Here is a 55,452-nt window from a genome sequence, read left to right on the forward strand (position 1 = left end):
AGCTGACCGGCGATCCGGATGCGACCTGGTTGCGCTTGCTGTCCCGTGGCCTGAACCTCGACACCACCTTGCGGGTGGCGGTGTCCGGGCCGAAAGCCGAGGCCTGGCGTCAGGCGCTGATTGGGCAGGGCGTGCGCGCCGCGCGAATGGAAACCGGCAGTGTCGACGGCGAGAGTCTGCGCATCGATCTGTTGCGATAAGGTGTCTTTGGCGGACACGCTCGACGTGTTCGCCTACTCTTGGCCTGACTGATTTTTTTTGAGATTTCACATGCCCAATAATGATCGTCTGCTGGTGCAGATCCTGTTGCTGGTGCTGTTTGGTGCCAGTTTCTGGGTAATGGCGCCGTTCTGGTCGGCGCTGTTCTGGGGCGCGGTGCTGGCGTTCGCCAGTTGGCCGCTGATGCGTTTGCTGACCCGCTGGCTCAATGGGCGGGAATCCCTGGCGGCGCTGGTGCTGACCATGGGCTGGATGTTGCTGGTGGCGGGGCCGCTGGTGTGGCTCGGCTTTAACCTGGCCGATCACGTGCGTGATGCCACGGCCTTCATCAAGGATGTGCAGGTCGACGGGCTGCCCGAGGCACCGAGCTGGCTGGGTGGCGTGCCATTGGTGGGCGAACGGCTGGTAGCGATCTGGAACAGCATCGATCAGCAGGGCGCGGCGCTGATGGTGACGGTCAAGCCTTATCTGGGGCAGGTCGGCAACTGGTTATTGGCGCGCAGTGCGCAGATCGGCAGCGGGATTCTCGAGCTGACCCTGAGCATTGTCTTCGTGTTCTTTTTCTACCGCGACGGGCCGCGGCTGGCGGCATTCGTGCACAGTTTGCTGGTGCGCCTGATCGGTGACCGGGCCGGGTACTACATCGATCTGGTGGCCGGTACCGTGCAACGGGTGGTCAACGGGGTGATCGGTACGGCGGCGGCGCAAGCGGTGCTGGCGCTGATCGGGTTCCTGATTGCCGGGGTGCCGGGGGCGCTGGTGCTGGGGATCGTGACGTTCCTGCTCAGCCTGATTCCGATGGGGCCGCCGCTGGTGTGGATTCCGGCCACGGCGTGGCTGGCCTGGAAGGGCGAGTACGGGATGGCGGTGTTTCTCGGGATCTGGGGGACGTTCATCATCAGTGGCGTGGATAACGTGCTCAAGCCGTATCTGATCAGCCGGGGCGGGAATCTGCCGTTGGTGATTGTGTTGCTCGGGGTGTTTGGCGGGTTGATTGCGTTTGGGTTTATCGGGTTGTTTATCGGGCCTACGCTTTTGGCGGTGGCTTATAGTTTGTTGACGGATTGGAGTAAGAGTCAGGCTCGGGTTTGAGGCTTTGGACTTGGCGGCCTTTGGGCCGACCAGGCTCTTTGGGATTGGGTGAATATCCGTTTCTTCGGGTGTTGCCGCTGGCGGTTTCGCTTTTACAGCGAGTCCCTTTTGGCAAACGCCCCAAAAGGAACCAAAAGGGCTTGCCCCAATGTTCGGCCCCTCGCTGAGGCTCGGCGTTCCTTCGTTCCGGGATTCATCCGGGGGCATCGCCTACGGTTTGCTTCGCTGCACCTCCTCTCGATGCATGCGGCTGCGCCGCACGGTCGCTGCGCTCCCACCCCCGGATAAATCCCTCCACTCAGCCTCCCAGCGGGGCCGGTACGTCAAAAGCGATACTCGAGCTAACGCTCATTGTGTTGAGTGGTGGGAAGCCAAAGCCAAAGCCAAAGCCAAAGCGAAAGCAGATGCTGGTGCTGGTGCCAATGTCGATGCAGGGGCAGTAGTGAACTTATGTGTTTCAGAACCCGAGTTCACTTCGGTATCTCACGTCGGGGTATCTCTCCCAAACACCTCGGTCAGTCCCTCTCTCTCTGGGCGGTCCGACGTTTCGGGAGGGCTAGGGTGAGGGCCGCTTTGATGACAGACCGCAGATCCAAAGCAAACCACTCACCCAGCGAGAGTAATCGACCCTCAAGTCTTGACTCGAGAGTGATCCTCTTCACCTCATCTCAAGTCGCGACATTCAAATACTTGCCCACCGATGCCGTGCTTTCGAGCGAGTATTGCTTGCTCAGATTGGCAATCATCCGGTTCAACGCTTCAGTGGTGGTCTGGGTGCTGGCGGTTTCTTCGTCGCTTGGACGTTCGCGACCTGCTTGTAATGCAGCTTTCAGTTCGTCGCTGCTGACGCCTCCGCTGCTGTCGCTGTCCAGAACCTTGAGCAGGGCGGCGGCGGTGTCGGTGTTGTTCGATGAGGTGCTGTCGCTGACCTGCAACGCGCTGTTCAGTTCGGTGGCGGTAACAGTGCCGTCTCCGTCTGCATCGAGTTGGCTGAAGCGTTCGTCACTGGAGGCTTGTGGGGGTGGCGGTGGGGTGAGGCTGGCGGCGAGTTCGTCCTGGCTGACGACGCCGTCTTCGTTTTTGTCCAGGGCCGAGAAGATTTTGCTGCTGTCGGCACTACTGCCGGCGCTGGTCAGGCCGTTGCCGAGTTCGTCCTGGTCCACCGCGCCGTCGCCGTTGCTGTCGAGCCTGGCGAACAGTTCCTTCTGCAGTTGCTGGCTGCGGGCGTTTTGGGTGGAGGTGCTGCTGGTGCTGGTATAGCTCGTGTAGTTGCTGACGCTACCGATCATCGGGCTCACTCCTTGGACTGGAAAACCGGTGGGTGTACCGGCTTATGCAGCCTCAAGGTGCAAGGTGTCGTGGGTATGTGAGGTTTGTACCGGCCGGTACACAGTCGGGCTCAGTGGCGAGGCAGTTGGATCACGGCGGTCAGGCCGCCGCCGGGTGTTTCTGCCAGGGTCAGTTGTCCGTCCTGGCGCTGTGCCGCTTCCCGGGCGATGGTCATGCCCAGGCCGACACCGCCAGAGTTGCGGTTACGTGAGCCTTCGAGGCGGAAGAACGGCTCGAATACCGCTTCACGCTTGTCCGCCGCGATGCCCGGGCCGTGGTCGATGACGCGGATCAACAGTTGTTCGCGCTGGTCTTGCAGTTCGATGTGCGCTTGCCCGGCGTAGCGCAGGGCGTTGTCCATCAGGTTGTTGATGCACGAGCGCAGGGCCATTGGCTGTACCTGCAACGGGGCGCAGTGGCCGCTGACCTGAACGTCGGCGCCTTGATCCTGGGCGTTTTCGCACAGTGATTCGACCAGCGCCTGCACGTCCATCAACTGCAAGGCCTCGCTGGTGCGCTGTTCGTGCAGGTAGGTCAGGGTGGCGTCGAGCATGCCGATCATGTCGTCCAGGTCCTGGCGCATCTGGCCCTGCAATTTGTCGTCGTTGATATTTTCCAGGCGCAGTTTCAGCCGCGACAGCGGAGTGCGCAGGTCGTGGGAGACGGCGCCGAGCATCCGCGCCCGTTGCTGCACCTGTTCGCGGATGCGCTGCTGCATCAGGTTGAAGGTGTGCGCAGCCTGCCGTGCTTCCCGCGGGCCGCTTTCGTCCAGCGGTGGGCTGTCGAGGTCTTCGCTCAGGCGCGCGGCTGCGTCGCTCAGACGCTGGATCGGCCGGGTCAGCAGCTTGGCGCCGTACCAGGCAGCGATGATCAGCGAGATGAACTGGAAGGTCAGCGGCACGATCGGCCCGCCGAACCAGGGGCGCGGCGGACGCGGAGGGTAGCGCGGATCCTGCGGCGGCTGTTTACCGTCGAGGTTTTGCGAGAACTCCGGTGGCGGTGGCGGTGGCGGCGGGCCGTAGAGGCGGAACCAGGCAAAGGCCAGCAGATGCGCCAGGACGATCGCCACCAACAGCACGCCGAACAGGCGGCCGAACAGCGTGTCGAAGCGCGCCCGCATCAGCCGATGTCTCGCGCATCGAACAGGTAGCCTTCACCACGTACGGTCTTGATCAGTTGCGGGGCCTTCGGGTCGTCGCCGAGTTTTTGCCGCAGGCGCGAGACCAGCAGGTCGATGCTGCGGTCGAAGGCTTCGATCGAGCGACCTCGGGCGGCGTCCAGCAACTGTTCGCGGCTGAGTACCCGGCGGGGGCGTTCGATGAACACCCAGAGCAGGCGGAATTCGGCGTTGGACAGCGGCACCACCAGGCCATCGTCGGCGATCAACTGGCGCAGGACGCTGTTCAGGCGCCAGTTGTCGAAGCGAATATTCGCACGCTGTTCGCTGCGGTCGTCGCGCACCCGACGCAGAATCGTCTGGATCCGCGCCACCAGTTCCCGAGGTTCGAACGGTTTGGCCATGTAGTCATCGGCGCCCAGTTCCAGGCCGATGATCCGGTCGGTGGGTTCGCAGCGGGCGGTGAGCATCAGGATCGGGATGTCCGATTCAGCGCGCAGCCAGCGGCACAGCGACAGACCGTCTTCGCCGGGCAGCATCAGGTCGAGCACCACCACGTCGAAATGTTCGGCCTGCATCGCCTGGCGCATCGCCGCGCCGTCGGTCACACCGCTGGCGTGAATGTTGAAACGGGCCAGGTAGTCGATCATCAGTTCGCGGATCGGCACGTCATCGTCGACGATCAGGGCGCGGATGCTCCAGCGCTTGTCGTCTTTCTGCTCGTCGTTCACGGAGGCTTGGGAGTTGTGCATGAGGCTGTTCATCTGCCAGTAGGCCGCCAACCACAAAGATAGGCTGCGAGGTTGTGGTTTCAGCATAGGCGTCCGGCCGTGAGGCGGGAAGGGCTGCTGTAAGGACTTGTTGCGGCTGGCGAGGCTAGCGCGGGCGCATGTTGCCGGCGTGTCGGTTGTGTATCGGGTTCGACACAATACCCTGCAAGGCTATGCTGATCACGGTTGGCGCGACGATTTACCGATCATCGGGTGCCGCGCCGCCGCCGGTTCCGCTACAATGCGCGCCGATTTCGACTTGCCTGAGAGCCCATCCATGTCCGCCTGCCAGACTCCTATCATCGTCGCCCTGGATTTCCCCACCCGTGACGCCGCACTGAAGCTGGCCGACCAGTTGGACCCGAAGCTGTGCCGGGTCAAAGTGGGCAAGGAACTGTTCACCAGTTGCGCCGCGGAAATCGTCGGCACCCTGCGTGACAAGGGTTTTGAAGTATTCCTGGACCTTAAATTCCACGACATTCCCAACACCACGGCGATGGCGGTCAAGGCCGCGGCCGAGATGGGCGTGTGGATGGTCAACGTTCATTGCTCCGGCGGCCTGCGCATGATGGCGGCCTGCCGTGAAGAGCTGGACAAGCGCAGCGGCCCGCAGCCGTTGCTGATCGGTGTGACCGTGCTGACCAGCATGGAGCGTGAGGATCTGGCGGGTATCGGCCTGGACATCGAGCCGCAGGAGCAGGTGCTGCGTCTGGCGGCGCTGGCCGAAAAGGCCGGGATGGACGGTCTGGTGTGCTCGGCGCTGGAAGCCACTGCGCTGAAAACCGCGCACCCGTCGTTGCAACTGGTGACCCCGGGGATTCGTCCGGCAGGCAGCGCCCAGGACGACCAGCGTCGCATCCTGACCCCGCGTCAGGCGCTGGATGCCGGTTCCGACTATCTGGTGATCGGCCGTCCGATCAGTCAGGCGGCGGATCCGGCCCAGGCACTGGCCTCGGTGGTTGCCGAACTGGCCTGAGCGATCAGCTGAAGATGCAATGAAGGGAGCCCGATGGCTCCCTTCGTTGTTTTCAGACCTTCAACACCAGCTTGCCGAAGTTCTCGCCGCTGAACAGTTTGCCCAGGGTTTCCGGGAACGTTTCCAGGCCTTCGACGATGTCTTCCTTGCTCTTGAGCTGACCCTTGGCCATCCAGCCAGCCATTTCCTGGGCGGCGCTGGCGTACTGCGCGGCGTAATCCATCACCACGAAACCTTCCATCCGTGCGCGGTTGACCAGCAGGGACAGGTAGTTGGCCGGGCCTTTGACTGCTTCCTTGTTGTTGTACTGGCTGATCGCGCCGCAGATCACGACGCGTGCTTTCAGGTTGATACGGCTGAGTACGGCGTCGAGGATGTCACCGCCGACGTTGTCGAAATATACGTCCACGCCTTTCGGGCATTCGCGCTTGAGACCGGCCAGCACGTCCTCGCTCTTGTAGTCGATGGCGCCGTCAAAGCCCAGTTCATCGATCAGGAACTTGCATTTGTCAGCGCCGCCGGCGATGCCGACCACCCGACAGCCTTTGATCTTGGCAATCTGCCCGGCGATGCTGCCTACCGCACCTGCTGCGCCGGACAGCACCACGGTGTCACCGGCCTTCGGCGCGCCGACATCGAGCAGCGCGAAGTAGGCGGTCATGCCGGTCATGCCCAGTGCGGACAGGTAAACCGGCAGCGGTGCCAGTTTCGGATCGACCTTGTAGAAACCTCTTGGCTCTCCGAGGAAATAATCCTGCACGCCCAGGGCACCGTTGACGTAGTCCCCGACCGCAAACTCCGGGTTGTTCGACGCGATGACTTTGCCGACGCCCAATGCGCGCATGACTTCGCCCAGACCCACCGGCGGGATGTAGGATTTGCCTTCGTTCATCCAGCCGCGCATGGCCGGGTCGAGGGACAGGTATTCGTTCTTGACCAGAATCTGCCCCGCCGCCGGTTCGCCGACCGGGACTTCCTGATAGGTGAAGGTCTCGCGGGTGGCGGCGCCCACCGGGCGTTTGGCGAGCAGGAACTGGCGATTGGTCTGGTTGGTCATGACAGGCACTCGAATTGAATGAAGCCTTGTTGATAGACCTTCAGGAGCGATGTCGCAAGGTTGGCTCACCGGGCGAATGCAGGCTGATCCAGTACGGTGATAGTGCCGGCCTGGGTTTCATCACTGCGATTCATGAAAGCCTAACCGGCCTTTTGATAGTGCTGACGTCACTCAGGCCCCTGTGGCTATGCTGCCTCCATCCATTCCCCCGCATTCGAGGACATAACAATGAGCATGACGTTTTCCGGTCAGGTAGCCGTCGTCACCGGCGCTGCCAACGGCATTGGCCGTGCGACGGCCCAGGCATTCGCTGCCGAAGGTCTGAAAGTGGTGGTGGCCGATCTGGATGCGGCCGGGGGCGAGGGCACCGTGGCGCTGATTCGTACAGCCGGTGGCGAAGCGACCTTCGTGCGCTGCAACGTGACCGTCGAAAGCGAAGTGAAAAATCTGATGGACGAGGTGATCAATACCTACGGTCGTCTTGACTATGCCTTCAACAACGCCGGGATCGAGATCGAGAAGGGCAAACTGGCCGAAGGCTCGATGGACGAGTTCGATGCGATCATGGGCGTCAACGTCAAGGGCGTCTGGCTGTGCATGAAATACCAGTTGCCGTTGCTGCTGGCTCAGGGCGGCGGGGCGATCGTCAACACCGCATCGGTGGCTGGATTGGGCGCTGCGCCGAAGATGAGTATCTACGCAGCTTCCAAGCATGCGGTGATCGGCCTGACCAAGTCGGCTGCGATCGAATACGCCAAGAAGAAAATCCGCGTCAACGCCGTATGCCCGGCGGTGATTGACACCGACATGTTCCGTCGCGCCTACGAGGCAGACCCGAAAAAAGGCGAATTCGCCAACGCCATGCACCCGGTCGGCCGCATCGGCAAGGTCGAGGAAATTGCCAGCGCCGTGCTGTATCTGTGCAGTGATGGTGCGGCGTTTACCACCGGCCATTCGCTGGCCGTGGATGGTGGCGTGACCGCCTTCTGAAACGGAATTGCTCGACGCATGAAGGAGCCCGCCCGCTGGCGGGTTTTTTTTCGCCTTGGGGGCGGTTCCGTGAATCCGCTAAACAATGTGTTTCAAATGGTGAGAACGGAGGTTTTTGGCGGTTTTGTCGCACAGCTTCGAGGGCATGGCTGTGATTTACTGCCGCCAGCAAAACGGACAGGAGTTTGCGTGCTCATGGAATTGAGAATTGACCGACAGGCAATGGTGCCGGTCGTACAGCAGATTGTTGACGGGTTGACCGAGTGGATCATGCAAGGCCAGGTGCCGCCAACGACGCGCCTGCCCTCCGTACGCCATATCGCACGGTGCAATCTGCTCAGCCAGTCCTGCGTCATGGAAGCCTGCGAACGGCTGGTGGCGCAAGGGGTTCTGGCTTCGCGCCAGGGCTCGGGTTTCATCGTGGCGGCTTCGTTGCCGGCGTGCTGCAAGCCGATCGATGGCTCCGTGTGCGATGGGGAGCGCAGCGGGGGCGACCCTGTCTCCCGATGGCGCGGAGGTTTGACGTTGGGAAGCGGCGTCCTGCCGGAGAGTTGGCGCGAACCCGATGATCTCGCCTATGCGATCCGCGAGGTGACACGCGCCGACATGGCCAGCCTGTTCAACTACAGCCCCCCTCTGGGCCTGCAGGCGTTGCGCGAACAGATCGTCAGGCGCCTGGGGGTGCTGAATATCAAGGCCGCTGAAGAACAGGTGATGACCACCGCCGGCGCCAGCCACGCACTGGACCTGATCGTGCGGACCTTGTTCAAGGCCGGTGATTGGGTTGTGGTAGAAACCCCGGGTTATGCGCCGCTGTTCGATCTGCTGCGCTTGCATGGCGTGCGTATGCTGGAGGTTCGCCGCACGGCGGTCGGGCCGGATGTCGAGGCGCTTGAGTCGTTGCTGCAGCAGTTTCGGCCCAGCGCGTTATTCATCAACAGTCACCACCACAATCCCACGGGAAGTTGCCTGCTGCCGGCAGTTGCCCGACGCATTCTGCAGTTGAGCAGGCTCTATGATCTGCGGCTGATCGAAGACGATGTCTACGCGGATCTGCACAACGGCAGCGGCACTCGACTGGCAGCACTGGATGATGAGGGGCGGGTGATTTACGTCGGCAGTTTTTCCAAGACCCTGAGCAGCTCGCTGCGGGTGGGTTTCGTGATGGCCGATGGAGCGCTGATCGAGCGGATGGCGCGGGTCAAGATGGTCAGTTGCATGGGTACCTCAAGGTTTTCTGAGGCGGTGCTGGCCGGTCTGCTGGCCAGTGGTGCCTATCGCAAACTGGTGCAGCGTCAGCGTCAGCGCCTCAGCACCGATCGTGCGGCAGTCTTGCAGGTCCTGGAGGATGCAGACTGGGAAGTGTTCGGCAAGCCCACGGGAGGGCTGTTCATCTGGACGCGCGCGCCTTGGGCCGATGAGGCACATTTGCGCAGGCATGCCTTGCGCTGCGGAGTGCAGTTGTCTTGCGCCACGTCGTTCAGCCCCAGTGGTGAGGCCTGCGACTGGCAACGCATCAACGTGGCTTACGCCTGTGACCCTCGGGCAAGACAGTTTTTTCGCAGCACGGCCGTGGATCGACCTCCAGCGTTCTGAAAACGACGCGTGCGTAGCTTTTTGCCATTATTCCGACGCCAGAGACTTGTGCTGCTTCAAGGCCGTTGCGAATCTTCAGCAACAGACTATGGCAGGGGACTACGCGCAATGATTTCGGCCGTGCAAGGACGTTTTGCCAACCTCGGTATGGCAAAAAAACTGGGTATCGGGTTTGTGCTGGTGTTGTTGCTGACCGCACTGGTGGCGGCCATCGGCGTCTGGTCCCTGCAAACCATCAGTCAGCGCTTCGACGGCCTCAAGCAGATGTCATCGCTCAACAGCGGTTTGCTCAAGGTGCGTCTGCTGGAGCAGGACTACGCCTTGCACGGCAACCCGAAAACCGTCGATGCCTTGCATGAAGGTGTCGACGGCCTGATCGTCATGGCCAATGGGCTCAAGGCGCAATCGTCGGCGAATGTATCGGTGATGAGCGACGTCGAGCAGTCACTGATTGCCTATCGCAAGGCGTTCGATGAATTTGTCTCGTTGTCCCAGGCCAAGGACCTGGCGCTGGAAATGGCCAGTTGGTCGGTGTCCAGTGTTGCCAACAATCTCGATGTATTGCAGGCCGGTCTGGCTGACGACGGCGCTTACACCCTGAAAGACAGCGAGGGCAAGGACGGGGCGCAATTCATCGAGCAGGCCGGTCAGGTCAACCAGGTCTCACGCTTGATGTTGCAGGCGATGAATGAAGCGCGGGTACGCCTGGATCAAAGCCGCAAGGGTGATGACAGCGCAGGCCAGGGCAATATCGAGCAGGCCGCTCAGGCTCAGGTTCAGGCCGAACAGCTCAAATCCACAGTCAAGGACGAGGGTTACCTGACGGTGCTCAATGAAGTGTCCGGGCACATTGCCGGGTTCAGCGACAAGCTGGCCGAGTACACCGGATTGTTGGCCCAGGAAAAGACTGTCTATCAACAGTTGCACCAGCGGGCCGACGAAGTCGTGGCGCGGGTCGATCAGGCGTATGTCGCGCAAGACGGCGCCATGCAGGGCGAACTGAAAAAGAATTCGGTTTTGATCATTGGCTCATCGGCGCTGGCGTTGCTGGTCGGGCTGATTGCGGCGTGGGTGATTACCCGGCTGATCGTTGCACCGTTGCGCAGCGTGATTCATGTGGCGCAACAGATTGCGGCCGGTGATCTGAGTGCAACGATCGAGGTCTCCCGCCGTGACGAAATCGGCCAATTGATGCTGGCCATGCGGCAGATGGGCGCGGGGCTGAGCTCGATTGTCAGCGGGTTGCAGGCGGGTATCGAACAGTTGGCCAGTTCGGCGCAATCGCTGTCGGCGGTGACCGAGCAGACCAACCTTGAGGTCAGCAGCCAGAAAGAGGAAACCGAACAGGTCGCCACGGCGATGAACCAGATGACCGCCACCGTTCACGATGTGGCGCGTAACGCCGAGGAAGCGGCGCTCGCAGCGCAGACCGCTGATGGCAAGGTCGAAAGCGGTCAGCAGGTGGTGCGTCAGAGCATGGCGCGGATCGAGCAACTGGCCGATTCGGCGACCTCGGCCAGTTCGAGCATCGAAAGCCTCAGTGCGCAAATCCAGAACATCGGCACGGTGCTGGAGGTGATCAAGAGTGTCGCCGAGCAGACCAACCTGCTGGCGCTCAACGCGGCGATTGAAGCGGCGCGGGCGGGCGAGCAGGGCAGGGGCTTTGCGGTGGTCGCCGATGAAGTGCGGGCGCTGGCCCGGCGCACGCAGCAGTCAACCGAAGAAATCGAGCGGCTGGTCAGCGCCTTGCGCTCGGCGGCGCATTCGTCGGTGCAGCAGATTCAGAGCAGTGGCGAACTGGTGAAGCTGGCGGTGAGTGATGCGTTGCAGACGGAAAGTGCGCTGGGGAGTATTGCGGCGGCGGTTTCGTTGATTCAGCAGATGAACCAGCAGATTGCGGCGGCGGCCGAGGAGCAGAGTTCGGTGGCCGAGGAGATTAATCGCAGTGTGACGAGTATTCGGGCGAGTGCGGATCAGTCTTCTATTGCCATGCGTGGGAATGCGGCTTCGAGTGTTGAGCTGGCGCAGTTGGGGAGTGAGTTGCGGGGGATGGTGGGGCACTTTCGGCTTTGACCTTGGCGGCCTTTGGGCCGACCAGGTTCGCGTTTTATTGCGTTCATATCCGTTTCTACGGGTGCTCCGGCTGGCGGTTTCGCCCTTACGGCGAGTCCCTTTGGCAAACGCCCCAAAGGAACCAAAGGTCTGGGCCCCGGCGTTCGGCCCCTCGCTGGGGCTCGGGGTTCCTTCGTTCCGGGATTCATCCGGGGGCATCGCCTACGGTTTGCTTCGCTGCACCTCCTCTCGATGCATGCGGCTTCGCCGCACGGTCGCTGCGCTCCCACCCCCGGATAAATCCCTCCACTCAGCCTTCCGATGGGGCCGGTACGTCAAAAGCGGTACTCAAGCTAACGCTCATTGTGTTGAGTGGTGGGAAGCCGAAGCCAAAGCAGAAGCAAGAGTAGAAAACGCAGAGGATTCAGACGGTGCAAGGTGCAGCAGAGTGAGTTGGGTTGCATGCGTTTCAAAACCCGAGTGCGACTCGGTCTTTCACGTCGGCGTACCTCTCCCTCACCCTAGCCCTCTCCCTCCGGGAGAGGGCTAGGGTGAGGGAGAGCTTTTGATCTTCTTCTTTCAGGCATAAAAAAGCCACCTCCCGGTGGCTTCTCTCTTTGACTGCACTCAGTCGTAAATCACTTTCTTCTTCCAGTCCGCATCAGCCTCGACATCTTTGAGGCCGGCAGTCAGTTGGTTTTCTTCGCCTTCGACCGGGGCGATCTTGTCCATGACCTGGGCGTTGGCGCGGGCCAGGAGCTTTTCCAGGTATTGGAGTTGTTCGGCGTAGATTTGCGGGTCCTGCTGTTTGCGCAGGTATTGCACGCCGCGTTCGAAGGCGAGGCGGGCCTGGCCTGGCTGGTTTTGCTGGAGGGCGTGCTGGCCGAGGTTGTTGAAGAACTCGATGTGCAGCAGTACGAGGATGTGGCGTACTTCACGGATCCAGTGTTTGGCTTCGTTCGGTGGCAGGAAGCCGTCCTGGGCGGCGCGGGTGATCTGGCCGTGGAGGGCTTCGAGGAGGAAGCGGACGTCTTTTGCTTTGGCTTCGGTCTGGATCGAGGCCGGCGGGTTGTTGACCGGGATCGATTCGCCCTGGGCGACGAGAGCGCTCAGTTCGGTGATGCGGGCCTTGGTGGTGGCGCTGGTTTTTTCCAGGTTCAGCAGGCGCTGACAGACGTTCAGCTCCAGACGCGTCAGGAGCAGCTTGAGGGCCGGGGTCATGAACTGGCCGGGGAAGGTTTCGGTCAGTTCGCCGCAACGGCGCAGGCGGTCGTTGAGTTCGACCTTGGTGCGGGCCTTCTCCAGTTTGGTGTTTTCCACCACATGGTTCATGTAGCCAATGGCGATCAAGATTGCGATCCCGGCTATGACTAGCAGGGTGATCATGAGTGGTGTCACCGGTAAGACCTCTTTATAGGGTTCGCGTGCGAGTGTAGTGGCTTGGCATACAGGAGCCTAGCGCCGCTCGACGGGTTTGGATCGGCGAAGCTGTATCTGTATCGGCCAGGGAGCCGCTTATATAAATGCTGGCCCTTGGGGTGCAGATTGCCATCACCTGTGCCGTGGACTATAACGCCTTGGCGAGTGTCGGAATATAGGCGTCAATCGCCGGGCGACGCAAAAGCCGGAAACAGCGCGTAAAGGGGGGCGAAGTCATTGATTTAAATAAATTTATATCTGGGGGTTGACGACCTTTCAATCCATCCATAGAATGCGCGCCACTTGCAGCGTAAAGCACACAGCGAAACGCGGCAGGGAGTGAATGTTGTAGTGTGTCCCCTTCGTCTAGTGGCCTAGGACACCGCCCTTTCACGGCGGTAACAGGGGTTCGAGTCCCCTAGGGGACGCCAATGCGGGAATAGCTCAGTTGGTAGAGCACGACCTTGCCAAGGTCGGGGTCGCGAGTTCGAGTCTCGTTTCCCGCTCCAATTTTAAACAGCAACGCTTCAGGGCGGTGCTGAGTGAAACCAGAACCTAATCTTCGGAGGCGGATCTGGACACCGAAACACACACCATGTGTTCCGGGTAGCGTGTCCCCTTCGTCTAGTGGCCTAGGACACCGCCCTTTCACGGCGGTAACAGGGGTTCGAGTCCCCTAGGGGACGCCATTTGCGGGAATAGCTCAGTTGGTAGAGCACGACCTTGCCAAGGTCGGGGTCGCGAGTTCGAGTCTCGTTTCCCGCTCCAAATTCAAAAAGCGCCGCTTTGCAAAGAGCGGCGTTTTTATTAGTGAAAGTTGTAGCCTGTCCCCTTCGTCTAGTGGCCTAGGACACCGCCCTTTCACGGCGGTAACAGGGGTTCGAGTCCCCTAGGGGACGCCATTGCGGGAATAGCTCAGTTGGTAGAGCACGACCTTGCCAAGGTCGGGGTCGCGAGTTCGAGTCTCGTTTCCCGCTCCAGATTCACAAAAACGCCGCTCAGTGATGAGCGGCGTTTTTGTTTGTGCGTTTTTTGTCAGGCAATAGAAAAGGACCTCGCGGTCCTTTTTTTGTGGGCCCGCCAATGTGGCGAGCCCGTTGCGCGATCAGAGTTTCGGCAATTGCCCGATGCGTCCCATCATTTCGGTGACGATCTGCAGGTCCAACAGGAACTGGTCAACGGTCTTGAATTCGCCATCGGTATGACCGGTGTACTTGACCTCCGGTCGCGCCAGGCCGAATTGCACGCCGTTTGGCAGTTCGTGCACCGAGGTGGCGCCGGCCGAAGTGCCGAATTCATGCTTCATGCCCAGGTTTTCGGTGGCCACGGCCAACAGTGCCTTGACCCACTCGCCTTCAGGGTTGCGATACATCGGTTCGGCGATCGAATAGTCGAAGTTGACCGCGACATGGGTTTTCTTGCTCCAGGTCGCCAGTTTGTCGGCGATTTCGCGCTTGAGCACTTCCGGCGACTTGCCCTTCGGCACGCGCAGGTTGACCGCGAGTTTGAAGGTTTTGTCGTCCATGCCGACGTAGGTCAGGGAGGTGGTCAGCGGGCCCATGAAAGCATCGGCGAAACCAACGCCCAGTTTGCTGCCCTTGTAATCCAGGCCCCAGTTGTCGGCGGCGTAACGGGCAGCGTCGGTGATGTGGTTGTGCTTGAAGGCGATCTTGCCGTCCACGCTGTGGATGAAGTCCAGCATACGGGCAACCGGGTTGACGCCGGATTCCGGCTCGGACGAGTGCGCGGAAACACCGGTAACGGTGAGTTTGACGTCGTTGCCATCGACCGTGGCGTTCACTTCGAAATCGCCACCATTGCGCTTGGCGTATTCAGTGCCGGCCTTTTGCAGGCTGGCCGCCAGCTCGGCAGGTTTGTCAGTCACCAGAGTGGCTACGGAAACCGATGGAATCTGGTTGGTCGCCAGGCCACCGGTCATTGAGGTGATTTCCGCGCCTTTGCCCTCTGCGTTGCGCTTGGCGAACTTGGCCATGACGGTGCCGTAACCTTTTTCCGCGATCACTACGGGATAGCCGCCGTCCAGTGCCAGGTTGTACTCGGGCGTCGGGTTGCGTTCGAAGTAGTAGGGAATCGCGTCACCGGTGGTTTCTTCGGTGGTGTCCACCAGCAGTTTGAAATTGCGCGCCAGTGGCAGCTTCTCTTCCTTGATCACCTTCATGGCATACAGCGTCACGACGATGCCGTTTTTGTCGTCCTCGGTGCCTCGGCCGTACATGCGGTCGCCGATCAGCGTGACCTTGAACGGGTCGAGTTTGGTGCCGTCCTTGAGCACCCAGTTTTCCGGCGTTACCGGCACCACGTCGGCGTGAGCATGAATGCCGACGACGTCCTTGCCGCTGCCGTCGAGGGAGATTTCGTAGACGCGGTTGTCGACGTTGCGATACTTCAGGCCGAAAGACTCAGCCAGATCCTTGATCTTGCCAGCGATCTTGATGAATTCGGGGTTGTCGTGCTGATCGACACCGTCCTTGCGGAAGGTCGGGATTTCCACCAGTTCGCGCAGGGTTTCCAGGGCGGCTTTGCCGTACTTCACGCGGGTGTAGAGACCGAGCAGTCGATGAATTTCGTTCTGTTGTTCGACAGTCAGTGTCTTGTTGTCGAGGAAGGCGCTGATGGTCGGGCGCAGATTGTCGATCTTGCTCAGGTCGTTCTTGGCCAGATCACCGAGAAATGCTCTGAAGTCACTGACCTTTGCCTCATTGAATGTCTTGAGGAGGGTTGCGCTCTGTTGTTCGCTAAGGTTGGCGTGGGCGGGCAATGTGACGGACGAGAGGCTGGCCAGAATCAGCGTCGACGCGGCCAGTTGCTTGAGTGAAAAATCCATTGCTAAGGGCATTCCTTTGCAGGCGGTGAGAAGGAGTTGTCTGACCGAAGCGTCAGACGGTCTCGCAAACTACCACCACACGAGCGTGCGAGGGGAGTCCCCGAAGTGGGACGCGTCGCACAAAAATGCAAAAGCGGCGCAGAATCGAAAAAGCCCGTCCAGTCTGTCTGGATCGGGCTTCTCCGATCAGCGTATTTACATCGACAACACCAGACGCCCGGCAAACAGGATCAGAATCACCCCCATGCTGCGCTCGAACCAGTGGCCCATGCGCATGAACAGCACGCGCACTTTACTGCTGGAAAAGAACAGCGCAACGATCACGAACCACAACGCATTCACCCCGCACATCCACAACCCGTACAGCGCCTGGATTTGCAGCGGTGTGCTGGCGCTGATGATCGTGGTGAAGATCGCCAGGAAAAACAGTGTGGCCTTGGGGTTGGTGGCGTTGGTCAGGAAACCGGTGGAAAACGCTTTGAACAGCGATTGTTCAACCAGTGGTTCATCGCTGGTCTTTTCGCCTTCCATTGTCGTCTTGGGTTTGCTGCGGATCAGGCTGACGCCCAGATAAAGAATGTAAGCACCGCCGACCACTTTGGCGACAGTCAGCAACCACGGCGTGGTGTGCATCAGGGCGCCGACGCCCAGCAGGGTGTACAGCACGTGCACGGAAATTCCCGCGCCGATGCCCAGTGCCGTGCAGATGCCGACCAGTCGGCCGAAGCGCACACTCTGGCGGATGGTCACGGCGAAGTCCGGGCCGGGAGCGACCACGGCCAGAAAGTGAATGGTGGCCAGCGCCAGAAACTCGCCCAGGTAATTCGATGTCATTTCAGCTCCAGAAAGTCAGGGGTGAAGCGTTGCCGCGATAGCCGACAAAAAACGAAAGGCTCAAGCGCGGATCGGCCACACCCGGCGTCACCGAGTGCATGCGACGCGAATTGAACATGATGAAATCCCCCGGTTCCGGGCGTATTTCGAGGGCGGGCGGGCCGAGCAGCGCCGGGTCGATGCCGTAGCTGTCGCCGCGCATTTCGTCGAAGCGGTCCGGGGAAATGTCGTCTTCCCACATCTGCAATGCGCCGCCTTCGGTCGGCATGTTGAGGTAGACGTTGCAGGCGAACTGCGCCTCCAGACTGCGCGCCTGAAAACTCTCCGGGGCATCCTTGGCGAAGATGTCGTGATGAGCCAGAAAGCACACGCCCGGTTTCACCACTCGGGACAGCCCGACGTACATTTTGCGACCGTAGAGGTTTTCCAGATGGGCGCCCGCCGGCCAGGATTCGTCGAGCATGCAACGCAAGGTGTCGACGGGCGACGAATAGGGCGCGCAGCGGTTACGCAGCTCTGCGATGTTGCTGGCGGCGCGCTCGAAATAATCTTCGATCAGCAACGGCTGGTTTTCCGCCTCGTAGAACGCCATGCCGATGCGGCCGATGCTGGGGGCGTTGATGTAGCCCTCGAAGCCGGGGGCGAGGATCTTGTCGCCAATCTGGATCGCCTGCGCCTGGGGCAGAAAGCCTTTGAAGCGGATGGCGAGGACTTCTTCGTTGGCCAGTTTTTTTATGCACGTCTCATCGAGACGCTCGACGTCAAGCATCATGGTTTCAGGTCCATCTATCGAATAGTCAACGGAACCGGCGAACGCGGTTCCCCCGGCGTCGGGCGCTGCATCTGGCAGCGTCCGAAATCCTCAATCCACGCTGTAGTGGACGGACAGCGTGCCTTTCTTCTGCGAAAGGGACGCGATCGTGACTGTGCCCAAATCCTTCAGGCTGCGTACATGGGTGCCACCGCAGCCATAGGCTGGCAGTTCACCGAAACCGATTTCCCGCGCGCCTTCGCGCAGGGATGTCAGGCGCGGCAGGTCGTGTTCGATCCATTGCCCGATGCCGTATTGAACGGTTTGCGCATCGACCTCCTGAGCCGAATCTCCGGGTTTGAATTGAACCCGGCCCTCGTCCGGCCAGTGGTGCGCCTTGATCGGCATCCAGCCCATGGCCTGGACGAAGTGGCCGATCAAATGTCCCGCAGAGTGCATGCGGGTGTTGAAGCGGCGGCGCTCTTCGTCGACGCGAATCTGGGTCATGCCCAGTGGCACCGGTTGATCGACGAAATGAAGGATCCGGTCCGGTTCCTGGACGACGCGCAGCACCTGGCTGTCGCCGATCCAGCCGGTATCACAGGGTTGGCCACCGCCCTGGGGGTGAAAAAGCGTGGCGCGCAACACAACGGCGAATTCGTTCTCTTGGGGCGTGCAGTCGAGGACTTCCACATTGGCCTTGAGGTCATCACTATGGAAAAAGAGGCGAAGCGTCATATTCCATGCCCTTATTAAAGTTTCTTTTTTAATTATATGAATCGTGCAATAACGTGATAATCCGTTCAAACATCAAAGGACTGTTGCGCTGTGAGCATAAATCTTCCCTTGCCGCTGCTCGGTGAAATGGCGATTTTCGTCAAGGTCGTCGAGACCGGCAGTTTCTCCGAAGCCGCTCGCCAATTGGGCTCATCGCCCTCGGCGGTCAGCCGCAGTATTTCCCGGCTCGAGAAGGCGCTGGCCACGCGGCTGCTGCAACGCACCACACGCAAATTGCGCTTGAGCGATGGCGGGGAAGAGGTGTTCAAGCGCTGCCAGGAAATGGTCAGCGCAGCGAGGTCGGTGATGGAGATCAGCGGCCAGTTCACCCACGAAGCCGAAGGTCTGGTGCGGGTCAGCGTGCCGAAAGCGGTGGGGCGTTTCGTGATCCATCCGCACATGCCGGAGTTTCTGCGGCGCTATCCGAAGGTCGATGTGGAACTGTTGCTGGAAGACCGCCAGGTGGATCTGATCGACGACCATGTCGACCTGGCCATTCGCATCACGGATCGTCCACCGGCCGGACTGGTCGGACGACAACTGCTGACCATCGACCATTTGCTTTGCGCCACGCCGCAATACCTGGCTGAGCACGGGACGCCGACTCATCCCCATGACTTGCTCAATCACAGTTGCATTTACCTGGGTGAAACTCCGAGTGATGCGCGCTGGAAATTCAAGAAGGGCACGAAAGCCGTCACCGTCGGCGTGCGCGGCCGGTATGCCGCCAATCACACCGGCGTGCGTCTGGGCGCGGTGTTGCAGCATATCGGTATTGGCAGCCTGCCGTATTTCACCGCTCGCTATGCACTGGAGCAGGGGCTGATTGTGCAGGTGCTGCCGGACTGGACGTTCCTGGCGTCCTATCACGGCGGATTGTGGTTGCTGCACTCGCCGACGCGCTATCTGCCGCCGAAGCTGCGGGTGTTCATCGACTATCTGGTGGAGTGTCTGCAGAAAGAGCCGACCCTGAGCAAACCGGGAAAGTCTGGCGGTTCAAAATCATTGGCAGAGTACGAACTGCCCGAGAGTGAAGGACTGCTTTAGCGCGAGAAAAAAGGCCCGCATGGATCACCATGGGGGCCTTTTTCTTACTGGGCGAAAATCAGTGCTTGCTGTCCTGGGCGGACATCGCCAGCAGCTGTTTTTCCTGGTTCCAGTCGAACGGTTCGTCGTTCTGTTCGGCTTCGTAGCGGCGCTCTTCCAGCGCCTGATACATGTCGATTTCTTCGTCGGACAGGTAATGCAGGCAGTCGCCGGCGAAGAACCACAGCAGATCCCGCGGGATCAGGTGGGCAATTTGCGGGTAACGGGTAATCACTTGAGTCAGGATGTCCTGGCCCAGGTATTGGCTTTCGATCGGTTCGATCGGCAGTGACGCCAGCAGTTCGTCGAAACGCTCCAGGAACAGGGCATGGCTTTCTTCGGGAACCTGATCGGCCTCACCTACGGCGACCAGGATACTGCGCAGATGGTCGAGCAAAACCAGATGATCGGCAACGACGTTGGACACGAGATAAGTCCTCAAGAGCAAAACGGGCGCGGGAGTATAAAGCGCCCGCGCCCGTTTTTCACTGATTGAAGGGATCAGCGGATTTTGCCTTCCGCGGGTTTGAGTTGCTCCTTGTCGAAATCATCGACATCGATCACCTTGCGCCGCGCCGCTTCGGCATCACGCAGGGTCTGGGCCTCCACGGCCTGCAACACCCCGGCCTCCAGTGCGGCATCGATGGCGTGTTCGCCGGCGACCGGTTTGACCTGACCGCTTTTGAGTGACGTGTGCAGTTTCTTGTGCAGCGGTTGCGCAGCGTTCAGCTGATCGCAGGCGTGTTGCAGCGCACCGACCGCATCGTCTGCCGATTGCGGGCGATAGCAGCCGGCTAGCAGCTCTTCCAGCGCCGGATCGCCCTTGGCCCGGCCGATGACTGCAGCTACCTCGGCACCGAGTTTGTCCGAAGGCCCTTTGTGACGGCGGCCGAACGGGAACACGATCACGCGCAGCAGGCAGCCAAAGACCCGGTTCGGGAAGTTGGTCAGCAGTTCATCCAGCGCCTTTTCCGACTGACCGAGGCTTTCTTCCATGGCCCATCGGAACAACGGTTCCATGTACGCCGGGGAATCGAGGTCGTGGTAGCGCTTGAGCGCCGCCGAGGCGAGATACAGGTTGCTCAGCACGTCACCCAGACGCGCCGAAAGGCGCTCGCGGCGTTTCAGTTCGCCACCCAGCAGCATCATGCTCAGGTCGGCGAGCATGGCAAACGCGGCAGCCTGGCGGTTGAGCGCGCGGAAATAGCCCTGGCTGAGCTTGTCTCCCGGTGCGTGTTCGAAGTTGCCGAGGCCAAGGTTCAACACCAGGGTGCTGGCGGCGTTGCTCACGGCAAAGCCGATGTGCTTGAGCAGCAGGCCATCGAATTCCTTGAGTGCCTGATCCTTGTCTTCGCGTCCGGCGAGGGCCATTTCCTTGAGCACGAACGGATGGCAGCGGATCGCGCCCTGGCCGAAGATCATCAGGTTGCGCGAAAGAATGTTGGCGCCTTCCACGGTGATGAAGATCGGAGCGCCGTTCCAGCTGCGGCCCAGATAGTTGTTCGGGCCCATGATGATCGCTTTGCCGCCATGCACATCCATCGCGTGGCTGATGCACTCGCGACCGCGCTCGGTGAGGTGATACTTGAGAATCGCCGACAGCACCGAAGGCTTCTCGCCCAGATCCACTGCGTTGGCAGTCAGCATGCGCGCAGCGTCCATCATCCACGCGTTGCCGCCGATCCGCGCCATGGCTTCCTGAATGCCTTCGAATGCGGACAGCGGCACGTTGAACTGCTCGCGAATCTGCGCGTACTGCCCGGTGACCAGGCTGGTGAACTTGGCCGCGCCGGTGCCCACTGCCGGCAGCGAAATCGAACGCCCGACCGACAGGCAGTTCATCAGCATCATCCAGCCTTTGCCGAGCATGTCCTGGCCGCCGATGAGGAAGTCCAGCGGGATGAACACGTCCTTGCCGGAGTTCGGGCCGTTCATGAACGCGGCGCCCAGCGGCAGGTGGCGACGACCGATTTCCACGCCGGGGGTGTCGGTCGGGATCAGCGCGAGGCTGATGCCCAGGTCTTCCTTGTCGCCGAGCAGGTGATCCGGGTCGTAGGCCTTGAAGGCCAGGCCGAGCAGGGTCGCGACCGGGCCGAGGGTGATGTAGCGTTTTTCCCAGTTCAGGCGCAGACCGAGGGTTTCCTGGCCTTCCCATTCGCCCTTGCAGATGATCCCGGTGTCGGGCATGGCGCCGGCGTCGGAACCGGCAAGCGGGCCGGTCAGCGCAAAGCACGGAATGTCGTCGCCCCGGGCCAGCCGTGGCAGGTAGTGATTGCGTTGTTCGTCGGTGCCGTAATGCAGCAGCAGTTCGGCCGGGCCGAGGGAGTTGGGCACCATCACGGTGGAGGCGAGGTCGCCGCTGCGGGTCGCCAGTTTCATCGCCACCTGGGAGTGGGCGTAGGCGGAGAAACCCTTGCCGCCGAACTCCTTGGGAATGATCAGGGCGAAGAAACCGTGTTCCTTGATGTGGGTCCAGGCTTCGGCCGGCAGGTCCATCGACTGGCCGATCTGCCAGTCGGTGACCATGGCGCAGAGTTCTTCGGTCGGGCCGTCGATGAACGCCTGTTCCTCTTCGCTCAATTGAACCTTGGGATAGGACAGCAGCTTGTCCCAGTCGGGGCGGCCGCTGAACAGTTCACCGTCCCACCACACCGTGCCGGCGTCGATCGCGTCGCGTTCGGTCTGCGACATCGGCGGCAGGGTTTTCTGGAACCAGCTGAACAGCGGCGCGGTGAAGTGTTTGCGGCGCAGGTCAGGCAACAGCAGCGGGGCGGCCACCAGGGCCAGCACGACCCAGAAAATCAGCAGCAACCAGCCCGGTGCGTGGCTGAAAATCCCCATCGCCAGCAGGTAAGCGGCAACGATGCCCAGTGCAGGCAGCGGGGCGATGCGCCGGTGGGCCAGATATGCCACGCCGACGATCAGAACCAGTATCCACAACAACAGCATATTTAATCCTCCGTGAACCAGGGCGAACCGACCCTTCAGAGCTTAGACGGCATCTGCAAAACGGGGCGGTCAGAGCAAGGTGATTGAAATCGTGGGAAACCCCGGATGTCTTTTGTAGGTTCGGTGGGCAACACGCGTGGGAAATCGTTCGCAGCTTGCGCGTCTTTGCGTGCATGTTTGGCCGAAACGTCGTTATCTCTGTGCTGAACCTCTCGCTAGACTCGGGGCTCAATCAGGAGAATGTCGTCATGCACGAGTATCTGAGCCCCGGCCGCTTCATCGATAGTGACCACCCCTCGGTGGTGGAGTTCGCCGAGCAGCACCGTGGTGCCAGTCGCGATCCGCTCGCGCAGGCGATCAGTCTTTATTACGCGGTGCGCGAGGCGGTGCGCTACAACCCCTACACCTTCAGCCGTGATCCGGACACCCTGCGCGGCAGTTACGCCCTGGCGACCGGCGAAAGCTATTGCGTGCCCAAGTCCACCTTGCTCGCCGGGTGTGCGCGGCATTGCGCGATCCCGGCGAGGATCGGTCTGGCAGATGTGCGCAATCACCTGTCGACCCCGCGTCTGCTCGAGTTGTTGCGCAGCGACGTGTTCGCCATGCACGGCTACACCGAACTGTTTCTCGACGGTCGCTGGGTCAAGGCCACGCCGGCGTTCAACCAGAAACTCTGTGAGCTGTTCAACGTGGCGCCGCTGGAATTCGACGGGATCCATGACAGCGTTTTCCACCCGTACAACCGCGATGGCGCGCAGTTGATGGAGTATCTGGTCGATCACGGCCCGTTCACCGATGTGCCGGAAACCTTCTTTTTCGAGCACCTGGAAAAATGCTACCCGCACCTCTTCGGCGACCGGCAACCGCAGCTGTTGGGTGACATGCACAGTGATGTCAGCCGTCTCTGATCCGGCGTATGCTGCCTGCCCATTTACTGGAAAAGAGGCGGTCATGCTGAAGATCTGGGGTCGCAAGAATTCGTCGAATGTCAGAAAACCGTTGTGGGCGGCCGAAGAGCTCGGGCTGGCCTACGAGGCCATCGATGCCGGTGGCGCGTTTGGTGTGGTCGACACGCCGGAGTACCGGGCGATGAACCCGAACGGGCGGGTGCCGGTGATTCAGGACGACGGTTTCGTGTTGTGGGAATCCAACGCCATCGTGCGTTACCTGCTGGCCAAACATGCAGCAGATACCTCGTGGTATCCGGCGGATCCGCAGGCCCGTGCCACCGCTGACAAGTGGATGGACTGGACGACGTCCAGTTTCGCAGGACCGTTTCGCACGGTGTTCTGGGGCGTTTTGCGTACTCCGGCGGACAAGCAGGACTGGCCGGCGATCCATGCGGCGATCAAGGAATGTGACGGCTTGCTGGCGATGGCCGATCAGGCGCTCAAGCACCAGCCGTATCTGTCCGGGAGTGAAATCGGCATGGGTGATATCCCGCTGGGCAGTTTCATTTATGCCTGGTTCGAGATGCCGATCGAGCGCGCGCCACAGCCGAACCTTGAGGCCTGGTACGCGCGGTTGAAACAGCGTCCGGCCTATCGCAAAGCGGTCATGACCGCGTTGAATTAATACCTACTATCGACACACTTGACTGTACTTGTGCGGCGACGGCAAGCACCATTGCGCTCGAGCGCTGCGGTTGTCTTCCTCGCCGCCGGCTTTTTATCAGTCCTTTTTTCCTTACTGGGTGCGTAAATCCGATATGAGTTCCGCTCTGTCCATCCGGCAGCTAACCAAAACCTACGGCAACGGGTTCCAGGCCTTGAGTGGTATCGATCTGGACGTCGCCGAAGGTGACTTCTTCGCCTTGCTCGGCCCCAACGGCGCCGGCAAATCCACAACCATCGGCATTCTCTCGACCCTGGTCAACAAGACCAGCGGCACGGTGAATATCTTTGGGCACGACCTGGACAAGAACCCGGCGGCGCTCAAGCGCTCCATCGGCGTGGTGCCCCAGGAATTCAACTTCAATCAGTTCGAAAAGACCTTCGACATTGTCGTGACTCAGGCCGGCTACTACGGCATTCCGGCGAAGATCGCCAAGGAACGCGCCGAGCAGTACCTGACCCAGCTCGGCCTGTGGGACAAGCGCGATGTGCCGTCACGTTCGCTGTCCGGCGGCATGAAGCGTCGTTTGATGATCGCCCGTGCGCTGGTGCATGAACCGCGTCTGCTGATCCTCGACGAGCCGACGGCCGGGGTCGATATCGAACTGCGCCGTTCGATGTGGACATTCCTCACCGAACTGAACCAGAAAGGCATCACCATCATCCTCACCACCCACTACCTGGAAGAGGCTGAGCAGTTGTGCCGCAACATCGGCATCATCGACCACGGCACGATTGTCGAGAACACCAGCATGCGTCAGCTGCTCGGCCAGTTGCATGTGGAAACCTTCCTGCTCGACCTCAAGAGCGATCTGGCGATGGCGCCACAACTGGTCGGGTATCCGGCCCGGTTGATAGACGCACACACCCTGGAAGTCCAGGTCGACAAGACCATGGGCATCACTGCGCTCTTTGGCCAACTGGCCCTGCAGAACATCGAAGTGCTGAGCCTGCGCAATAAAACCAATCGCCTCGAGGAGCTGTTCGTGTCCCTGGTGGAGAAAAATCTGTCGAAGGTGGCGGTATGAGTTCCGAACTGCGCCCCAACCTCGTTGCCCTCAATACCATCGTTTATCGCGAAGTCAGACGCTTCACCCGGATCTGGCCGCAGACCCTGCTGCCGCCGGCGATCACCATGGTGTTGTACTTCGTGATCTTCGGTAACCTGATCGGCCGGCAAATCGGCGACATGGGTGGCTTCACCTACATGGAGTACATCGTGCCGGGTCTGATCATGATGTCGGTGATCACCAACTCTTACGGCAACGTGGTGTCGAGTTTCTTCGGCAGCAAGTTCCAGCGCTCCATCGAAGAACTGATGGTGTCGCCGGTGTCACCGCACACCATTCTGATCGGTTACACCATTGGTGGCGTCTTGCGAGGCCTGATGGTGGGTGTGATCGTGACGATTCTGTCGCTGTTCTTCACCCATCTGCAGGTGCATCATCTCGGCGTGACGGTGCTGGTGGTGGTGCTGACGGCGACGATCTTCTCGCTGCTGGGCTTCATCAACGCGGTGTTTGCGCGCAACTTCGATGACATCTCGATCATCCCGACCTTCGTGCTGACCCCGCTGACCTATCTTGGTGGCGTGTTCTACTCGATCACCTTGCTGCCGCCGTTCTGGCAGACCGTGTCGCTGGCCAACCCGGTATTGCATATGGTCAACGCCTTCCGTTACGGCATCCTCGGCGTGTCGGATATCCGTATCGGTATCGCGATCACTTTCATGCTGGTGGCGACCGTGGTGCTGTATTTCGGTTGTGCGCGGTTGTTGGTGAGCGGGCGCGGAATGCGCACCTGATTTCTTCAATGCTGCAATAAAAAACGGCCTCCCACAGTGGAGGCCGTTTTGCATTCAGCGCATGCGACTTTTCTTGCGCCGCGCCCATTGCCGGGCCACCCACCAGCGCCAGTACATCATTACCAGGCAGTAGGCGAGGGCGCCCAGTGCCAGCCCGACCACCACCGACCCCAGCAGAAACGGTTGCCACAAGGTCGAGAGCTCGCCGCTGATCCATTCCCAGGTCAATTCGTCGGGGAGCGTGCGGGCGGGCACATCCATCAGCCAGGCCCCAGCCTGATAAGTGCAGAAAAACACCGCCGGCATGGTGATCGGATTGGTCAGCCAGACCAGACTGACGGCAATCGGCATGTTGCCGCGCACCATGATCGCGAGGACGGCGGCCACCAGCATTTGCGCGGGAATCGGCAGGAACGCAGCGAACAGGCCGACGGCCATGGCGCGGGCCACCGAGTGTCGGTTGAGATGCCAGAGGTTCGGGTCATGCAGCAACGTGCCGAGAAAGCGTAAGGATTTGTGTTCCCTGATGCTCGTCGGGTCGGGCATGTAACGTTTGAATAAGCGCCGGGGCATAAGGCTTCTCGGTCGGTTAAGGCGGCAAGTATGTCTGGATTCTAGGAACCGCCCATTCAGACTTTGTGACAATTGATAACGACGGTCGTGCCCCGTAGCCGCTATGCCTGAAGGTAGGACTCTCAAGGACGGGCTTATGCGCACAGGGATGATGGCGCTGGCGGTCGGTCTGCTGGCTGCGGTTTTTTTACCGGCCTTGCCGCCGGTCGGGTTATGGCTGGTGTTGCCGTGGGTGGCGCTGATGCTGCTGCCGTTTCGCAGCTATCCACTGGCGTTTTTACTGCTTGGATTCACATGGGCGGGTTTCAACGCGCAGTTAGCGTTGAATGATCGACTGCCTTCCCGGCTGGATGGTGAAACGCGTTGGGTGGAAGGGCGTGTCGTCGGCTTGCCGCAGAATGCCGAGGGTGTCGTGCGGTTCGAACTGGCCGATGCCCGCTCACGTCACGAGCAACTGCCATCGCTGATGCGCCTGGCCTGGTATGCCGGGCCTCCGGTCAGCAGTGGTGAGCGCTGGCGACTGGCGGTCAAACTCAAGCGTCCTGGCGGTCTGCTCAATCCGGATGCGTTCGATCACGAGGCCTGGCTGTTGGCGCAGCGCATCGGTGCCACCGGAACGGTGAAGGATGGCCAGCGTCTGGCGCCGGCGCAGTGGGCCTGGCGCGAGGGCATTCGTCAGCGCCTGCTTGCCGTGGACGCCCAGGGGCGTAACGGCGCCCTGGCCGCGTTGGTGCTCGGCGATGGTTCGGGACTCGGTCGCGAGGACTGGCAGACCTTGCAGGACACCGGCACCGTGCACCTGCTGGTGATTTCCGGCCAGCACATCGGGCTGTTGGCAGCGTTGATGTACGCGCTGGTCGCCGGGTTGGCGCGATTCGGCTTTTGGCCATTGCGTTGGCCCTGGCTGCCCTGGGCGTGCGGTCTGGCGTTCGCGGCGGCGCTGGGTTACGGCCTGCTGGCCGGTTTCGACGTGCCGGTGCGGCGGGCCTGCGTGATGGTTGCGCTGGTGCTGTTGTGGCGTTTGCGCTTTCGCCACCTCGGCGCATGGTGGCCATTGCTGTTGGCCTTCAACGGTGTGTTGCTGATGGATCCTCTGGCCAGCCTGCGGCCGGGGTTGTGGCTGTCATTCGCGGCGGTGGCTGTGTTGATTTTCACCTTCGGCGGCCGGCTGGGGCCGTGGCGCTGGTGGCAAACCTGGACACGTGCGCAGTGGTTGATCGCGATCGGCTTGTGCCCGGTGCTGCTGGCGTTGAGCCTGCCGATCAGTCTCAGTGGGCCACTGGCCAATCTGCTGGCAGTGCCGTGGGTCAGTTTCGCGGTATTGCCGCCGGCGTTGCTGGGCACTTTGTTGTTGCCGATCCCTTCTGTCGGGGAAGGGCTGCTGTGGTTGGCCGGCGGGCTGATCGACGGGTTGTTCCGGGCACTGGCCCTGATTGCCGGGCACTGGCCGGCGTGGGTCGCAGCGTCGATGCCGGGGTGGATCCTGGTGCTGGGTTGCATGGGGGCAGTGCTGTTATTACTGCCCCGAGGCATTCCTTTGCGTCCATTGGGCTGGCCGTTGCTGCTGGTGCTGGTGTTTCCGCCGCGGGAGCGGCTGGCCGAAGGTATGGCTGATGTCTGGCAACTGGATGTCGGCCAAGGCCTGGCGATTCTGATCCGCACCCGCAACCACACCTTGCTGTACGACAGCGGTCCGCGTTTCGGTGACCTGGACCTCGGTGAGCGAGTGGTGCTGCCGGCTTTGCGCAAACTGGGTGTGGAACACCTCGACCTGATGCTGCTCAGTCATGCCGATGCCGATCACGCGGGTGGCGCACTCGCGGTGGCGAAAGGTTTGCCGGTCAGCCGGGTCATCAGTGGCGACCCGCCGGGGCTGCCCGACGCGCTGAACGCCGAGGCCTGTGAAAGCGGCCGGCAATGGCAGTGGGACGGCGTTACCTTTCATTTATGGCAATGGGCTGACGCCCACGACAGCAACCAGCGTTCCTGCGTCCTGCAGATCGAAGCCAATGGTGAGCGGTTACTGCTGACCGGTGATATCGACAGCGCCGCCGAGCGGGACTTGCTCAACAGCCCGCTGGCGGTTCCCACCCAGTGGCTGCAAGCCCCGCACCATGGCAGCCGCAGTTCATCATCAATGGCCTTGCTCAAGGTTTTGCAGCCTCGGGCCGTGCTGATTTCCCGGGGGCAGGGCAACTCGTTCGGCCATCCACACCCGACGGTCATTGCCCGTTACCGCAAACAGGGAATACATACCCATGACAGTGCCGAGCAGGGCGCCATTCATCTGCAATTGGGGCGGTTTCAGCCGGCCGGCTCGATGCGTCAACAACGCCGCTTCTGGCGCGCCCCGCCGTTGTCGGGGGCGGAGTACCATTGAGCACGGTCGTCGGGGCGACGGGTCTTTATCGCGAACCGGTATGGTAAAGTGGCGCACTTTTTCGAGGGGGCTGTCACTGTGTGGGAATTGGTCAAATCCGGCGGCTGGATGATGTTGCCGATCATTCTGAGTTCCATCGCCGCCATGGCGATCGTCGCCGAGCGCCTGTGGACCCTGCGCGCCAGTCGCGTCACCCCTGAGCATCTGCTGGGTCAGGTCTGGGTCTGGATCAAGGACAAGCAGCTCAACAAGGAAAAACTCAAGGAATTGCGCGCCAACTCGCCGCTGGGGGAAATCCTCGCCGCGGGTCTGGCCAACTCCAAGCATGGTCGCGAGATCATGAAGGAGTGCATCGAAGAGGCCGCCGCCCGGGTCATTCACGAGCTCGAACGCTACGTCAGCGCGCTGGGCACCATTGCCGCCATGTCGCCGCTGTTGGGTCTGCTGGGTACGGTGCTGGGCATGATCGACATTTTCAGCGCCTTCACCGGTTCCGGCATGAGCACCAATGCAGCGGTGCTGGCCGGCGGTATTTCCAAGGCGCTGATCACCACTGCTGCGGGCCTGATGGTCGGTATTCCGGCGGTGTTCTTCCACCGTTTCCTGCAACGCCGCATCGATGAACTGGTGGTGGGCATGGAGCAGGAAGCAATCAAACTGGTGGAAGTGGTGCAGGGCGACCGTGACGTCGATCTGGCCGGGGGCAAAGCGTGAAATTCCGTCGCAAGCCCCGGGAAACGATCGACATCAACCTCGCGTCGCTGATCGACGTGGTGTTCATTCTGTTGCTGTTTTTCGTCGTGACCACCACCTTCACCCGCGAAACCCAGTTGCGCGTCGATCTGCCGGAAGCGGTCAGCGGCTCGCCGGCCGAGGATCAGCAGGTCAAGCAACTGGACGTGGCCATCAGCGCCGAAGGCGTGTTCTCGGTGAACAACAAGATTCTGCCGAAGAACGATCTGGCCACCCTGATGGAAGCCATGCAGAAAGAAGCCAACGGCGACACCAGCATGCCGTTGTCGATCAGTGCTGACGGCAAGGCTCAGCATCAATCCGTGATCACCGCCATGGATGCGGCCGGCAAGCTCGGTTTCAGCCATCTGCGCATGACGACGGTCGAGGCGGCGCCCAAATCCTGATGGCCATGTCCGATCGTCTGCTCGCCGCGTGGTATCAGGGGCACCCGGCCCTGACGCTGTTGCGGCCGCTGGAGTGGCTGTATCGCCGCGTTGTGGCCGGCAAGCGTCAGCGTTTTCTCGACGGTGAGGGCGAGATCTATCAATCCCCGGTGCCAGTGATCGTGGTCGGCAATATCACCGTCGGCGGCACCGGCAAGACACCGATGATCCTGTGGCTGATCGAGCACTGCCGACGCCACGGGCTGCGGGTCGGCGTGGTCAGCCGTGGCTATGGCGCCAAACCGGCGCACTTGCCATGGCGGGTCGAGTCTGATCAGACTGCCGACATTGCCGGCGACGAGCCGTTGCTGATCGTGCAGCGCACGGGGGTACCGCTGATGATCGACCCTGACCGCAGCGCCGCCGTCAGAGCGCTGCTGGACAGCGAGCCGCTGGACCTGATCCTGTCCGATGACGGCATGCAGCATTACCGCCTCGCGCGGGATCTGGAACTGGTGCTGATCGACGCTGCCCGTGGGCTTGGCAACCGGCGTTGCCTGCCCGCCGGCCCCCTGCGTGAACCGGTCGAACGCCTGCAAAGCGTTGACGGGGTGCTGTTCAACGGTGCCCCTGAGGATCGCGACGGCGGTTTCGCCTTCCGTCTGCAGCCCTCGGCGCTGGTCAATCTGCGCAGCGGCGAACGCCGGCCGCTCGATCATTTTCCGCCCGGTCAGGCCGTGCACGCAGTGGCCGGGATCGGCAACCCGCAACGTTTCTTCAATACCCTCGAAGCGCTAGACTGGCGGCCAGTGCCCCACGCCTTCGCCGACCACGCCGAATACAGCGTGCAGGCCTTGAGTTTTACGCCGTCATTGCCAGTGGTGATGACTGAAAAGGACGCGGTGAAGTGCCGTGCCTTCGCCGCCACCGACTGGTGGTACCTGGCGGTCGATGCCGTGCCGTCGCCGGCCTTCGTGGCCTGGTTCGACACGCAGTTGATGCGCCTGTTGCCGGATCGTCTTTTGCCTTAATCCGTTTTTATCCAGGGAATGTTCATGGACACCAAATTGCTCGACATCCTCGCCTGCCCGGTCTGCAAAGGCCCGCTCAAACTCAGCGCCGACAAGACCGAACTGATCAGCAAGGGCGCCGGCCTGGCGTACCCGATCCGCGACGGCATCCCGGTCATGCTGGAAAGCGAAGCCCGCACCCTGACCACCGATGAGCGTCTGGATAAATGACCACCGCCTTCACCGTTGTCATCCCGTCGCGCTACGCCTCGAGCCGTCTGCCGGGCAAACCGCTGCTGGACATCGCCGGCAAGCCGATGATCCAGCACGTCTGGGAACAGGCCAGCAAAAGCAGCGCCAGCCGCGTGGTCGTGGCTACCGACGATGCGCGCATTGTCCAGGCCTGCAAGACTTTCGGCGCCGAAGTGGTGCTGACCCGTGAAGATCACAATTCCGGCACCGATCGTCTGGCCGAAGTGGCGGCGAAGCTGGGGCTGGAACCGGATGCCATCGTGGTCAATGTGCAGGGTGACGAGCCGCTGATCCCGCCGAGCGTGATCGATCAGGTCGCCGCCAACCTCGCAGCCCACACCGAGGCGCGGATGGCCACCCTGGCCGAGCCGATCGAAGACGTCGAAACCCTGTTCAATCCGAACGTGGTCAAGGTCGTCAGCGACCTCGACGGTCTGGCGCTGACCTTCAGTCGAGCGACCCTGCCATGGGCCCGCGATGCCTTCGCCAAGAGCCGCGATGTGCTGCCGGAAGGCGTACCGTACCGTCGTCACATCGGCATTTATGCCTACCGCGCCGGTTTCCTTCAGGACTTCGTGAGCTGGGGGCCGTGCTGGCTGGAAAACACCGAATCCCTCGAGCAATTGCGTGCCCTGTGGCACGGCGTGCGGATTCACGTGGCTGACGCGTTGATCGCACCGCCAACCGGGGTCGACACCGCCGAAGACCTCGAGCGCGTCCGTCGCCTGCTGGAGGCCTGATGCGCGTTCTGTTCGTGTGCCTGGGCAATATCTGCCGTTCGCCTACCGCCGAAGGCGTGTTGCGCCATAAATTGCGCGAAGCGGGGCTGGCGGATCAGGTCGAAGTGGCCTCCGCCGGCACCGGTGACTGGCACGTCGGCAACCCGCCGGACAAGCGCAGCCAGGCTGCGGCCAGGCTGCGCGGTTATGACCTGTCGGCGCAACGCGCTCAGCAGGTCAGCCGCGCCGATTTCGCCAGCTACGACCTGATCCTCGCCATGGACAACAGCAACCTGCGCAACCTCAAGGCCTTGCAGCCGTCCACCGGCAAGGCCGAGCTGGACTTGTTCCTGCGTCGGTATGAAGGGGAAGTCGATGAAGTGCCGGATCCGTATTACGACGGCGATCAAGGCTTCGAGCAGGTGCTGGATCTGATCGAGCGTGCCTGCGATCAGCTGTTGATCGAAGTGAAGGGGCGGTTATGAGTTTGCAGGTGCAGCCGCAGGTTTCCCTGAAGCCCTTCAATACCTTCGGCGTTGATGTTCGCGCGCAGCTGTTTGCCGAAGCTCACAGTGACGCCGAAGTACGCGAAGCCCTGGCTTACGCGACTTCCCACAACGTGCCGTTGCTGGTGATCGGCGGCGGCAGCAACCTGTTGCTCACGGCGGACATCCCGGCGCTGGTGCTGCGCATGGCCAGCCGTGGTATTCGTGTCATCAGCGACGACGGCAATCGTGTGGTGATTGAAGCCGAGGCCGGCGAGCCGTGGCACCCGTTCGTGCAGCACACGCTGGCGCAGGGTTTTTCGGGACTGGAAAATCTCAGCCTGATCCCCGGCACTGTCGGCGCCGCGCCCATGCAGAACATCGGTGCCTACGGCGTCGAGATCAAGGATGTGTTCGCCGGCCTGACGGCGCTGGATCGCCAGACCGGCGAGCTGCGCGACTTCAGTCTGGAGGAGTGCAACTTCGCCTACCGCGATAGCGTGTTCAAGCAGCAGCCGGGTCGTTGGTTGATCCTGCGAGTGCGCTTCGCACTGAACCGAGTCGCGCATCTGCATCTGGAATATGGCCCGGTGCGTCAGCGTCTGACCGAGCAAGGCATCGAGCAGCCGACGCCGACGGATGTCAGCCGCGCGATTTGCAGCATCCGCAGCGAAAAACTGCCGGACCCGGCAGTGCTCGGCAATGCCGGCAGTTTTTTCAAGAACCCGCTGGTGTCGGCGGCGGTGGTCGCACAGATCAAGGCACAGCACCCGGATCTGGTGGCCTACGCGCAACCGGACGGGCAGATGAAACTGGCGGCCGGTTGGCTGATCGAGCGCGCCGGTTGGAAGGGCTTTCGCGAGGCCGATGCCGGCGTGCATAAATTGCAGGCGCTGGTGCTGGTCAACTACGGCGCGGCGACCGGGCTGCAATTGCTCGATCTGGCGCAGCGCATCCAGAAAGACATTTCAGAACGTTTCAATGTTGAGCTGGAAATGGAGCCCAACCGCTATTGAGGCTACGCTTTCAAGGCTGAACCCAAAGCCCTGCACTTATTTAAAAAGTGCAGGGCTTTTTTGTTAATCGCGGGTTAACGTAGCCAGCTAACGATACAGCCATTTGCTCCACCAAAGGCCCGGTGCAGACGTTCCCGTCGGCACAAGAGAGCCTGATTAGCCTGAGCCGATCTGCGCGAACCACTACCGTCCCTGCGGTGGCAGATGGCTCGACCCCATAACCTCCAAGAATATGCGGGCGTGCCCATGATTACCCTTAAACTCAATGGTCAAGATCATCCACTCGATGTCACCGAGGACATGCCACTGTTGTGGGCGATCCGTGACGTCGTCGGTTACAACGGCACCAAGTTCGGCTGCGGCATGGGCCTGTGCGGTGCGTGCACCATTCATATCGACGGCGCGCCGGCGCGCAGTTGCATCACCCCGATCGGTTCGGTGGTCGGGCAGAACGTGACCACCATCGACAACCTGCATGCCGACCCGGTCGGTCAGATCGTCCAGCAAGCCTGGCTCGACACGGCCGTTGCCCAATGCGGTTACTGCCAGGGCGGGCAGATCATGTCCGCCACCGCGTTGCTCAAGACCAACCCGAACCCGAGCGACGAGCAGATTGAAGAGGCGATGGTCGGCAACATTTGCCGTTGCGGCACCTACAACCGGATCAAGACTGCGATCCGCCAGGCATCCACTCACCTGAAGGAGGCCAAGGCATGAGCCGTTTACCGAACAATTTCGCCCTGAGCAACCTGAGTCGCCGGGGCTTCCTCAAAGGCGTCGGCGCCACCGGTGCGCTGGTGTTGGCGGCGAGCTGGGGCTGGCAGGATGCGCTGGCCGAAGACAAGCCGAAGCAGTTCGGCGCCGATGGCATGCCCAATGGCTGGATCGATGATCCGAAAGTCTACGTCAGCATTGCCGCCGACGGCACGGTGACCGTGGTCTGCAACCGTTCGGAAATGGGCCAGGGCGTGCGCACCAGCCTGACCATGGTGGTCGCCGATGAACTGGAAGCCGACTGGGCGCACGTCAAGGTTCAGCAGGCACCGGGAGATGAGGTGCGCTTCGGCAACCAGGACACCGACGGCTCGCGCAGCATGCGTCACTGGTACGAACCGATGCGCCGTTGCGGCGCCGCCGCCCGCACCATGCTTGAGCAAGCGGCCGCCGCCCGGTGGAAGGTGCCGGTCGGCGAATGCCGCGCGCAGCTGCATAAAGTCATTCACACGCCGTCCGGGCGCGAGCTGGGTTACGGCGAGCTGGCCGCGGCAGCCAGTGCGCTGGCGGTGCCGGCCCGTGAGAGCCTGCGGCTCAAGCAACCGTCGGAATTCCGCTATATCGGCAAGGAGGGCACCAAGGCCATCGACGGTGCCGACATCGTCAATGGCCGCGCGGTGTACGGCGCCGACGTGCATTTCGACGGCATGCTGTTCGCGGTCATCGCACGCCCGGCGGTGTACGGCGGCAAGGTCAAGTCAGTGGATGACAGCGCCGCGCTGAAAGTGCCGGGCGTACTCAAAGTCATCCAGATCGAACCGCGGCCATTGCCTTCGGAGTTCCAGCCGTTGGGTGGCGTGGCCGTGGTGGCGAGCAATACCTGGGCGGCATTGAAGGGCCGCGAGGCGCTGAAAATCGAGTGGGACGATGGCCCGAACGCCACTTATGATTCGGTCGCCTATCGCAAGGAGATTGAAGCCGCTTCGCTGAAACCGGGCAAAGTGGTGCGCAATACCGGCGACATCGACAAAGCCATCGGCAGTGCCGCCAGCACCCTGGAAGCGTCTTATTACTTGCCGCATCTGGCCCAGGCACCGATGGAGCCGATGGTCGCCATCGCCCGTTACAAGGATGGCACCTGCGAGGCCTGGGCGCCAAGCCAGGCGCCCCAGGTCACCCGCGAGCGGATCGCCGAACGTCTGGGCCTGCCGTTCGATAACGTCACCTTCAATGTCACGCTGTTGGGCGGTGGTTTCGGGCGCAAGTCGAAACCGGACTTCGTCGTTGAAGCGGCCGTTCTCGCCAAAGAATTTCCCGGCAAGGCAGTGCGCGTGCAGTGGACCCGGGAAGACGACATCCACAATTCGTATTTCCACACGGTGTCCGCCGAGTACCTCAAGGCCGGTGTGGGCAAGGACGGCTTGCCGTCCGCCTGGTTGCACCGCACGGTGGCGCCGAGCATCACTGCGCTGTTCGCACCGGGCATGAATCACGAAGCTGCCTTCGAACTGGGCATGGGTTTCACCAACATGGCCTACGCGATTCCCAACGTGCGCCTGGAAAACCCCGAAGCCACGGTGCACACGCGGGTCGGCTGGTATCGCTCGGTGTCGAACATTCCCCATGGTTTCGCGATCCAGAGTTTTGTCGACGAACTGGCGCACAAAGCCAAGGAAGATCCGCTCAAGTACCAGATCAAATTGCTTGGTCCGGATCGGCAGATCGATCCACGCACTTTGAGTGAGGAGTGGAACTACGGCGAATCCCCCGAGCGTTATCCGATCGACACCGGGCGCATGCGCACCGTGCTCGAAACGGCGGCCAAGGCGGCGGGTTGGGGGCGTCAGTTGCCCAAGGGCCGTGGTCTCGGATTGGCCGTGCATTACAGCTTCGTCACTTATGTGGCGGCGGTGATCGAGGTCGAGGTCAAGGACGACGGCACGCTGCTCGTGCACAAGGCCGATATCGCCGTGGATTGCGGCCCGCAGATCAACCCGGAGCGGATCCGTTCGCAGTTCGAAGGCGCGTGTGTGATGGGCCTGGGCAATGCCGTGTGGGGCGAAATCAGCTTCAAGGACGGCAAGGTGCAGCAGGACAACTTCCATATGTATGAAGTGGCGCGCATGTCGTTGGCGCCGAAGGAAGTCGCGGTGCATCTGGTAACGCCGCCGGGCGAGGTGCCGCTGGGCGGTGTCGGCGAACCGGGCGTGCCGCCGATTGCGCCGGCGCTGTGCAATGCGATCTTTGCCGCGACCGGTCAGCGTATCCGCAACCTGCCGGTGCGTTACCAGTTGCAGGGCTGGCAGAAGGCGCAAGCGTGATGGACAGCGCCGATCTTAATGTCCTGCGCAGTGTGCTCGAATGGCGTCGCGCCGGGCAGCGGGTGGTGTTGTTCAGCGTGGTGCAGACCTGGGGCACCGCGCCCCGGGCGCCCGGCGCGATGCTGGCGCTGCGCGAAGATGGCGTGGTGATCGGCTCGGTGTCCGGCGGTTGCGTCGAGGACGATCTGATCGCCCGGCTGCACGATGGGCGGATTCCCGCCAACGGGCCGCCGGTGCAGTTGATCACCTACGGCGTGACGCAGGAAGAAGCCGCGCGCTTCGGCCTGCCTTGCGGCGGCACCCTGCGCCTGACCGAGGAACGGGTCGGTGATCCGGCGTGGGTCGCCGAGTTGCTGGATCGCTGCGAGGCTCACGAAATCGTCGCTCGCGAGCTGAACATCGACACTGGCGAGGTGGTGTTGCGACCGGCCGGCAAGACTGACACCTTGAACTTCGACGGCCTGACCCTGCGTGCCATTTACGGTCCGCGCTGGCGCCTGCTGTTGATCGGCGCCGGGCAGTTGTCGCGGTATGTGGCCGAGATGGCGCGGTTGCTGGATTTCGAAGTGCTGATCTGTGATCCACGTACCGAATTCGTCTATGGCTGGGAAGAGCAGCATGGACGGTTTGTCCCCGGCATGCCGGACGAAGCAGTGCTGAATATCCAGACCGATGAACGCACGGCGATTGTCGCGCTGACTCACGACCCACGGCTGGATGACATGGCGCTGCTCACGGCGCTCGACTCCAAGGCGTTCTACGTCGGCGCACTCGGCTCGCGGGTCAACAGCCGCAAACGTCGGGAAAATCTGGCTGAGCTAGGCCTGTCGGAAGCGGCCATTGCCCGTTTGCACGGGCCGATCGGTTTGCATATCGGCAGCCATTCCCCGGCGGAAATCGCCCTGTCGCTGTTGGCGGAAATCGTCGCGATCAAGAATGGTGTCGAGCTCAAGCAGAAGAAGACAGTGGAGAGCGTATGAGCCGATCGATCGGAGTGATTGTGCTGGCGGCGGGCGAGGGCAGCCGCTTTCGCGAAGTGGCAGGCGCTGACAAGGACAAGCTGCTGGCCGATTGCACCGGGCGCGATGGTGAGGTGCGTTCGGTGATCGAGCAGGTGCTGGTGAGCCTGCCGGCGAGCCTCGACAAGCGAGTGCTGGTGACGACCGAGGCGCGGCCGCAGGTGATGCGCATGGCGCAGGCTTACGGGTGTGACGTTGTCTCGATCGAGTCCACGGGAATGGGCGACAGCATTGCGGCGGGGGTGGCGGCTTGCCCGGAGGCCGATGGCTGGCTGATTGTGCTGGGCGACATGCCATTCATCCTGGCGTCGAGCATTGAGCGGGTTGTGGCGGCGATTGCCGAGGATGCGGTCAGCGTACCGACGTTGAACGGTGACTATGGGCATCCGGTCGGGTTTGGTCGCTCGTTCGCCGCAGGGTTGATGGCCTTGTCCGGTGATCGGGGCGCGCGACCGTTGTTTGCCCAGGGTCGGGTGATGGAAGTCGCGGTGGATGATCCCGGCGTGTTGTGGGACATCGACGTCCCGGATGCTCTGGTTTTTCCGCCATCCTGATAAAACCTGAGGCAATAAAAAGCCCCGCCTGGATCACCAGGCGGGGCTTTTTAGTGGCGTTTGGAATCAGACGAGGGGTTTAGGCTCGTGTTCTTTTTCCTGGGCCTCTTCGTGTTGCTCGACCGCTTCCTGAACGGAGCGTGGTGCTTCGGCAATCACGGCTTCAACGGCCACTTCCTCAGCGACCGGGGCAGGAGCTGCCTCGACCACTTCGGCAGCTGGAGCAGCAGCGGCGGCAGCGGCAGCCAGCTCGGCTTCCTTCTGCAGACGCTCTTCTTCACGCTTGCGACGACGCACTTCACGCGGGTCGTTCGGCGCACGGCCGCTTGGGGTCAGCGCGCTGACGGGTGCGACGACTGGAGCCGCTTCAACCACCGGGGCAGGTGCTTCGGCGACAACCGGCACTTCAACCGCAGGGGCTTCAACGACCGGTGCCGGTTCAGCAACAACTACTGGCTCGGCAGCCTTGGCTTCTTCGACGACAGGCGCTTCAACCACTGGCGCTGGTGTTTCAGCGACAGCCGGCTCGGCTACCCAGTTGAATGCGGTCTGCTCTTCGCGAACTTCACGCACGGTTTCGGTTACGGTTTCGACAGCCGACTCTTCAGCAACGACGGGGGCTTCGAAGGTCACGGCAGGTTCGGCAGCGACTTCAGCCTGAGGCTGAGCTTCGCGAACCGGAGCTACTTCGACTTCCGGAGCGGCAGCTGCTTCAACCGGTGTGGTGGCTTCAACAGCCGGTGCTTCAACTGGAGCCGTTTCCAGCGTGGCAGCGGTGGCGCGTTCAGCTTGCTCGTGGGCCTGAGCTTCGGCTGGAGCGCTGATCACGGTGCTGGCAACAGCAGCGGTAACAGCCAGACCAGCAGCCAGATCGGCCGTGCTTGGCGCTTGAGCGTTTTCGCCGGACTCGGATTCTTCCGAACCCTCGATCACGTTGCCATTGGCATCACGCTGACGTTCGCGACGGTTGCTGCGACGACGCTGACCACGGGAGCGGCGGCGTGGACGATCGCCTTCGGCGTTCTCCGAACCGTCTTCCGGCAGTTGCTCTTCGTTGGTGGTGATTTCTTCTTCGGCGACGGCAGCAGGGGCCTGTTCGGCGCGCGGTTGACGCTCTTCACGCGGAGGACGTGGCGCACGTTCTTCACGTGGCTGACGGGCCGGACGCTCTTCAGCGGTGGCGGCAGCAGAAACGGCCGGAGCGGCATCCAGAGGCTCGCGCAGTTCACGTACGCGTTCTTCACGCTCGCCACGTGGCTTGCGATCTTCACGCGGAGCACGTGGTGCACGTTCTTCGCGAGGGGCGCGTGGTGCGCGCTCTTCGCGGGCTACCGGTGCTTCGTCACGGGATTCGCGTGGCTCGCGGACTTCACGGGGTTCGCGCGGTTGACGCTCTTCACGCGGCTCACGTGGGGCGCGCTCTTCACGCGGTGCACGTTCTTCACGCGGCTTGCGTTCTTCATCGCGGCGACCGTTACGGTTGCGGCTCTGCTGACGACCATTGCGACGCTCTTCGTTGCGGGCCGGACGCTCGGTGGCAGGTTTCTCAACCACGACCGGAGCAACAGGCTCTTCCTTGGTGGCGAACAGGCTGACCAGCGACTTCACCAGGCCTTTGAACAGGCTTGGCTCTGGCGCGGCAACCGGAGCAGGTGCCGGGGCCGGAGCGGCGACTTCGGTCGGAACCGGAGCGTTGGCGCGGGCCGGAGCAGTCTTGACGGCGGCTTCCTGGCGAACCAGGGTGCGGGTCGCGGCGGCTGGCTGGACGTCTTCGACTTCGGCGGCAGCGGCAGCGATTTCGTAGCTGGACTGGTTGGTCGCGGCTTCCGGGCTGTCGTCGCGCAGGCGCTGAACTTCGAAATGCGGGGTTTCGAGGTGATCGTTCGGCAGGATGACGATGCGGGCGCGGGTGCGCAGTTCGATCTTGGTGATCGAGTTGCGTTTTTCGTTGAGCAGGAACGCGGCCACCGGGATCGGCACTTGAGCGCGCACTTCGGCGGTCCGGTCTTTCAGGGCTTCTTCTTCGATCAGGCGCAGGATCGCCAGGGACAGCGATTCGACATCACGGATGATGCCGGTGCCGCTGCAGCGCGGGCAGACGATGCCGCTGCTTTCGCCGAGCGAAGGGCGCAGGCGCTGGCGGGACATTTCCAGCAGGCCGAAGCGCGAGATGCGGCCGATCTGCACGCGAGCGCGGTCGGCCTCCAGGCATTCGCGGACTTTTTCTTCCACGGCGCGCTGGTTCTTGGCAGGGGTCATGTCGATGAAGTCGATGACGATCAGGCCGCCGATGTCGCGCAGGCGCAACTGACGGGCGATCTCTTCGGCCGCTTCAAGGTTGGTCTGCAGGGCGGTTTCTTCGATGTCGCTGCCTTTGGTGGCGCGCGCCGAGTTGATGTCGATGGACACCAGGGCTTCGGTCGGATCGATGACGATGGAGCCGCCGGACGGCAGTTCGACGACGCGCTGGAAAGCGGTCTCGATCTGGCTCTCGATCTGGAAACGGTTGAACAGCGGAACGCTGTCTTCGTACAGCTTGATCTTGCTGGCGTACTGCGGCATCACCTGGCGGATGAAGGTCAGGGCTTCGTCCTGGGCTTCAACGCTGTCGATCAGCACTTCGCCGATGTCCTGGCGCAGGTAATCGCGGATGGCGCGGATGATCACGTTGCTTTCCTGATAGATCAGGAACGGCGCGGAACGATCCAGCGAGGCTTCCTTGATGGCGGTCCAGAGTTGCAGCAGGTAATCGAGGTCCCACTGCATTTCTTCGCTGCTGCGGCCCAGACCGGCAGTGCGCACGATCAGGCCCATGTCGGCCGGAGCCACCAGGCCGTTCAGCGCTTCACGCAGTTCGTTGCGCTCTTCGCCTTCGATGCGACGGGAGATGCCGCCGGCACGCGGGTTGTTCGGCATCAGAACAAGGTAACGACCGGCCAGGCTGATGAAGGTGGTCAGGGCGGCGCCCTTGTTGCCACGTTCTTCTTTTTCGACCTGAACGATGACTTCCTGGCCTTCGCTCAGGACGTCCTTGATGTTGACGCGGCCTTCAGGGGCTTTCTTGAAGTATTCGCGGGAAATTTCTTTGAGGGGCAGGAAGCCGTGGCGCTCGGAGCCGAAATCGACAAAGGCAGCCTCAAGGCTTGGTTCGATGCGAGTGATGCGGCCTTTATAGATGTTGGCCTTCTTCTGCTCGCGTGCACCGGATTCGATGTCCAGGTCGTAGAGGCGTTGGCCATCTACCAGTGCAACACGCAACTCTTCGGGTTGAGTTGCGTTAATCAGCATTCTTTTCATGTAGTACCGTCGGTTTCCGGGCTGCCGGAAACGGCGTTCGGCACACACGACTTCTCACGGTCGGTGTCAGGTGCGTCGGGAGTGGTTGGCCATTCCCGTGTCCAGCGATGTCCAGCCAATTGGGCCGTTATCGCGACGTACGCGTCCTGCTTGCTGTGGCTACTTAAGCACTCAGTCAGGAGGAGGAATCAACCGGTGGCTGTGGACGAGATGAAGCGTCTTGATAAAGCCTGTTGCTACACAGTCCAGCGGTTGTGCATCTCCACCCTACACGTATCCCTGATAATTCGGGTGCTGCCGCGCGCAGAATCCGCAGCGGGTTGGCATTTACCGTGAGCTCCGAAAGGGGAGGTCACGCATCATGGCTAATTCAGGCGGTGTTTCCGGAGTCTTCGCTCGGGGTCATCCGCGGCTGACTGCACTTTGTGAACTGGCCGTGAATATGGCTCGCGTGGCGAGTCAAACTCTGCTTTGCGGCGTGATTCAGGCCTCATGTCACCTGCGCTTGTTACAGCTGCAAACTCCACCGTTACGTAGCAAAAGCCCCGTAGGACGGCCTCGCGTCCTGGTGAATTGCGTTGGTCAGGGCCGGTTTTTGACCGTGGTTCCGCTGTCCAGGCCGCTTTTGGCGGCGTTCGCGACTATAGCAGCAATGATTAAGTGCTTCAATTCCATAAAAAATTGTTATTATCCGCGCCATGACGACTACTGCCCCTACGACTCCAGGCGTTCAATTGCTTGAGGTCTCGCCGGAATATGCCGGCCAACGAATCGACAATTTTCTCCTCGCCCGGCTCAAAGGCGTGCCCAAGACCTTGATTTACCGCATTTTGCGCAAAGGCGAAGTGCGCGTGAACAAAGGTCGGATCAAGCCCGAATACAAGCTGCAGGCCGGTGATATCGTGCGCGTGCCGCCGGTGCGTGTGCCTGAGCGCGACGAGCCGGTGCCTTTGGCCCAAGGTCTGTTGCAGCGCCTAGAGGCCTCGATTGTCTACGAAGACAAGGCCCTGATCGTGATCAACAAGCCCGCCGGCATTGCGGTTCACGGTGGCAGCGGCCTGAATTACGGCGTTATCGAAGCCTTTCGTCAGTTGCGCCCCGATGCCAAGGAGCTCGAGCTGGTTCACCGTCTCGATCGCGACACCTCCGGCCTGCTGATGATTGCCAAGAAACGCAGCATGTTGCGTCACTTGCATGCTGCGTTACGCGGTGACGGTGTCGATAAGCGCTACATGGCACTGGTTCGCGGCAACTGGGCGACCTCGATCAAGCAAGTTCGTGCTGCGCTCGGCAAGAGCAATCTGCGCTCCGGTGAGCGCATGGTCGAGGTCGACGAGGAGGAGGGCAAGGAGTCTGTGACTGTGTTCAAGGTCCTGCGTCGCTTTGGCGATTTTGCCACTTTGATCGAAGCCAAGCCGATCACCGGGCGCACGCACCAGATCCGCGTCCACACGTTGCACGCCGGGCACTGCATTGCCGGTGACACCAAATACGGCGATGACAGTTTCAGTAAGGAAATCCGTGATCTGGGCGGCAAGCGCCTGTTCCTGCACGCCTACATGCTGACCGTGCCACTGCCTGATGGTGGTGAGCTCAAGTTGCAGGCACCGGTCGATGAAATGTGGGCCAAGACTGTGGAGCGATTGAGTGCGCCCATCTGATTACAAACTGCTGATTTTCGATTGGGACGGCACCCTGGCCGATTCCATTCATCGGATTGTCGAGGCGATGCATTCGGCATCCGGGCGCTGCGGTTTTGAGCTGCGTGATGACTTCGCCGTCAAAGGCATTATCGGTCTGGGGCTACCCGAGGCGATTCGTACGCTGTATCCCGAGATCAGTGACGGCGAGATGGTCGCGTTTCGCGAGTTTTACGCGGAACACTACATCGCTGCAGAAGCCGTGCCTTCGCCGTTGTTCGAAGGCGTGGTCGAGTCGATGGCATCTTTTCGCGAGCAGGGTTATCACCTGGCTGTCGCGACGGGCAAGAATCGTCGCGGGCTGGATCGGGTGCTCAAGGCAAATGGCTGGGAGGAATATTTCGATATCACTCGCGCAGCCGATGAAACTGCAAGCAAGCCGCACCCTCTGATGCTGGAGCAGATCCTTGCGCATTGCGGTGTGCGTGCCGAACAAGCGCTGATGGTCGGCGATTCGTCCTTTGATCTGTTGATGGCGCGCAATGCGGGGATGGATTCGGTGGCGGTCAGTTATGGCGCGCAATCGATCGAATCCCTGCAGCAGTTCGCGCCGCGACTGTCGATCGACCATTTTTCCGAATTGCACGCCTGGCTGGGGCAGCAGGCTTAATACGTTTTTGCTGGGGTGGATGGCATGACCGACGAATGGAAAGCACCGGCCAAGGCAACTGCCGACGACGGTGATGCGAAAAGCTGGAAGCTGCTGGAAAAGACCCTGCTGGCCAGCGTGCAGGAGCAGCGTCGTTCACGGCGCTGGGGTATCTTCTTCAAGCTGCTGACCTTTGTTTATCTGTTCGTTGCGCTGATCCTGTTCACGCCGTTGATGGACATGGAAAAGAGCGCCACCCGCAGTGGCAACTACACCGCATTGATCGACGTCACCGGCATGATTGCCGACAAGGAGCCAGCCAGCGCCGACAATATCGTCGGCAGCCTGCGCGCGGCGTTCGAGGACAAAAAGGTCAAGGGCGTAATCCTGCGCATCAACAGTCCGGGCGGCAGTCCGGTGCAGTCGGGTTATGTGTATGACGAGATCAAGCGTCTGCGTGGTCTGCACCCCGATACCAAGCTGTACGCGGTGATTTCCGATCTGGGAGCTTCCGGTGCCTATTACATTGCCAGCGCGGCGGATCAGATCTATGCCGACAAGGCCAGTCTGGTGGGTTCCATTGGGGTGACGGCGGCCGGTTACGGGTTTGTTGGAACCATGGAGAAGCTCGGTGTCGAGCGTCGTACTTATACCTCCGGCGAGCACAAGGCGTTCCTCGATCCGTTCCAGCCACAGAAGCCGGAAGAGACGGCGTTCTGGCAGAGTGTGCTGGATACCACGCACAAGCAGTTCATCAACAGTGTCAAGCAGGGTCGCGGCGATCGCCTGAAAGACAAGGAGCATCCGGAGTTGTTCTCCGGGCTGGTCTGGTCGGGTGAGCAGGCGCTGCCACTGGGGTTGATCGATGGTCTGGGTAACGCCAGTTCGGTAGCGCGCGACGTGATTGGCGAAAAGGAGCTGGTGGACTTCACCGTGCAGGAGTCGCCGTTCGATCGCTTCTCGAAGAAGCTCGGTGCCAGCGTTGCCGAGAAACTGGCAATGTGGATGGGGTTTAGCGGGCCGTCGTTGCGTTGATCGCTCGAAGAATAAACAAACCGGCCTTCGCGGCCGGTTTTTTGTGGTTCAGGGAATTTGTACGCCTTCCGCCAGTAGCATATCGATGAGGCGAATCAGTGGCAGGCCGATCAGGCTGGTGGCGTCCGGGCCTTCGGTGCACTGAAACAGGCTGACGCCCAGCCCTTCGGCCTTGAAGCTGCCGGCGCAGTCGTAGGGCTGCTCGGTGCGCAGGTAGCGCTCGACGCGGGCTTGATCCAGTACGCGCATGTGCACTGTGAAAGGCACGCAGTCGACCTGGCAGTGGCCGGTCTGGCTGTTGAGCAGCGCCAGGCCAGTGAGGAAGGTCACACTGGCACCGCTGGCGGCCATCAGTTGTTCGCGGGCGTTTTCGAAGGTGTGCGGCTTGCCGATGATGCGCTCGCCGAGTACCGCAACCTGGTCGGAACCGATGATCAGGTGATCGGGGTGGTTGTCAGTCAGGGCTCGGGCTTTCTGTTCGGCGAGGCGTTTGACCAGCTCAATTGCCGACTCGTTCGGACGATGGCTTTCATCGATATCCGGCGAGCTGCAGACGAACGGCAGGCGCAGGCGGCTGAGCAATTCCCGACGATAGGTCGAGCTTGAAGCGAGTAATAAAGGCAGCATTCGCATCTCCAGAGGCAGGCGACAGATTCTAGCGGAGCCGCGCAAGTGACGGACAGGGCACAATTTCCTTTGACATGGGTGGGTGCATCCCTATAATGCTGCGCCTATGTTGAATGACCCGATTCCACCTCACGTTGACCCGCGCAAATTGGCTGACCGTGGCACCACCCTCCAAGGTGAACTGCTGCTGGCCGATTTGAAGAGACTCTGCGACCCGCTTTCCGACGATGTCGGTACGGTGCAGGCCAAATTCGTTTTTGAACGAGATGAACGTAAATCTGTGGTAATCCACAGCTTTATCGACACCGAAGTCAAAATGGTTTGCCAGCGTTGTCTTGAGCTGGTCACCCTGCCGATCCATAGCGAATGCAGTTACGCCGTGGTGAAGGAGGGTGCGAATACCCAGTCGTTACCGAAAGGTTATGACGTGCTGGAACTGGGCGAAGATCCATTGGATCTGCAGTCACTGATCGAGGAGGAGCTTCTGCTCGCCTTGCCCATTGTGCCTGCTCATCATCCGGAAGAATGCCAGCAGCCGGCGGGAGCAGATGAGCCCGAACCGAGCGAGGACGAGGTAACGCGGTCCAACCCGTTCAGTGTATTGGCGCAGTTAAAGCGTGACCCAAACGTTTAGGAGTTAATCAATTATGGCTGTTCAGCAGAACAAAAAATCCCGCTCTGCCCGTGACATGCGCCGTTCGCACGACGCTCTCGAGGCTAGCACCCTGTCTGTAGAAAAAACCACTGGTGAAGTTCACCTGCGTCACCACGTATCGCCAGAAGGCGTATACCGTGGCCGTAAAGTGATCGACAAGGGCGCTGACGAGTAATCACTTGTCCGCTCAAGTCATCGCGATTGACGCAATGGGCGGGGACTTCGGTCCCCGCAGCATTGTTCAGGCCAGCCTTGCTTGCCTTTCTGCTACGCCCTCGCTGCACCTGACCCTCGTCGGTCAACCCTCCCTTCTTGAAGAACTGATCACCGGCCAATCGGCTGCCGATCGCGCGCGCCTGACGATTGTTCCGGCGTCCGAAGTCATCACCATGGACGAAAAACCGGCCCAGGCTCTGCGTGGCAAGCCGGATTCGTCGATGCGTGTCGCCCTTGAATTGCTGCGTGATGGCAAGGTTCAGGCCTGTGTCAGTGCCGGCAATACCGGTGCGCTGATGGCTCTGTCGCGATTTGTGCTCAAGACCCTGCCGGGAATTGATCGTCCGGCCATGGTGGCAGCGATCCCCACCCAGAAAGGCTACTGCCAGTTGCTCGATCTGGGCGCCAACGTCGATTGCAGTGCCGAGCATCTGTTGCAGTTCGCCGTGATGGGTTCCGTGGCGGCGCAAACCCTGGGCATCGCCCGTCCGCGCGTCGCGCTGCTGAATATCGGCACCGAAGACATCAAGGGCAATCAGCAGGTCAAGCTGGCTGCGACGTTGCTGCAGGCTGCCCGGGGCATCAATTACATCGGGTTCATCGAAGGCGATGGTTTGTATCGCGGCGAGGCGGATGTGGTGGTTTGCGACGGTTTTGTCGGCAATATCCTGCTCAAGTCCAGCGAAGGCCTGGCGACGATGATCGCTGCGCGCATCGAGGCGCTGTTCAAAAAGAATCTCGCTTCCCGTGCTGTCGGTGCGCTGGCGCTGCCTTTGATGAAGCGTCTGCAGGCTGATCTGGCGCCGGCGCGGCACAATGGCGCAAGCTTCCTCGGTTTGCAGGGGATTGTCGTGAAAAGTCACGGTTCGGCCGGGGTTCAGGGGTTTCAGAGTGCCATTCAGCGAGCGCTGATCGAGATTCAGGAGAACCTTCCCGAGCGCCTGCACGGCCGTCTGGAGGATTTGTTGTCTTAGGCGTTTTCGTCGGACAATGCTTAAATGTGACCGCCCGGTTCAAAGGGCCATCCAACTGTCAGTTTCTTGCGTCCCTCTAGCGGGATGCCATTTTTCCGACGACAAGATCATTAGGGGCTTGTTACATGTCTGCTTCCCTCGCATTCGTCTTTCCAGGACAGGGTTCGCAGTCCCTCGGCATGCTGGCCGAGCTGGGCGCGCAACATCCACTGATCCTCGAAACTTTCAAAGAAGCATCCGATGCTCTGGGCTATGACCTGTGGGCGCTGACCCAGCAGGGCCCGGAAGAGCTGCTCAATCAAACCGATAAAACCCAACCAGCCATTCTGACCGCTTCGATCGCCCTGTGGCGTCTGTGGCTGGCGGAAGGTGGTGCGCGTCCGGCCTTCGTTGCCGGTCACAGCCTGGGTGAATACAGCGCGCTGGTCGCTGCCGGCAGCCTGAGCCTGGCCGCTGCGGTGAAGCTCGTCGAGCGCCGTGGTCAGCTGATGCAGGAAGCCGTTCCGGCCGGGCAGGGCGGTATGGCTGCCATCCTCGGTCTGGAAGATGCCGACGTTCTCGCTGCCTGTGCCGAAGCGGCGCAAGGCGAAGTGGTCAGCGCGGTGAACTTCAACTCCCCGGGCCAGGTCGTGATTGCCGGTGCCAAGGCTGCAGTCGAGCGCGCCATCGAAGGCTGCAAGGCCCGTGGCGCCAAGCGTGCCATGCCGCTGCCGGTCAGCGTGCCGTCGCACTGCGAGCTGATGCGCCCGGCTGCCGAGCGCTTCGCCGAGTCCATCGCTGCCATCGACTGGCAGGCGCCGCAGATCCCTGTGGTACAGAACGTCAGCGCCCAGGTGCCAGCGGATCTGGAAACCCTCAAGCGTGATCTGCTTGAACAGCTCTACAAGCCGGTGCGCTGGGTCGAGTCCGTACAGACCCTGGCCGCCAAAGGCGCGACCAACCTGGTCGAGTGTGGTCCTGGCAAAGTGCTGGCCGGTCTGAACAAACGTTGCGCCGAAGGCGTTTCGACTTCCAACCTCAATACCCCAGACGCTTTCGCTGCTGCTCGCGCAGCGGCTGTCTGAATCAGGAGAAGCTTGCATGAGTCTGCAAGGTAAAGTTGCACTGGTCACCGGCGCAAGCCGTGGCATCGGCCAGGCTATCGCACTGGAACTGGGTCGGCAGGGCGCCATCGTAGTTGGCACCGCGACCTCTGCTTCGGGCGCCGAGCGCATTGCGGCGACCCTGAAGGAAAACGGCATTCAGGGCGCAGGTTTCGAGCTGAACGTTACCAGTGACGAATCGGTCACCAAGGTTCTCGCGAGCATCCAGGAGCAGTTTGGTGCGCCGGTGGCGATTCTGGTCAACAATGCTGGCATCACTCGCGATAACCTGATGATGCGCATGAAAGACGACGAGTGGTACGACGTGATCGATACCAACCTGAACAGTCTGTATCGTCTGTCCAAGGGCGTTCTGCGCGGCATGACCAAGGCGCGCTGGGGCCGAATTATCAGTATTGGCTCGGTGGTGGGTGCCATGGGCAACGCTGGCCAAGTAAACTATGCAGCCGCCAAGGCCGGTCTGGAAGGTTTCAGCCGTGCCATGGCGCGTGAAGTCGGTTCGCGTTCGATTACGGTCAACTCGGTAACCCCAGGGTTCATCGACACCGATATGACCCGCGAGCTGCCTGAAGCACAGCGTGAAGCCTTGCAGACGCAGATTCCGCTGGGCCGTCTGGGACAAGCTCAAGAGATCGCGTCCGTGGTCGCTTTTCTTGCATCCGACGGTGCGGCATACGTGACCGGAGCTACAATCCCGGTTAACGGCGGGATGTACATGTAAGTAAAATGTGACGGATTGTTTCAAAAAAATGTCATACGAGCTGTCTAAAATCCGTTATAAAGCTGCAATCTATTTATAGGCAGAGGGCCGCAGGGTTTGAGGAGTGAAGCTTTCAGTTGAAAAGCTGAAAAGTCTTTCTATACACTTACCCACTGGCCAGCTGCCTGAATTTGTCCATTAGGAGTGAAAACAAGGTATGAGCACCATCGAAGAGCGCGTCAAGAAAATCGTTGCCGAGCAACTGGGTGTTAAAGAAGAAGAAGTGGTCAACTCCGCTTCCTTCGTAGAAGACCTGGGTGCCGACTCCCTTGACACCGTTGAGCTGGTGATGGCTCTGGAAGAGGAATTCGAGACCGAAATCCCTGACGAAGAAGCTGAAAAGATCACTACTGTACAAGCTGCAATCGACTACGTTAACAGCCGCCAGGCGTAATAGTTTGTAATCGTTGCTTGCTGTCATGGAAAAACCGCACTGCCATCATGGCGTGCGGTTTTTTCTTTAGGCCTGATGCAAAGTCGTCATTTGAAAAAGGAGAGTGCTGTGTCGCGTAGACGCGTCGTAGTCACCGGTATGGGTATGTTGTCGCCACTGGGCACGGATGTGCCGAGCAGTTGGCAGGGCATTCTGGCTGGCCGCAGTGGCATTGGTCTGATCGAACACACCGACCTTTCTGCCTATTCCACCCGCTTTGGCGGCTCGGTAAAGGGCTTCAATGTCGAGGAATACCTGTCGGTCAAGGAAGCGCGCAAGCTCGACCTGTTCATTCAGTATGGTCTGGCGGCCGGCTTTCAAGCCGTACGCAATGCCGGTCTGGAAGTCACCGATGCCAACCGTGAACGGATTGGCGTGGCCATGGGTTCGGGTATCGGCGGTCTGACCAACATCGAAGAAACCAGCCGCACCCTGCACGAGACCGGTCCGCGCCGGATTTCTCCGTTCTTTGTGCCTGGCTCGATCATCAATATGATTTCCGGTTTCCTGTCCATCCACCTGGGTGCACAGGGGCCTAACTACGCCATCGCCACCGCGTGTACCACCGGTACGCACTGCATCGGCATGGCGGCGCGCAACATCATGTACGACGAAGCCGACGTGATGATTGCCGGCGGTGCGGAGATGGCCGCGTGCGGTCTGGGCATGGGCGGCTTCGGTGCTTCCCGTGCACTGTCGACCCGCAACGACGAGCCGACCCGCGCCAGCCGTCCGTGGGACAAGGGGCGTGACGGTTTCGTGCTGTCCGACGGTGCCGGTGCGCTGGTGCTTGAAGAACTCGAGCACGCCAAGGCTCGTGGTGCAACCATCTATGCCGAGCTGATCGGCTTCGGCACCAGTGGCGACGCCTTCCACATGACTTCGCCACCCGCTGATGGCGCCGGTGCTGCACGCTGCATCACCAACGCGCTACGCGATGCGAAGATCAACGTTGATCAGGTGCAATACATCAACGCTCACGGCACTTCGACGCCAGCCGGCGACCTCGCTGAAGCCAACGCGATCAAGTCGGTGTTCGGTGATCACGCCTACAAGCTGGCGGTCAGCTCCACCAAGTCCATGACCGGTCACCTGCTCGGTGCGGCGGGTGCAGTCGAGGCGATCTTCAGCGTGCTGGCGATCAACAGCCAGGTGGCGCCGCCGACCATCAACCTCGATGAGCCGGACGAAGGCTGCGACCTCGATTTCGTGCCGCACACCGCGCGCAACATGGACATCGATGTCGTGCTGTCCAACTCGTTCGGATTTGGCGGCACCAACGGCACGTTGGCGTTCCGTCGGTTCGCCGGCTGATGGACTGCTGGGTCGACGGTCTGCCGGCTGACGCTCTGTCGCTGAAGGATCGCGGCCTGGCTTACGGTGACGGTCTGTTCGAGACCATCGCCGTGCGAGGTGGCAAGCCGTTGCTGCTGGATCGGCATCTGACGCGTCTGGCCGACGGCTGTACGCGTCTGGCCATTGCGACGGACGTCGAGCTGATTCGCCATGAGCTGCAATCCTATGCTGCCGCGATGGGCGAGGGCGTGCTCAAACTCATCCTCACCCGTGGCGACGGATTGCGCGGATATGCGCCGGATCCTTCGGCGCAGGCCCGACGCATTCTGCTAGGCAATCCTCCCGCCGCTTATCCAGCGGCCCACGCCGAGCAGGGCGTTCGCCTGTTTCCGTGCAGCACGCGTTTGTCCATACAGCCTTTGCTCGCCGGGCTCAAACACCTCAATCGACTGGAACAGGTCATTGCCCGCGCCGAATGGCAGGACAGTGAACACGCCGAAGGTTTGATGCTCGACCAGGCTGGTCGGGTGATCGAAGGTGTGTTCAGCAATCTGTTTCTGGTGCGTGACGGTGCGCTGATTACGGCGGATCTGAAACGCTGCGGTGTGGCCGGAGTGATGCGCGCAGAAATATTGTTTCAGGCCGAGTCCCTGGGCCTACCCGTGCAAATCACCGACATCCCCCTTGAACAGCTGCAATGGGCCGATGAAGTCTTTGTCTGCAACAGCGTGTATGGCGTCTGGCCGGTACGCGCCTGTGCTGCTCTGAGCTGGCCGGTTGGCCCGCTCACCCGTAAACTGCAAACCATTGCCCGCGCGCTACTGGATGCCTGATTCGTGAGACGTAAACTTTTGCTGCTGCTGGAAACCGGACTGGTTCTGGCAGGGCTGCTGTTGGGCGCCAGCGCCTGGAAGATTCATTCGGCACTGGAACAGCCCCTTAACATCACGCAGGAAGAACTGCTGGATGTGCCCAAGGGATCCACCCCGACCCGTACTTTTCTCGGACTCGAAGCCGATGGCGTCATCAAGGACGCCTTCTGGCTGCGGGTCTATTGGCGTTTCAACCTCGCCGGCACGCCGATTCATACGGGCGAGTACCGTATGCAGCCGGGCATGACCGTCAACGGTCTGATCGATCTGTGGAAACGCGGCGATGTGGTTCAGTACAGCCTGACGCTGGTCGAAGGCTGGAATTTCCATCAAGTGCGCGCCGCGCTGGCCAAGGATGAAAAGATCGAACAAACCCTCAATGGTTTGAGTGACAGCGAGGTCATGGCCAGAATCGGCCACAAGGGCCTGTTTCCCGAGGGCCGTTTCTTCCCCGATACCTACCGATTCGTGCGCGGTGTGTCCGATACCGAACTGCTGAAAAAGGCCTTTGATCGCCTCGACGAAGTGTTGGCCAAGGAGTGGGAAAAGCGCTCCGCCGACGTGCCTTACACCGAGCCCTATCAGGCGCTGATCATGGCGTCGCTGGTAGAAAAGGAAACCGGCGTGCCTCAGGAACGTGGCCAGATTGCCGGCGTCTTCGTGCGTCGCATGGCGCTGGGCATGCAACTGCAGACCGATCCGACGGTGATCTACGGTCTGGGCGACCGCTACAACGGCAAACTGACCCGCGCCCACCTCAAGGAAGCCACGCCGTACAACACCTACATGATTCCCGGCCTGCCGCCGACGCCGATCGCCATGGTCGGACGTGAAGCCATTCACGCGGCACTCAACCCGGTGGATGGCACCAGCCTCTACTTTGTTGCCCGGGGCGATGGCAGCCACGTGTTCTCCGACGATCTGGACGCGCACAACAACGCGGTGCGCGAATACCAGCTCAAGCGACGCGCGGATTACCGCTCGAGCCCGGCGCCGGCAACAGCGCCCGAGGCTGCTCCGGCGGCCGAAGAGGCAATACCTGCCGCCTCACCCGATACCGCACCGCAATCGTTGCCGCAGCCGCCTGCTCAAGCGCCGACGCCGGAACCGGAAGCCTCCGCTCCCCAAAACACGCAATGACTTTGATTAAGGACTGCCTGTGACTGGCTTGTTTATTACCCTGGAAGGCCCGGAAGGCGCCGGCAAGAGCACCAACCGCGAATACCTCGCCGAGCGCCTGCGCGCCGCCGGTATCGAAGTGGTGCTGACCCGCGAGCCCGGCGGTACGCCGCTGGCCGAGCGCATTCGTGAGGTGTTGTTGGCACCGGTCGACGAAGTGATGAACCCGGACACCGAGCTGCTGCTGGTGTTCGCCGCCCGTGCTCAGCATCTGGCTGAAGTCATTCGCCCGGCATTGGCCCGTGGCGCGGTGGTGCTGTGTGATCGTTTCACCGATTCGACTTACGCCTACCAGGGTGGCGGCCGCGGCTTGTCGCTGGAGCGCATCGCGGCGCTGGAGACTTTCGTGCAGGGCGACCTGCGTCCCGACCTGACGCTGATATTCGATCTGCCGGTGGAAATCGGCCTGGCCCGGGCCAGCGCCCGGGGTCGCCTGGATCGTTTCGAGCTGGAAGGTCGGGCGTTTTTCGAGGCGGTGCGCAGTGCGTTCCTCAGACGCGCTGAGGCCGATCCGGCGCGTTACGTGCGTATCGACGCCGGTCAGCCGTTGGCCAAGGTTCAACAATCGCTGGATACCCTGATTCCGAACTTGCTGGAGTTGAGCCGTGGCTGAGGCCTACCCGTGGCAGGACAGCCTCTGGCAGCAGTTGGCCGGTCGTGCTCAGCACGCCCATGCGTATCTGCTGCACGGGCCGGCCGGGATCGGCAAGCGTGCGCTGGCCGAGCGGCTGATGGCCAGCCTGCTGTGCCAGCGTCCGACGCCTGACGCCTGCGGTGAGTGCAAATCCTGCCTGCTGCTCAAGGCCGGCAGCCACCCGGACAATTACATCCTCGAACCGGAGGAAGCGGACAAGGCGATCAAGGTCGACCAGGTGCGCGATCTGGTCAGCTTCGTCGTGCAGACCGCGCAACTGGGCGGGCGCAAGGTGGTGCTGATCGAGCCGGTGGAGTCGATGAACATCAACGCCGCCAACGCCTTGCTCAAGAGCCTTGAAGAGCCGTCCGGCGATACCGTGCTGTTGCTGGTCAGTCACCAGTCGAGCCGGTTGTTGCCGACCATCAAGAGCCGCTGCGTGCAGCAGGCCTGCCCGCTGCCGAGCGAAACCATGAGCCTGCAATGGCTGGCTCAGGCACTGCCGGAATGTTCCGAGGACGAACGGGTCGAACTGTTGACCCTGGCTGCCGGCTCGCCGTTGGCCGCCGTTACGTTGCAGGGGCAGGGCGTGCGTGAACAGCGCGCGCAGGTGGTGGAAGGCGTGAAGAAGCTGCTCAAGCAGCAGCAATCGCCGACGCAACTGGCCGAGGAGTGGAAAAACATTCCGATGCTGCGTCTGTTCGACTGGTTCTGCGACTGGTCGAGCCTGATCCTGCGCTATCAATTGACCCAGGATGAAGCGGGCCTCGGGCTGACCGACATGCGCAAGGTCGTGCAGTATCTGGCGCAGAAAAGTGCCCAGGCTAAAGTGCTGGATATTCAGGACTGGATTCTCGCCCAGCGCCAGAAAGTCCTGAGCAAGGCCAACCTCAATGCCGCCTTGCTGCTGGAAGCCTTGTTGGTGCAATGGGCGAGCCTGCCTGGTCAAAGATAAGAATGTGTACCTAGACTCTGAGCATCAGCAGTGGAGGTCAACATGAATGAACCTGTCAGCCCTGGGCCGCGCAATGGCATCTTGTCCCTGACCATCAAGGACAAATCGGTCCTTTACGCCGCCTACATGCCGTTTATCAAGAACGGTGGCCTGTTCATCCCGACCAACAAGAGCTACAGGTTGGGCGACGAGGTGTTCATGCTGCTGAATCTGATGGACGAGGCGGAGAAGATTCCGGTGGCCGGCAAAGTGGCCTGGATCACCCCCAAAGGCGCCCAGGGCAACCGCGCAGCGGGTGTCGGCGTGCAATTCAACGATGGCGACAACACCGCGCGCAGTCGCATCGAAACTCATCTGGCCGGAGCCCTGAAATCCGACCGTCCCACTCATACGATGTAAGTTGCAGTCCTTTTATGCTCGTAGATTCCCATTGTCACCTTGATCGCCTCGACCTCGCCGCTCATGACGGTTCCCTGGATGCTGCGCTGGATGCAGCCCGCCAGCGCGGTGTCGGGCACTTCCTGTGCATCGGCGTCAGCGCCGACAACGCGGCCGACGTCAAAGCCCTCGCCGAGCGTTACGACGATGTCGATTGTTCGGTCGGCGTGCATCCGCTGGATGTGCAACCGGGCGCAGCGCCAGCGCTGGACTGGCTGTTGCACGAGATCAATCACCCGAAAGTGGTGGCGATCGGCGAAACCGGTCTGGACTATCACTACGAGCCGGAAGCGGCGGAGCTGCAGCAGGAATCGTTCCGTCTGCACCTGCAAGCCGCGCAGCAGACCGGCAAACCGGTGATCATCCATACCCGTGGCGCCCGCGCCGACACGCTTGAGCTGTTGCGCGAGGCTGCGTTGCCCCAGGCCGGCGTGCTGCATTGCTTCACTGAAGACTGGGACATGGCCAAGGCCGCGCTGGACATGGGTTATTACATTTCCCTGTCGGGCATTGTCACCTTCCGCAATGCCGATGCACTGCGTGATGTGGCGAGCAAGGTTCCGGCCGATCGCCTGCTGGTGGAAACCGATTCGCCGTATCTGGCGCCGATCCCTTACCGCGGCAAACCGAACCTGCCGCAATACGTGCGGGAAGTGGCAGAGTTTCTGGCGATGCTGCGGGGCGAGAGCTACGAGCGTTTTGCCGAACAGACCACCGAGAACTTCAAGCGACTGTTCCCGCTAGCCAGTGTAAAGGCCTGAATCGCAGGCAAAAAAAACCCGGGTTCTGGGGGGTGAATCCGGGTTAAGACCATTAGGAGTAAAACAAAGGCACGCGGTCCCTTGGTACCTTTACCGGCGCGACACTTGGGGGAGATGTCGCCCGACAGTTCAAGTATTGATCAGTCTGGCGCCGAGTCCAGTTGGCGGGCCGGGGTTTTTAAACAAATTTGGAATACGTTCGCTTCGGTTATGTTCTCATTGCCCCGTAAACGTTCGTGAAATGAACAAGAAACACAGATATGGTCGGATGATCCGTGCATTTTTGCGCAAGTTAGGCATAATACGCGGCTTCGAATTTTGACCCCTACAGACCTTTTCTTATGCACAAAGAACCTCGTAAGGTCCGTGAGTTTCGTCGCCGCGAGCAAGAAATTCTCGATACCGCGCTCAAGCTGTTCCTCGAACAAGGTGAAGACAGTGTCACCGTCGAGATGATTGCTGATGCCGTGGGTATCGGCAAAGGCACGATC

54 protein-coding genes, 6 tRNA genes and 1 pseudogene (2 of these 61 only partly in view) are annotated in these 55,452 nt (G+C 61.1%); 47 read left to right on the forward strand and 14 right to left on the reverse strand.

From position 1 onward, the window contains the following. Both L6D81_RS03605 and L6D81_RS03610 read left to right on the forward strand, forming a co-directional pair. Positions 1-200, forward strand: the end of a protein-coding gene (locus tag L6D81_RS03605) for a DUF4892 domain-containing protein (protein ID WP_236177926.1). The gene continues 607 nt to the left of window position 1, outside the view; only the last 200 of its 807 coding nucleotides appear in the window; its start codon lies beyond the left edge, outside the window; it ends in the stop codon at positions 198-200. Between the two features lie 70 nt (positions 201-270). After that, entirely contained in the window at positions 271-1,311 is a 1,041-nt protein-coding gene (locus L6D81_RS03610; protein WP_236177927.1) for an AI-2E family transporter, read from the forward strand. A 668-nt stretch (positions 1,312-1,979) separates the two neighbouring features. On the opposite strand, the gene xopAW is transcribed toward L6D81_RS03610, so the two are convergent. The 3 genes from xopAW to L6D81_RS03625 form a co-directional block, all read right to left on the reverse strand. After that, on the reverse strand, positions 1,980-2,600 hold the full coding sequence (gene xopAW, locus L6D81_RS03615; RefSeq protein ID WP_236177928.1) for an EF-hand domain-containing protein: 621 nt from the start codon (positions 2,598-2,600) through the stop codon (positions 1,980-1,982). Between the two features lie 110 nt (positions 2,601-2,710). Then, positions 2,711-3,760: an ATP-binding protein gene (locus tag L6D81_RS03620; RefSeq protein WP_236177929.1), complete on the reverse strand. Its 1,050-nt coding sequence runs from the start codon at positions 3,758-3,760 to the stop codon at positions 2,711-2,713. Beyond that, on the reverse strand, positions 3,760-4,509 hold the full coding sequence (locus tag L6D81_RS03625; protein WP_039772900.1) for a response regulator: 750 nt from the start codon (positions 4,507-4,509) through the stop codon (positions 3,760-3,762). The genes L6D81_RS03620 and L6D81_RS03625 overlap by 1 nt, the downstream gene beginning before the upstream one ends. A gap of 295 nt (positions 4,510-4,804) precedes the next feature. On the opposite strand from L6D81_RS03625, the gene pyrF reads away from it, so the two are divergent. Continuing rightward, positions 4,805-5,503, forward strand: coding sequence for an orotidine-5'-phosphate decarboxylase (gene pyrF / locus L6D81_RS03630; RefSeq protein ID WP_207983661.1), 699 nt, complete (start codon positions 4,805-4,807; stop codon positions 5,501-5,503). Positions 5,504-5,555: 52 nt separating this feature from the next. On the opposite strand, the gene L6D81_RS03635 is transcribed toward pyrF, so the two are convergent. Further along, a complete protein-coding gene (locus tag L6D81_RS03635; RefSeq protein WP_236177930.1) occupies positions 5,556-6,560 on the reverse strand; it encodes an NADP-dependent oxidoreductase in 1,005 nt (334 codons plus the stop codon). A 228-nt stretch (positions 6,561-6,788) separates the two neighbouring features. On the opposite strand from L6D81_RS03635, the gene L6D81_RS03640 reads away from it, so the two are divergent. The 4 genes and pseudogenes from L6D81_RS03640 to L6D81_RS29655 all read left to right on the forward strand — a co-directional run bounded on the left by L6D81_RS03640 (position 6,789) and on the right by L6D81_RS29655 (position 11,219). Then, positions 6,789-7,550: an SDR family oxidoreductase gene (locus tag L6D81_RS03640; protein ID WP_007917441.1), complete on the forward strand. Its 762-nt coding sequence runs from the start codon at positions 6,789-6,791 to the stop codon at positions 7,548-7,550. A 195-nt stretch (positions 7,551-7,745) separates the two neighbouring features. Continuing rightward, positions 7,746-9,146: an aminotransferase-like domain-containing protein gene (locus tag L6D81_RS03645; RefSeq protein WP_236177931.1), complete on the forward strand. Its 1,401-nt coding sequence runs from the start codon at positions 7,746-7,748 to the stop codon at positions 9,144-9,146. Positions 9,147-10,133: 987 nt separating this feature from the next. Then, positions 10,134-10,358, forward strand: a pseudogene (locus L6D81_RS29650) (HAMP domain-containing protein); the annotation flags it as partial. Then, complete coding sequence (locus tag L6D81_RS29655) at positions 10,356-11,219, forward strand: methyl-accepting chemotaxis protein (RefSeq protein ID WP_373874287.1); 864 nt, start codon at positions 10,356-10,358, stop codon at positions 11,217-11,219. The pseudogene L6D81_RS29650 and the gene L6D81_RS29655, both read left to right, overlap by 3 nt. Before the next feature lie 606 nt (positions 11,220-11,825). Here L6D81_RS29655 and L6D81_RS03655 read toward each other — a convergent pair. Further along, positions 11,826-12,584 carry a hypothetical protein gene (locus tag L6D81_RS03655; RefSeq protein ID WP_236177933.1) on the reverse strand — a complete coding sequence of 253 codons (759 nt, stop codon included), beginning with the start codon at positions 12,582-12,584 and terminating at the stop codon, positions 11,826-11,828. 388 nt (positions 12,585-12,972) lie between these two features. Here L6D81_RS03655 and L6D81_RS03660 point away from each other — a divergent pair. From L6D81_RS03660 to L6D81_RS03685, 6 genes are all read left to right on the forward strand, one after another. Further along, a tRNA-Glu gene (locus L6D81_RS03660) sits at positions 12,973-13,048 on the forward strand. A gap of 2 nt (positions 13,049-13,050) precedes the next feature. Continuing rightward, positions 13,051-13,126: transfer RNA gene (locus L6D81_RS03665), tRNA-Gly, on the forward strand. A gap of 104 nt (positions 13,127-13,230) precedes the next feature. After that, positions 13,231-13,306 (forward strand) — tRNA-Glu (locus L6D81_RS03670). Between the two features lie 3 nt (positions 13,307-13,309). After that, positions 13,310-13,385: transfer RNA gene (locus tag L6D81_RS03675), tRNA-Gly, on the forward strand. 58 nt (positions 13,386-13,443) lie between these two features. Beyond that, positions 13,444-13,519: transfer RNA gene (locus L6D81_RS03680), tRNA-Glu, on the forward strand. A gap of 2 nt (positions 13,520-13,521) precedes the next feature. Then, a tRNA-Gly gene (locus tag L6D81_RS03685) sits at positions 13,522-13,597 on the forward strand. Positions 13,598-13,722: 125 nt separating this feature from the next. On the opposite strand, the gene L6D81_RS03690 is transcribed toward L6D81_RS03685, so the two are convergent. The 4 genes from L6D81_RS03690 to L6D81_RS03705 form a co-directional block, all read right to left on the reverse strand. Further along, the gene (locus L6D81_RS03690) at positions 13,723-15,462 is read right to left on the reverse strand and encodes a dipeptidase (protein ID WP_236177934.1); all 1,740 of its coding nucleotides are present in this window, start codon (positions 15,460-15,462) and stop codon (positions 13,723-13,725) included. Positions 15,463-15,657: 195 nt separating this feature from the next. After that, positions 15,658-16,296 (reverse strand): LysE family translocator, encoded by a 639-nt coding sequence (locus L6D81_RS03695; protein WP_011335460.1) that lies wholly within the window; start codon positions 16,294-16,296, stop codon positions 15,658-15,660. 1 nt (position 16,297) lies between these two features. Then, a complete protein-coding gene (locus L6D81_RS03700) occupies positions 16,298-17,068 on the reverse strand; it encodes a 2OG-Fe(II) oxygenase (RefSeq protein ID WP_236177935.1) in 771 nt (256 codons plus the stop codon). Positions 17,069-17,158: 90 nt separating this feature from the next. Next, the gene (locus tag L6D81_RS03705; RefSeq protein ID WP_236177936.1) at positions 17,159-17,785 is read right to left on the reverse strand and encodes an alanyl-tRNA editing protein; all 627 of its coding nucleotides are present in this window, start codon (positions 17,783-17,785) and stop codon (positions 17,159-17,161) included. A gap of 90 nt (positions 17,786-17,875) precedes the next feature. Here L6D81_RS03705 and L6D81_RS03710 point away from each other — a divergent pair, with 90 nt between their 5' ends. Then, entirely contained in the window at positions 17,876-18,871 is a 996-nt protein-coding gene (locus L6D81_RS03710; protein WP_236177937.1) for a LysR family transcriptional regulator, read from the forward strand. Between the two features lie 58 nt (positions 18,872-18,929). On the opposite strand, the gene L6D81_RS03715 is transcribed toward L6D81_RS03710, so the two are convergent. Beyond that, positions 18,930-19,337, reverse strand: coding sequence for a PA2817 family protein (locus L6D81_RS03715; RefSeq protein ID WP_007950758.1), 408 nt, complete (start codon positions 19,335-19,337; stop codon positions 18,930-18,932). Between the two features lie 74 nt (positions 19,338-19,411). Next, a complete protein-coding gene (locus tag L6D81_RS03720; protein ID WP_236177938.1) occupies positions 19,412-21,859 on the reverse strand; it encodes an acyl-CoA dehydrogenase in 2,448 nt (815 codons plus the stop codon). Between the two features lie 248 nt (positions 21,860-22,107). Between L6D81_RS03720 and L6D81_RS03725 the strand changes: the two genes are divergently transcribed. The 4 genes from L6D81_RS03725 (at position 22,108) to L6D81_RS03740 (ending at position 25,276) form a co-directional block, all read left to right on the forward strand. After that, complete coding sequence (locus tag L6D81_RS03725) at positions 22,108-22,767, forward strand: transglutaminase-like domain-containing protein (RefSeq protein ID WP_236177939.1); 660 nt, start codon at positions 22,108-22,110, stop codon at positions 22,765-22,767. Positions 22,768-22,810: 43 nt separating this feature from the next. Then, positions 22,811-23,434: a glutathione S-transferase family protein gene (locus L6D81_RS03730; protein ID WP_236177940.1), complete on the forward strand. Its 624-nt coding sequence runs from the start codon at positions 22,811-22,813 to the stop codon at positions 23,432-23,434. Between the two features lie 133 nt (positions 23,435-23,567). Then, positions 23,568-24,500: an ABC transporter ATP-binding protein gene (locus L6D81_RS03735; RefSeq protein ID WP_236177941.1), complete on the forward strand. Its 933-nt coding sequence runs from the start codon at positions 23,568-23,570 to the stop codon at positions 24,498-24,500. After that, positions 24,497-25,276 (forward strand): ABC transporter permease, encoded by a 780-nt coding sequence (locus tag L6D81_RS03740; protein WP_011335453.1) that lies wholly within the window; start codon positions 24,497-24,499, stop codon positions 25,274-25,276. The genes L6D81_RS03735 and L6D81_RS03740 overlap by 4 nt, the downstream gene beginning before the upstream one ends. 54 nt (positions 25,277-25,330) lie before the next feature. On the opposite strand, the gene L6D81_RS03745 is transcribed toward L6D81_RS03740, so the two are convergent. After that, positions 25,331-25,849 carry a DUF2062 domain-containing protein gene (locus tag L6D81_RS03745; RefSeq protein ID WP_236177942.1) on the reverse strand — a complete coding sequence of 173 codons (519 nt, stop codon included), beginning with the start codon at positions 25,847-25,849 and terminating at the stop codon, positions 25,331-25,333. Positions 25,850-25,985: 136 nt separating this feature from the next. On the opposite strand from L6D81_RS03745, the gene L6D81_RS03750 reads away from it, so the two are divergent. The 12 genes from L6D81_RS03750 (at position 25,986) to L6D81_RS03805 (ending at position 37,437) form a co-directional block, all read left to right on the forward strand. Next, on the forward strand, positions 25,986-28,229 hold the full coding sequence (locus L6D81_RS03750; protein ID WP_236177943.1) for a DNA internalization-related competence protein ComEC/Rec2: 2,244 nt from the start codon (positions 25,986-25,988) through the stop codon (positions 28,227-28,229). 78 nt (positions 28,230-28,307) lie between these two features. Continuing rightward, positions 28,308-28,943, forward strand: coding sequence for a MotA/TolQ/ExbB proton channel family protein (locus L6D81_RS03755; RefSeq protein ID WP_170928977.1), 636 nt, complete (start codon positions 28,308-28,310; stop codon positions 28,941-28,943). Continuing rightward, positions 28,940-29,368 (forward strand): ExbD/TolR family protein, encoded by a 429-nt coding sequence (locus tag L6D81_RS03760; RefSeq protein WP_236177944.1) that lies wholly within the window; start codon positions 28,940-28,942, stop codon positions 29,366-29,368. Before L6D81_RS03755 ends, L6D81_RS03760 begins: the two co-directional genes overlap by 4 nt. Then, a complete protein-coding gene (gene lpxK, locus L6D81_RS03765; RefSeq protein ID WP_236177945.1) occupies positions 29,368-30,378 on the forward strand; it encodes a tetraacyldisaccharide 4'-kinase in 1,011 nt (336 codons plus the stop codon). The genes L6D81_RS03760 and lpxK overlap by 1 nt, the downstream gene beginning before the upstream one ends. Before the next feature lie 24 nt (positions 30,379-30,402). Continuing rightward, the gene (locus tag L6D81_RS03770) at positions 30,403-30,588 is read left to right on the forward strand and encodes a Trm112 family protein (RefSeq protein ID WP_003179363.1); all 186 of its coding nucleotides are present in this window, start codon (positions 30,403-30,405) and stop codon (positions 30,586-30,588) included. Continuing rightward, complete coding sequence (kdsB, locus tag L6D81_RS03775; RefSeq protein ID WP_236177946.1) at positions 30,585-31,349, forward strand: 3-deoxy-manno-octulosonate cytidylyltransferase; 765 nt, start codon at positions 30,585-30,587, stop codon at positions 31,347-31,349. Before L6D81_RS03770 ends, kdsB begins: the two co-directional genes overlap by 4 nt. After that, the gene (locus tag L6D81_RS03780) at positions 31,349-31,813 is read left to right on the forward strand and encodes a low molecular weight protein-tyrosine-phosphatase (RefSeq protein ID WP_236177947.1); all 465 of its coding nucleotides are present in this window, start codon (positions 31,349-31,351) and stop codon (positions 31,811-31,813) included. The genes kdsB and L6D81_RS03780 overlap by 1 nt, the downstream gene beginning before the upstream one ends. Beyond that, entirely contained in the window at positions 31,810-32,829 is a 1,020-nt protein-coding gene (gene murB / locus L6D81_RS03785; protein WP_236177948.1) for a UDP-N-acetylmuramate dehydrogenase, read from the forward strand. The genes L6D81_RS03780 and murB overlap by 4 nt, the downstream gene beginning before the upstream one ends. Positions 32,830-33,075: 246 nt before the next feature. Continuing rightward, complete coding sequence (locus L6D81_RS03790) at positions 33,076-33,546, forward strand: (2Fe-2S)-binding protein (protein WP_236177949.1); 471 nt, start codon at positions 33,076-33,078, stop codon at positions 33,544-33,546. After that, entirely contained in the window at positions 33,543-35,864 is a 2,322-nt protein-coding gene (locus tag L6D81_RS03795) for a xanthine dehydrogenase family protein molybdopterin-binding subunit (protein WP_236177950.1), read from the forward strand. Before L6D81_RS03790 ends, L6D81_RS03795 begins: the two co-directional genes overlap by 4 nt. Next, positions 35,864-36,844: an XdhC family protein gene (locus L6D81_RS03800; protein ID WP_236177951.1), complete on the forward strand. Its 981-nt coding sequence runs from the start codon at positions 35,864-35,866 to the stop codon at positions 36,842-36,844. Before L6D81_RS03795 ends, L6D81_RS03800 begins: the two co-directional genes overlap by 1 nt. Then, on the forward strand, positions 36,841-37,437 hold the full coding sequence (locus tag L6D81_RS03805) for a nucleotidyltransferase family protein (RefSeq protein ID WP_236177952.1): 597 nt from the start codon (positions 36,841-36,843) through the stop codon (positions 37,435-37,437). Before L6D81_RS03800 ends, L6D81_RS03805 begins: the two co-directional genes overlap by 4 nt. Before the next feature lie 66 nt (positions 37,438-37,503). On the opposite strand, the gene rne is transcribed toward L6D81_RS03805, so the two are convergent. After that, on the reverse strand, positions 37,504-40,734 hold the full coding sequence (gene rne / locus L6D81_RS03810) for a ribonuclease E (protein WP_236177953.1): 3,231 nt from the start codon (positions 40,732-40,734) through the stop codon (positions 37,504-37,506). A gap of 698 nt (positions 40,735-41,432) precedes the next feature. On the opposite strand from rne, the gene rluC reads away from it, so the two are divergent. From rluC to sppA, 3 genes are read left to right on the forward strand one after another with little or no spacing between them, the layout of a single operon-like run. Continuing rightward, positions 41,433-42,395: a 23S rRNA pseudouridine(955/2504/2580) synthase RluC gene (rluC, locus tag L6D81_RS03815; protein WP_085696997.1), complete on the forward strand. Its 963-nt coding sequence runs from the start codon at positions 41,433-41,435 to the stop codon at positions 42,393-42,395. Beyond that, complete coding sequence (locus L6D81_RS03820) at positions 42,382-43,044, forward strand: HAD-IA family hydrolase (RefSeq protein WP_236177954.1); 663 nt, start codon at positions 42,382-42,384, stop codon at positions 43,042-43,044. Before rluC ends, L6D81_RS03820 begins: the two co-directional genes overlap by 14 nt. Positions 43,045-43,068: 24 nt before the next feature. Beyond that, a complete protein-coding gene (sppA, locus tag L6D81_RS03825; protein ID WP_236177955.1) occupies positions 43,069-44,058 on the forward strand; it encodes a signal peptide peptidase SppA in 990 nt (329 codons plus the stop codon). A gap of 48 nt (positions 44,059-44,106) precedes the next feature. On the opposite strand, the gene L6D81_RS03830 is transcribed toward sppA, so the two are convergent. Then, entirely contained in the window at positions 44,107-44,685 is a 579-nt protein-coding gene (locus L6D81_RS03830) for a Maf family protein (protein ID WP_236177956.1), read from the reverse strand. A 106-nt stretch (positions 44,686-44,791) separates the two neighbouring features. Between L6D81_RS03830 and L6D81_RS03835 the strand changes: the two genes are divergently transcribed. The 14 genes from L6D81_RS03835 to L6D81_RS03900 form a co-directional block, all read left to right on the forward strand. Continuing rightward, positions 44,792-45,319 carry a YceD family protein gene (locus L6D81_RS03835; RefSeq protein ID WP_003204262.1) on the forward strand — a complete coding sequence of 176 codons (528 nt, stop codon included), beginning with the start codon at positions 44,792-44,794 and terminating at the stop codon, positions 45,317-45,319. A gap of 13 nt (positions 45,320-45,332) precedes the next feature. Next, positions 45,333-45,515: a 50S ribosomal protein L32 gene (gene rpmF / locus L6D81_RS03840; RefSeq protein WP_003179396.1), complete on the forward strand. Its 183-nt coding sequence runs from the start codon at positions 45,333-45,335 to the stop codon at positions 45,513-45,515. A 4-nt stretch (positions 45,516-45,519) separates the two neighbouring features. Next, a complete protein-coding gene (gene plsX, locus L6D81_RS03845; protein WP_074688106.1) occupies positions 45,520-46,530 on the forward strand; it encodes a phosphate acyltransferase PlsX in 1,011 nt (336 codons plus the stop codon). 125 nt (positions 46,531-46,655) lie between these two features. Beyond that, on the forward strand, positions 46,656-47,594 hold the full coding sequence (fabD, locus tag L6D81_RS03850) for an ACP S-malonyltransferase (RefSeq protein WP_236177957.1): 939 nt from the start codon (positions 46,656-46,658) through the stop codon (positions 47,592-47,594). A 16-nt stretch (positions 47,595-47,610) separates the two neighbouring features. Continuing rightward, positions 47,611-48,354, forward strand: a complete 744-nt coding sequence (gene fabG, locus L6D81_RS03855; RefSeq protein WP_007950790.1) for a 3-oxoacyl-ACP reductase FabG — start codon at positions 47,611-47,613, stop codon at positions 48,352-48,354. A 196-nt stretch (positions 48,355-48,550) separates the two neighbouring features. Continuing rightward, positions 48,551-48,787 (forward strand): acyl carrier protein, encoded by a 237-nt coding sequence (gene acpP / locus L6D81_RS03860; RefSeq protein ID WP_236177958.1) that lies wholly within the window; start codon positions 48,551-48,553, stop codon positions 48,785-48,787. A 108-nt stretch (positions 48,788-48,895) separates the two neighbouring features. Then, positions 48,896-50,140 carry a beta-ketoacyl-ACP synthase II gene (fabF, locus tag L6D81_RS03865; protein WP_007908259.1) on the forward strand — a complete coding sequence of 415 codons (1,245 nt, stop codon included), beginning with the start codon at positions 48,896-48,898 and terminating at the stop codon, positions 50,138-50,140. Then, positions 50,140-50,955 carry an aminodeoxychorismate lyase gene (gene pabC, locus L6D81_RS03870; protein ID WP_236177959.1) on the forward strand — a complete coding sequence of 272 codons (816 nt, stop codon included), beginning with the start codon at positions 50,140-50,142 and terminating at the stop codon, positions 50,953-50,955. The genes fabF and pabC overlap by 1 nt, the downstream gene beginning before the upstream one ends. 3 nt (positions 50,956-50,958) lie before the next feature. Next, positions 50,959-52,134 (forward strand): endolytic transglycosylase MltG, encoded by a 1,176-nt coding sequence (gene mltG, locus L6D81_RS03875; RefSeq protein WP_236177960.1) that lies wholly within the window; start codon positions 50,959-50,961, stop codon positions 52,132-52,134. Between the two features lie 19 nt (positions 52,135-52,153). After that, positions 52,154-52,786 carry a dTMP kinase gene (tmk, locus tag L6D81_RS03880; RefSeq protein WP_236177961.1) on the forward strand — a complete coding sequence of 211 codons (633 nt, stop codon included), beginning with the start codon at positions 52,154-52,156 and terminating at the stop codon, positions 52,784-52,786. Beyond that, positions 52,779-53,762 (forward strand): DNA polymerase III subunit delta', encoded by a 984-nt coding sequence (locus L6D81_RS03885; RefSeq protein WP_236177962.1) that lies wholly within the window; start codon positions 52,779-52,781, stop codon positions 53,760-53,762. Before tmk ends, L6D81_RS03885 begins: the two co-directional genes overlap by 8 nt. 42 nt (positions 53,763-53,804) lie before the next feature. After that, the gene (locus tag L6D81_RS03890; RefSeq protein ID WP_007908272.1) at positions 53,805-54,161 is read left to right on the forward strand and encodes a PilZ domain-containing protein; all 357 of its coding nucleotides are present in this window, start codon (positions 53,805-53,807) and stop codon (positions 54,159-54,161) included. 14 nt (positions 54,162-54,175) lie between these two features. Beyond that, on the forward strand, positions 54,176-54,961 hold the full coding sequence (locus L6D81_RS03895) for a TatD family hydrolase (protein ID WP_236177963.1): 786 nt from the start codon (positions 54,176-54,178) through the stop codon (positions 54,959-54,961). A 341-nt stretch (positions 54,962-55,302) separates the two neighbouring features. Then, a protein-coding gene (locus L6D81_RS03900; protein ID WP_007950805.1) for a TetR/AcrR family transcriptional regulator crosses the window boundary here: on the forward strand, positions 55,303-55,452 show its start. It continues 489 nt past the right edge of the window; the window shows 150 of its 639 coding nt (coding positions 1-150); its start codon is at positions 55,303-55,305; the stop codon falls past the right edge of the window.

The organism is Pseudomonas sputi (genome assembly GCF_021603585.1).
Taxonomy (GTDB): Bacteria; Pseudomonadota; Gammaproteobacteria; order Pseudomonadales; family Pseudomonadaceae; genus Aquipseudomonas; species Aquipseudomonas sputi.

What these genes read in the sequence shown, in the direction of transcription:
- L6D81_RS03610 (WP_236177927.1), top strand. Translation starts at nt 271, where the DNA reads ATGCCCAATAATGATCGTCTGCTGGTGCAGATCCTGTTGCTGGTGCTG.
- L6D81_RS03770 (WP_003179363.1), top strand. Translation starts at nt 30,403, where the DNA reads ATGGACACCAAATTGCTCGACATCCTCGCCTGCCCGGTCTGCAAAGGC.
- L6D81_RS03890 (WP_007908272.1), top strand. Translation starts at nt 53,805, where the DNA reads ATGAATGAACCTGTCAGCCCTGGGCCGCGCAATGGCATCTTGTCCCTG.
- rpmF (WP_003179396.1), top strand. Translation starts at nt 45,333, where the DNA reads ATGGCTGTTCAGCAGAACAAAAAATCCCGCTCTGCCCGTGACATGCGC.
- L6D81_RS03625 (WP_039772900.1), bottom strand. Translation starts at nt 4,509, where the DNA reads ATGCACAACTCCCAAGCCTCCGTGAACGACGAGCAGAAAGACGACAAG.
- L6D81_RS03800 (WP_236177951.1), top strand. Translation starts at nt 35,864, where the DNA reads ATGGACAGCGCCGATCTTAATGTCCTGCGCAGTGTGCTCGAATGGCGT.
- L6D81_RS03640 (WP_007917441.1), top strand. Translation starts at nt 6,789, where the DNA reads ATGAGCATGACGTTTTCCGGTCAGGTAGCCGTCGTCACCGGCGCTGCC.
- L6D81_RS03700 (WP_236177935.1), bottom strand. Translation starts at nt 17,068, where the DNA reads ATGATGCTTGACGTCGAGCGTCTCGATGAGACGTGCATAAAAAAACTG.
- xopAW (WP_236177928.1), bottom strand. Translation starts at nt 2,600, where the DNA reads ATGATCGGTAGCGTCAGCAACTACACGAGCTATACCAGCACCAGCAGC.
- L6D81_RS03790 (WP_236177949.1), top strand. Translation starts at nt 33,076, where the DNA reads ATGATTACCCTTAAACTCAATGGTCAAGATCATCCACTCGATGTCACC.
- L6D81_RS03720 (WP_236177938.1), bottom strand. Translation starts at nt 21,859, where the DNA reads ATGCTGTTGTTGTGGATACTGGTTCTGATCGTCGGCGTGGCATATCTG.
- L6D81_RS03895 (WP_236177963.1), top strand. Translation starts at nt 54,176, where the DNA reads ATGCTCGTAGATTCCCATTGTCACCTTGATCGCCTCGACCTCGCCGCT.
- pyrF (WP_207983661.1), top strand. Translation starts at nt 4,805, where the DNA reads ATGTCCGCCTGCCAGACTCCTATCATCGTCGCCCTGGATTTCCCCACC.
- L6D81_RS03730 (WP_236177940.1), top strand. Translation starts at nt 22,811, where the DNA reads ATGCTGAAGATCTGGGGTCGCAAGAATTCGTCGAATGTCAGAAAACCG.
- L6D81_RS03740 (WP_011335453.1), top strand. Translation starts at nt 24,497, where the DNA reads ATGAGTTCCGAACTGCGCCCCAACCTCGTTGCCCTCAATACCATCGTT.
- lpxK (WP_236177945.1), top strand. Translation starts at nt 29,368, where the DNA reads ATGGCCATGTCCGATCGTCTGCTCGCCGCGTGGTATCAGGGGCACCCG.
- L6D81_RS03745 (WP_236177942.1), bottom strand. Translation starts at nt 25,849, where the DNA reads ATGCCCCGGCGCTTATTCAAACGTTACATGCCCGACCCGACGAGCATC.
- L6D81_RS29655 (WP_373874287.1), top strand. Translation starts at nt 10,356, where the DNA reads ATGGGCGCGGGGCTGAGCTCGATTGTCAGCGGGTTGCAGGCGGGTATC.
- fabD (WP_236177957.1), top strand. Translation starts at nt 46,656, where the DNA reads ATGTCTGCTTCCCTCGCATTCGTCTTTCCAGGACAGGGTTCGCAGTCC.
- L6D81_RS03645 (WP_236177931.1), top strand. Translation starts at nt 7,746, where the DNA reads ATGGAATTGAGAATTGACCGACAGGCAATGGTGCCGGTCGTACAGCAG.
- rne (WP_236177953.1), bottom strand. Translation starts at nt 40,734, where the DNA reads ATGAAAAGAATGCTGATTAACGCAACTCAACCCGAAGAGTTGCGTGTT.
- sppA (WP_236177955.1), top strand. Translation starts at nt 43,069, where the DNA reads ATGACCGACGAATGGAAAGCACCGGCCAAGGCAACTGCCGACGACGGT.
- L6D81_RS03635 (WP_236177930.1), bottom strand. Translation starts at nt 6,560, where the DNA reads ATGACCAACCAGACCAATCGCCAGTTCCTGCTCGCCAAACGCCCGGTG.
- L6D81_RS03705 (WP_236177936.1), bottom strand. Translation starts at nt 17,785, where the DNA reads ATGACGCTTCGCCTCTTTTTCCATAGTGATGACCTCAAGGCCAATGTG.
- L6D81_RS03795 (WP_236177950.1), top strand. Translation starts at nt 33,543, where the DNA reads ATGAGCCGTTTACCGAACAATTTCGCCCTGAGCAACCTGAGTCGCCGG.
- L6D81_RS03655 (WP_236177933.1), bottom strand. Translation starts at nt 12,584, where the DNA reads ATGATCACCCTGCTAGTCATAGCCGGGATCGCAATCTTGATCGCCATT.
- L6D81_RS03750 (WP_236177943.1), top strand. Translation starts at nt 25,986, where the DNA reads ATGCGCACAGGGATGATGGCGCTGGCGGTCGGTCTGCTGGCTGCGGTT.
- L6D81_RS03805 (WP_236177952.1), top strand. Translation starts at nt 36,841, where the DNA reads ATGAGCCGATCGATCGGAGTGATTGTGCTGGCGGCGGGCGAGGGCAGC.
- L6D81_RS03725 (WP_236177939.1), top strand. Translation starts at nt 22,108, where the DNA reads ATGCACGAGTATCTGAGCCCCGGCCGCTTCATCGATAGTGACCACCCC.
- L6D81_RS03620 (WP_236177929.1), bottom strand. Translation starts at nt 3,760, where the DNA reads ATGCGGGCGCGCTTCGACACGCTGTTCGGCCGCCTGTTCGGCGTGCTG.
- murB (WP_236177948.1), top strand. Translation starts at nt 31,810, where the DNA reads ATGAGTTTGCAGGTGCAGCCGCAGGTTTCCCTGAAGCCCTTCAATACC.
- L6D81_RS03830 (WP_236177956.1), bottom strand. Translation starts at nt 44,685, where the DNA reads ATGCTGCCTTTATTACTCGCTTCAAGCTCGACCTATCGTCGGGAATTG.
- rluC (WP_085696997.1), top strand. Translation starts at nt 41,433, where the DNA reads ATGACGACTACTGCCCCTACGACTCCAGGCGTTCAATTGCTTGAGGTC.
- kdsB (WP_236177946.1), top strand. Translation starts at nt 30,585, where the DNA reads ATGACCACCGCCTTCACCGTTGTCATCCCGTCGCGCTACGCCTCGAGC.
- L6D81_RS03780 (WP_236177947.1), top strand. Translation starts at nt 31,349, where the DNA reads ATGCGCGTTCTGTTCGTGTGCCTGGGCAATATCTGCCGTTCGCCTACC.
- L6D81_RS03690 (WP_236177934.1), bottom strand. Translation starts at nt 15,462, where the DNA reads ATGGATTTTTCACTCAAGCAACTGGCCGCGTCGACGCTGATTCTGGCC.
- acpP (WP_236177958.1), top strand. Translation starts at nt 48,551, where the DNA reads ATGAGCACCATCGAAGAGCGCGTCAAGAAAATCGTTGCCGAGCAACTG.
- pabC (WP_236177959.1), top strand. Translation starts at nt 50,140, where the DNA reads ATGGACTGCTGGGTCGACGGTCTGCCGGCTGACGCTCTGTCGCTGAAG.
- L6D81_RS03835 (WP_003204262.1), top strand. Translation starts at nt 44,792, where the DNA reads ATGTTGAATGACCCGATTCCACCTCACGTTGACCCGCGCAAATTGGCT.
- L6D81_RS03695 (WP_011335460.1), bottom strand. Translation starts at nt 16,296, where the DNA reads ATGACATCGAATTACCTGGGCGAGTTTCTGGCGCTGGCCACCATTCAC.
- L6D81_RS03735 (WP_236177941.1), top strand. Translation starts at nt 23,568, where the DNA reads ATGAGTTCCGCTCTGTCCATCCGGCAGCTAACCAAAACCTACGGCAAC.
- fabG (WP_007950790.1), top strand. Translation starts at nt 47,611, where the DNA reads ATGAGTCTGCAAGGTAAAGTTGCACTGGTCACCGGCGCAAGCCGTGGC.